A 52,413-nucleotide genomic window follows, 5' to 3' on the forward strand; every position below is an offset into this window, starting at 1 on the left:
GTTGGATTATAAAGTAAGAAATGTAAGTTTCTAAAACAAAAAAGACCTACTATTTCTAGTAAGTCTTAAAGTGAGCGCGAAAGGATTCAAACCTTTGCCGTCCCGATTGAAATCGGGATGCTGTATCCTGTTTGATTCATTAACATTGTTGGATTATAAAGTAAGAAATGTAAGTTTCTAAAACAAAAAAGACCTACTATTTCTAGTAAGTCTTAAAGTGAGCGCGAAAGGATTCGAACCTTTGACCGTCTGCTTAGAAGGCAGATGCTCTATCCAGCTGAGCTACGCACCCATTAAGTAATTTTGAGAAAACTACTAAAACAGTCGGGGCGGCAGGATTCGAACCTGCGACCTCCTGGTCCCAAACCAGGCGCGATGACCGGACTACGCTACGCCCCGAGTAGGCCATCAATAACGAATTTTAGTTCGTTTTTGCGGTTGCAAAGGTACAATACTTTTTGGAATAAAAAAATAAATTCAGGAATAATTTTTAATTATTTTTTTATGAACATTTTGTGATTAGTTGTACTTATTTAAAAATCATGTTCTTAGATTATTTTGTCATCATTTATTAAAATGGCTGACTTTTACCTAAACTTAAGCATTCCACTAAGTCTTAAAGTGAGCGCAAAAAGATTCAGGCTTTTTTCGTTCCGATTGTAATCGGGAGGCTCTTTTGCTTCTGCTGTAAAGATTTTAAACACAACAAAAAAGACTCACTGTTTCCAGTAAGTCTTAAAGTGAGCGCGAAAGGATTCGAACCTTTGACCGTCTGCTTAGAAGGCAGATGCTCTATCCAGCTGAGCTACGCACCCATTAAGCAGTTTTGAGAAAACTACTAAATCAGTCGGGGCGGCAGGATTCGAACCTGCGACCTCCTGGTCCCAAACCAGGCGCGATGACCGGACTACGCTACGCCCCGAAGGGGTCATCAATAACGAATTTTACATCGTTTTTAGGGCTGCAAAAATGCAATTATTTTTTTAATAAAAAAATAAAATGAGGGATAATTTTTAATTAATTTTTATGAATCATTTTTTATTACCTTTAGCCTGTTAATAACCATTGATTTAGACCGCTTAAAAATGATGAAAAAATTTTCGTTTTTTTTGTTCACATTAAACATTCTTATCCCAAAATATAAAAAAATAGCATTAAAAACAGGAGCTCATCTTCTTTTGTTCTGTTGTTTTTTAATGATATGGTCTTCTTGCTGTAAAAATCAGGAATTTGTTCGTCACACTATTGTAAATACATCACTGAGTTTACCCAAATCAATGGTCGTTAAAAAAGAACGGGCAGAAGATTCCCAGGTATACAGTATTAATGCTGGAGATAAGCGTATTGGTTATATTTATTATGGTGATTATAAGTCATTTGAGGAAGATTCTTTTTTCATTACTGATGATAAAGAATTATATGAAAAATATAAAAACAGGGAGTTAAAAGCTTATTTCTCAAAAAATACTGAAAGAGATAGTAAAAATGGTATTTATAATGTTAATTATTATTACTATGATACAATTAATAAACACAGAGCTCAGGTTATGATGCCGAAAAAAATGAATAAGGGATTTATCGGAATCCATTTTGACAGTGTAGATATCCACATAAATAAAATGGCAATTATTGTTAATGATTTGAGTGAAGAGAATAAAGAGTTGTTTTTTTAAATCTTTAAAACCATTAAAATCAATTCTGTTCAACATTAATGTTAATGAAAAAATAAAATACGAAGTGGTTATTACTCAATTATATATACTCGACTGGTATGATGATATTATAACATCTGTTACTTTATTTGAAAATGATATGTATATTTTTAATTGTATTCAAAAAGATATTAATAATGGAGAGAAAACATATTACTGTGTAAAAATAGATGAAATATCGTCTCAGAAAATTCGGGATGTAATGGAGAAAAAGAAACTCACTGCAGGTGATTGGAATAGTATCAATCTGATTTTTGAAAAGAATAATATAGACGATCATGTTTTTTTATTGAAAACAGAATCATTATTCATTGGTTTGGATATTATGTTGAGGAAAACAAAAAATTTGGACCTTAGATCTATTAAGTTTCCTTTTGATATTTCAACTTTATACACTGATCAAAATAATAATGAAAGATATATTTGAGTTTACAATTATAATTCATGAAAATTTGTCGGAATACGTTGTAGACAGTTTTATTGCATTTATAGAAAATAATTCTGTGTTTTGGGGAGGTGGTTATTCTGAAAATCAGATAAATGGAGGATTATATATTGATGAGAGTATAGACATTAATATCAATGATTTTATAAAAAAATTCCTTACATTTTTTTTACATCAGGAAATTAAGATTGATAAAATTGAGATCAATATTGAAGATTTTTACTTTCACTCTTTTAAATATGATGATTTTATGAAAATCCATTCATCATTGCCAATACATATTGGTTATTGGGAAGTATAATTATTGCCGCCAAAAAGGCTTGCCGAAAATTCAATTAAAACTTTATGAAGAAGTATATAGATACTAATGCTTATTACCTGTCAAATTTTTTTGAACATAATGAATTGAGGTACGAAAGTTTCTGGTTGTTTTATAATCGCGAAGATAAAATTCAAATGGAGAATTTTTTTCCTGATCAAAAAGTTTATTCGTTTTTATGGGAGTATGCGGATGAAGATATTTTAGTAAAAATTGATGAGTGGAAAAGGGCGTTCAGGAGAAATGATATTGAGATCTTACAGGAAGCTAAGCTGCATACCCGAAATTACCTGTCAGGAGATCGAAAAGTATATCTGGATTGCTTAGAAACCAATCCTATAACTGCGGATAAAAAATTTAAAAACCTGACTGCATACGACACAGGACAACGTTTTGTTCAGATTGTTGCCGATGAGAATATCTCTTTTGCTGATATTGATTTAAGTTTTTTGGAATTAACAGATATAGCGGATAAATTTAGAGCGGTTGTCGGGATTCTAGATACTGAAGGTTTTCGGGCATTGATCTTAAATGGCTATCATCACCGTGGAGAATTGCTTAAAGTCTGTATTATGAAGAGTTACGAAGCCTGCTCAAAAATAACCGAAACTTTGCCCTTGAATATTTTTGAAAATACATATGTAGCAATGCCTTTTAGCGGGTGATGGTATTAAAAACATAGTCTGTTAGAAATTGTTTCTGTAAGGATATAAAAATTGATTTTTTAAATGAATAGAAATAAAAATTTATTAATGATTTTAATCGTTGCTGCATTAGTTTTTTTATATAAATTTATATTTTCGTCAAAAAACGGAGGCAGTTTTTTAGATGAAATTAGAGATAAGGATATAAAATCAATAGTTAGCAAAAAGTATATTAATTATGATAATCACAATATATCATTTTTGGTGTATGGCAATAAAGATAGTATAGTGGTTTATAGAGATTGGTGGGATAAGGTTTTTGTTGGAGATTCTATACTAAAACCAAAAGGCTCTTTAGAGATAGTTATTAAAAATTCTGATAAGATTGAAAAATTTGATTTTGGAGATAAATAAAATGAAAAAGAGACTCTAATTTCTTTGATTTTATTTATATTATTTTTTTCATGTGAATCGATTAAAGGTCCATTGGAAATAAAAAATGAATGTGGATCAAATGAGATAATTTTAAATTAAAAACAGTTTTAAATGCAAAATAAAATAATTGTTAAAATAAGCGAAGATGATGAGTCTGTAGGATATGTATATTTACCGAATGAATTAGATGAGGAGAAGAAAAAAGTAAAGAAAACTATTGATTTATCAGATGTTATTGATTACAAAGGAGTTACTATATATTTAGATTTTAATGAAGATGGTATTTTGCTTGGTATTGAAATTGTAGGATAATGTGTTTGATATACACTCGCTCCGCAAAGTCTCCAGACTTTGAGGTGAAAAGAGTAAATAACTTGATATTATAAAAACCTCGCAAAACTCGAGGTTTTTTCATTAAACAAGACCCACTAATTCCTATATTTGCCACATGAAACGATTAATGCTGCTGTATGTGCTTTTCCCTGTATTTCTATTCTCACAAACAACCGGAAAAGTAATTAAAATTTCAGACGGAGATACCATTACTTTACTGTTAAAAGGCAATCAGCAAAAAAAAATCAGGCTGGCTGAAGTCGATTGTCCGGAAAGTGGACAGGCATTTGGAAAAAATGCAAAACAGTTTACTTCTGCCCAGGTATTTGGAAAAACGGTAAGCTTTGTTGAAACGAACACTGACCGCTATGGGAGATCTATTGCAAAGGTTTATTATGATGATGGAAAATATCTTTCCAAAGAACTTATCAAAGCAGGAATGGGATGGTGGTATTTCTCTTACTCCAAGGATGCTTCTTTAGGTAAAATTCAGGAAAATGCACAATATAGAAAAGTTGGTCTATGGCAGGATGTAAATGCTGTTGCACCCTGGGATTACCGTAAAATGAAGCGTGAGCTTAGAAATAATAAGAAAATCGAGGCTGCCAAAACCGGAACAAAAATAAAAGCAGTAGCGTAAATATTCAGCAAGGAAGCGTGAAGATGGGAGAGAGAAGTTGATTGATATTTATTGGTCTAATAGTAACTTTCATCCTCACGCTTTTATCTTCGATCTTTTTAAATTCCTTTCTTCTTTACAAAAAGATAAAAACTCATAGCCATAAAGATAAAAATGGCAGCGATATTACAGTAATCTATTCTTTCAAAAGAAATGTTTTCGTTCATGAAGTTTTCCATTGATTTATAGCCTCCGGTGTAAATAAGAAAATCTGCAAATGATTTTTGATGGATAATCGTCGCAAAAAGCAGCATGAATACCCCGAAACCAATAGGATAAATGAAATTTTTGAAGAGAAGACTTAAAGTCAACTGTACCATTGCAATGGCAGAAAGTGTGATAAAAAATTTCAAAAAGATGTAAAATATCACTTCCCTGAAATCATAATTCTGGAATCCAAACTGCGGAAAGGCAATTCCGAGAAGATATCCGCTCAGCAAAAATGCCAGATAAGAAAAAAGCACGGAAAAGAAAATAGTGATCTGGATAAACAGAGCTTTTGAAAGGAAAATTTTAGTCTTTGAAACCGGAAGGGTAAAAAGAATTTTATAATTATTATTCCGGTATTCCACATCACAGCAGGCATGTACAAAAAGCGATACCAGAATAGGGTAGAGGAGATAGAAAAACATAAATACAGTTCTTCCCAATGACATTTTCCAGGGATTTACTGTTCCCTCTGCTTCTTCCACTCCAGAACGGAGCACATCATACACCATGTACAGATCAATCGCAAAGATGATCAAAACAGGAAGCAGCAATATCCCGAAAATCTCTTTGTTTTTCGAGAGTTTATACTGTTCGGATGAAAAAGCTTTTAAGAAAGTATTGGTATTAGTCATGTTTTTTGGAGATTAAATTAATGAAGATCTGTTCAAGATTTGTGCTTTGAGACTCTATGTCGTAGATTTCAATTCCGTTTTGGATCAGCGTTGTGAGAATTCCGTTGAATTCTTTGTCATTGTTGATTTTTACTGAAATTTTGTTCGTATTGTTCAGCGCTGCAGAAAAAGTGTCTTGCAGCAGAGCTAATGCTTTTTCAACAGGACTAGCTTTTAAGATGATCTCCTTTTCTACTTTGCTCAAAAGGTCATTCTTTGTCCCCTGAAAAATCATTTGTCCTCCTTCAATAATTCCGATATGGGTCGCCGTTTTTTCAAGCTCGCTCAAAATATGGCTTGAAAGAAATATCGTTTTTCCCAGCTCATTCAAATGCTGGAAAAGCTTTCTCATTTCAAAAATTCCCTGAGGGTCAAGTCCATTCAGAGGTTCATCCAGGATCAGAAGTTTCGGATCATGAAAAATAGCCATGGCAATTCCCAGACGCTGCTTCATTCCCATAGAAAGGGCGCTTGCCTTCTTTTTCTTTTCGTTATGAAGATCTACCAGTTCCAAAACCTCCTCAATTCTTTTTGAGCCTTTGCCATAGATAATATCCAGATATTTTAAATTTTCATAAACCGTGAGCTTGGTATAAAAACAGGGAGATTCAATCAGATTTCCTGTATTTGCCAGAATCTCCGTCCTGTTTTGTTGGATACTTTTATTTTGGATGAAAATATTGTCATCTGATGATTCCAAAAGGCCCAGAAGCAATTTGATCGTGGTCGATTTTCCTGCTCCGTTTCTTCCCAGATAGCCGTAAATACTACCTTCAGGAATATTGAGGTTGATATTGTTCAGAATGGTTTTAGAACCTATGGTATAACTGAGATTTTTAGTAGTAATGCTTTCCATTATTCGTGAGAGGTTAAAAAAGTATTGGTGTCTATATAAAATATTCCGTCAAAAAACCGGCTCCAGACCTTTTTCTGGTCTACTCCCTGGTTAATGGTGGATACAAATTCTTTCTTCAGAACAGAATTTTCCGGGATACTTCTTAGATCGATGAAAAAATAAGGTGTTTTCGTTGCATGAAACGTATTCTCGATGGCAAATTTTCCGGGCTTATCCATTGGAGTTCCTGTTTTATTATATTTGGAATAAGATGAAAAATCAACCCTATAAGAAGCCTTTCCGTATTTACTTTTAATATAAGCACCCAGCGGTAAATAATCTTTGCTGTATCGGCTTGCGAAAGTATGGAGGTTAGCACACCACACAATAATCTTTTGTCCCTGGTACGCAGAATCAATCTGATGAATAAGATTTTCAGCCATCAGAGAGTCTCTGAACTGCATACTCTGCATAGATCCCGCTTCATACTTCCATGCTTTATCGAAATTGTTTCTCATATCATGCAAATACCTGGTATATATTCTATTTTCAGGTGTCTTTTCAAGCTTTGAAACCACTTCTTCAAGTTGGGTGATCTCATTGAGAAAGTCTTTTTTCTGATTTCCCGGTAAAATTTTTCCGGCAAATCCTTTATACATAAAATTAGAGATCTGGTTAAGATTTTTGTTTAAAAGAGGAAATAGCTTAAGGTCAATCGAGTTTTTACTTAAAAAATCCCTCAGAAGCTTACCGCGTCTGTCATACAGCTCTGTTCCGGAAAACTGAATATCAAACCCTCCCAGTTCTATCGGGCTAGATGAAGTTTTCGTTTTCTGATAATAGTTGATGAGAGGCTGGGTTTCCCTGTTGTCCCACCAGAAATCAAAAAGTCCCAATCCTCCTATAGAAGCAGCAGGAACTTTAAGGCGGTGGTTTTTCATTTCCTCATTCATTATCCAGGCATCATATTGTCCGGTTTCATACAATACAACATTATACCCAAGATTCTCATGGAGATATTTGATGAGTCTGCTTTTGGCCTGCATCGTAGCGCCGTCGCTATGAACATTTTCTCCCAGCATAACAATCCTGTTGTCTTTAAGCACAGAGTCCAGAATCTTCAGATCGCTATTGTCCGGATAGGACATGGAAATGCTTTTTATAGGATGTTTGTACTGTTGAACGTTTTTCAGAAGTTCCTGTTTTTCTTTTTCAGGGATATTCTTAAAAATAATTGTATTCAGGAGTAAAACCGCAATTACAGAAATTATAAAAATGTAAAGTATTTTTTTCATCCATTCAAAATTATACAGTGGCCAAATATCTGTTTGTATTCTTATTTGGTTTTAAATTTAATAAAAAATAAGAGCTGTACATGAAAACTATTTATTGTTTAGTTGAAAATAGTACCAGAAGAAAATAATGTCAGCTTATCAGGAATTAAACAGAAGTTTTTCAATGATCCTGTTTTTCTAAGTTTTGGCTAAAAGGCAAGTGGATGCTCTATTTTATTTTTAAAAGGATAAAGCCTATTCCTATTGAATATCATGATGGGCTATGATGTAGATAAACCGTTCTTCAATTAAATTTTTGCTATATTTACCCAGAATACCATAAGTATATCAATTACGTGGAAGACATTAATCTTTGGCTGAACCAACCCAAAAAAGGGTAATATCTGGCTATAGAATCTAATTCTATAAAATTTTCTTTTGAGAGCAGTCCTGATTATATATCAGGACATCATAACTATTGCTCTATTTTCATAATTCAATAACATTCATAAAGAAAAAAAGATGAATACACTTGTATTAATAATTCAAGGGTTGCTTGCCCTATTTTTTATAATGCCAGGTTATGGTAAAATCAGTGGCAGTAAAGTGAGCCATGTAGCAAATGGACATCTGAAGGCGACCAGTTCAATCATACCCATCAGAATACTGGGGATTTTAGAATTACTTGGCTGTATAGGTATTATCCTTCCCTGGATTTTAGGAATAGTTCCTGTTTTAACACCTATAGCTGCTGTCTGTTTTTGTATAATCATGCTTGCGGGTATGATTATTCATACTGTAAAAAAAGAGTATAAAATGCTTCCGATGTTAGTAGTCGTATTTGTGCTGTCTTTTTTGGTAGCATATTATAGATTTATCAACCTGATCTAATGGTAATTCTATTATTGTTATAGCATTTGAATAAATTACATTCTTTGGAGGCTTATGTTGCCAGAAGTGTCACTTAAAATAATGGCATCTTTTATTGAAAAAAGAGACATCTATCAGATAGTTGTCTTTTTAAGTGAGTGCAAAAAGGATTCGGGCATTTGCTGTCTTGATTGAATCGGGATTCTGTATCCTGTTTGATTCATTAATATTGTTGGATTGTAAAATAAGAAATGTAGTATTTAAAAACAAAAAACCTCACAATAAAAATTGTGAGGTTCTTGTGAGCGCGAAAGGATTCGAACCTTTGACCGTCCCGATTAAAAATCGGGATGCTCTATATTATTTGACTCATTAATGAGTTTTTGAATCTTTAGTTTGCTTTTCCATGCCTTTATTTCTGTTTCTCTTTTGTAGGCGAGAGCCTTAGAATCGAAAGTTTCATAATAAACAATAATCCAATCCTTAACTTTTGCAGTAAATCCTTTATGATTTGATAGATGTTTTCTTAATCTTTCCTGTAAGAATTCACATGAGTGTCCGATATAGAATTTATCTAAAGATTTAGAATGAAGTATATAACAATAGCAAATAGAACTAATATACACAAAAAAGTTTATGATTTTAGTGTGAAAAATAAGATGTACGGGTAATTCGTATGAAGTTAATAAAAACAAGAAAGACCTACGATTTCTAGTAAGTCTTTAAGTGAGCGTGAAAGGATTCGAACCTTTGACCGTCCCGATTGAAATCGGGATGCTCTATCCTGTTTGATTCATTAATATTGTTGGATTGTAAAATAAGAAATGTAGTATTTTAAAAACAAAAAACCTCACAATGAAAATTGTGAGGTTTTTGTGAGCGCGAAAGGATTCGAACCTTTGACCGTCCCGATTGAAATCGGGATGCTCTATCCTGTTTGATTCATTAGCGTTGTGGATTGTATAGGGTATGTAGTATTCTAAAAACAAAAAACCTCACAATGAAAATTGTGAGGTTCTTGTGAGCGCGAAAGGATTCGAACCTTTGACCGTCCCGATTGAAATCGGGATGCTATATCCTGTTTGATTCATTAACATTGTTGGATTGTAAATTAAGAAGTGTAAGCTTCTAAAACAAAAAAGACTTACTATTTCTAGTAAGTCTTAAAGTGAGCGCGAAAGGATTCGAACCTTTGACCGTCTGCTTAGAAGGCAGATGCTCTATCCAGCTGAGCTACGCACCCATTAAGCAGTTTTGAGAAAACTACTAAAACAGTCGGGGCGGCAGGATTCGAACCTGCGACCTCCTGGTCCCAAACCAGGCGCGATGACCGGACTACGCTACGCCCCGAATATATAGAAGAGCGGAGGGTAAGGGATTCGAACCCTTGCGACACTTTCGCGTCGACAGTTTAGCAAACTGCTCCGTTAACCACTCCGGCAACCCTCCTTTTTTGTTTATTTTTTAATGATCGTTGTTCCGTTATTGCGAGTGCAAATATAGAACAGATTTCTTTATTTACCAAATAAAATTCAAGAAAATTTTGTGTATTTTTGAACTAATAAATCATTCAAAAACCAAACTGATGCGTAAAACATTATATATCATCGGATTAAGCACTTTTGTTTTTTCATGTACCTCCCAACAAAATGTGAAAAAAAATACTTACCAACCGAAAACCCCAATAACACAGGCGAAACCGACTGTTAAGACAACACCTCCGGTTGCTCCAAAACCAAAAGTTGTATCTGATCATGGCGTAGATTTTTTTACTACCAATATAGCAGATCCAACAAAAAATGATAATACGGCAAGTTATGGTTCTATTGTATCTGCAAAACCAGCCGGATATAAGGTAGTGAAAACCTATTTTCCTGCAGTTGCTCAAAATTTCAGACAACGTTATCTGATATTGCATTATACCGCTCTTGCGGATGATAAGTCCATTACTGTTCTTACCCAGCAGGCTGTAAGCGCCCATTATCTCGTAAATAATACCGGAGATAACGAGATCTATCAATTGGTAGATGAAAACAAGCGGGCATATCATGCAGGCGTAAGTGCGTGGAGAAATGATAAAAATCTTAACGATAATTCTATCGGTATTGAAATTGTTAATACAGGATATACTACAGATAGTACAGGTAAAAGAACTTTTGCTCCTTTTAGTGATGAACAGGTAAGAAAAGTAGCTGCCTTGGTTAAAGACATTGTAACAAGATATCAGATTCAGCCTACGAATGTATTGGCGCATGCGGATATCGCACCTACAAGAAAGCAGGATCCCGGGCCTATGTTCCCATGGAAGAAGCTTTATGATGAATACCAGGTGGGAATGTGGTATGATGAAGCAGCTAAACAGACTTATCTTGAACCGGCACAGGCAGACTTGGCAGCAAGATATAATGATTCCAGCTTTATTTTTCTTATTCAGACTTCATTGCAGAAATTCGGATATGCGCTTGATCTCAGCGGAAAATGGGATGATGCCACCAAAAAAACAATTGAAGCTTTCCAGTATCACTTCCGTCCACAAAATTATGACGGAATTATGGATGCTGAAACATGGGCAATACTCCAGGCTTTAAATCAAAAATATCCAGCAAAATAATTCAAATTAAAACGCATCGGTTAGATGCGTTTTTGCTATCTTTAAACGATCAAAAACAGTAAAATATCTGTAATGGAAAATTTCAGAAAAGAAAGTGATCTATTAGGCGAACTGAATGTGCCTATAGATGCTTATTATGGGGTTCAGACACAAAGAGCTATCGACAATTTTAAAATTTCAGGACAACTTTTGTCTTCATATCCGGATTTCATAAAAGGTTTGGCATTTGTAAAAAAAGCAGCAGCTAAAACCAATTATGAATTAGGACTTTTAGACGAAAATCTGTATTTTAAAATAGCAGAAGCATGTGATGAAATTGTAGAAGGGAAATATCATGAGCAGTTTCCGGTAGATATGATTCAGGGAGGAGCAGGAACTTCCATCAACATGAATGCGAATGAAGTGATCGCCAATATCGTATTGGAAAAAATGGGAAAAAATAAAGGAGAATACGAATTCTGTTCACCTAATGACCATATCAATCTTTCTCAGTCTACTAATGATGCTTATCCTACGGCAATCAAAATGGGATTGCTTCAGATGAATATCGGACTGGTAGAAAAACTGGAAAGAATTATCACGGCTTTCCGTGCAAAAGGACAGGAATTCCAGGATGTTATTAAAATGGGACGTACGCAACTTCAGGATGCTGTTCCAATGACTTTGGGACAAGAGTTTGAAGCCTATGCAGCCACTTTGGAAGAGGATATCTCCAAACTGAATAACAATGCAAGCCTTTTTGTAGAAGTTAATATGGGAGCAACCGCTATCGGAACAGGATTAAACGCTCCGGTAGGATACGCTACTCTTTGCGCTAAAAACTTAGCTCAGATTACAGGATTCCCGATTGTTTCTGCGCCGGATTTAGTAGAAGCTACTCCTGATACAGGATCTTATGTGATCTACTCTTCAGCAACAAAACGTCTTGCAGTAAAGCTGTCTAAAATCTGTAATGATTTAAGATTGCTTTCATCAGGTCCAAGAGCCGGACTTTTTGAAATTAACCTTCCTCCAATGCAGCCGGGATCTTCTATTATGCCGGGGAAAGTAAATCCTGTAATTCCGGAAGTGGTCAACCAGGTTTGTTTCAAAGTATTCGGAAACGATCTTACCGTAACTTTTGCAGCAGAAGCAGGACAATTGCAGCTGAATGTAATGGAACCGGTACTTTCTCATGCCATCATGGAAAATATCAACTTCCTTTGCAATGCTTTGGATACACTTCGTGATAAGTGTGTGGTAGGAATTACTGCCAATAAAGAAATCTGCCTGAATATGGTGAAGCACAGCATCGGGATTGTAACAGCATTGAACCCTTATATCGGGTACAAACAGTCTACTCAGATTGCAAAAGAAGCATTGGAAACCGGGAAAAGTGTTTACAACCTCGTTCTGGAGAAAGGAATTCTTTCTCAGGAAAAACTGGATGAAATCCTTGATCCGAAAAACATGCTGAAGCCGCATAACAAATAATTCTATAAACGATGAATGATCAATGATAATTAATGTTTTAAAAGTTTTTTATCATTGATTACTCATCATTAATCACTTATAATTCGTGAGGTTTTTAATCATAATTCCCGCTCATAACGAAGAAAATAACCTGCCATTGACTCTGGATTCTTTACAGCAGCAAAGCAGCAAAGATTTCAAAGTAGTGGTAGTGAATGACGGCTCTACAGACAGAACTTCTGAGATGATCCGGAAATATACAGAAACTGATTCCCGGTTCGAAACAATCAATCTGCAGAAATCTGAACATCAGCCAGGTTCTAAAGTGGTTCATGCTTTTAAAATGGGACTGCATACTCAAACCATGGATGAATTTGACATCATCTGTAAATTTGATGCTGATATTATTCTTCCGGAAAACTATCTTGCTGCAGTAGAAACAGCTTTTACCGCGCATCCGGAATATGGACTGGTAGGAGGTCTTCTGTACATAGAAAAAGACGGAAGCTGGGTGTATGAGGGAAATTCTAATAAACATCACGTAAGAGGTCCTATGAAGGCTTACCGTAAAGAATGTTTTGTTCAGATCGGTGGTTTAAGGGAAACGTTGGGCTGGGATAATATTGATTCCATATTACTGGATCATCTGGGGTGGAAAGAAATTGTTCTTCCAGAACTCCATGTAAAGCTGATTAAAGTAAAAGGAGCCGATTATACAATACGTCCCGCAGATTACTACGGAAGATATTTTTATTTCCTGGGACTGAACAGGTTTCTGGCTTATATTGCCTCTTCAAAAGAAGCTATGAAAAGTAAATCTGCCTCATTTTTCTTTGATATTATTACATCTTATGAAAACTGCAGATCAAAAAAATTAGAACTGAAAATTACCAAAGAAGAACGAAAAGCCGTTAATGATCAGCGTTGGAAAATGTTGAAAAAGAAATGGCTGAAGATGTAGAAGCTGATTTTTAAGCATTGTAAATGTTCATCAATAGAAACGGGTTTTAACCCGTTCAATAAAAAATAAAAGTCCACTGGCTTTAGCCAAAACCTAAGATATAACTCCAATTAACCCGTGAAAAAAATAGCTTACATAGAAATAGACACTCACGCAGAAATTGCTCAGGCTTTCATGGATATTATGGAGGGTTCTAAGGATTTTGCGGTAGACTATTATTTTTCAAAAAGGATCAAAGATCAGGTAAGTCATCGCAATGAAGCTGTTTTCTTATCGGATAGCTCTATGATTCTGGATCAGTTAAAAGGGAAAGGATATGACCTGGTGATAATAGGAACTGTTCATCGTTATTTTAATACATTTTTGGCAATAACAAAAAAGTACAATACCGCAGTTATTACCCACAATCTTAATTTCATAAAAGCCACAAAACTGGATCTGATGAAAAGCGTTTTCAAAGGGGATATTATTTTCAGATTAAAACTGTGGCTGAAAGAAGGATTATTTTATAAAACCAAAGTTTATAAGAGTTCGAGAACACTTTTCGTACTGGATGAAGCATTGGTTTCTGGGAGATATCAGCATTTGCCACTGTTTTATACAAGAGATTTTGACAAAGTGGAAAATGAAAACCTTGTGGTGGTGATTCCTGGTGGAGTTTCGCAAAAAAGAAGAGATTACGCCTATATTTTTAAAACCATTCAGGAACTCAATACGGACAGGCCCTGCCAATTTATTTTCCTGGGGAAAGCAAGCGGGCATGAGTTTAAACAACTTGAAAATCTGTCTGAAAAATTACCTGAAAACATTGAAATCACTTATTTTTCAGAAAGAGTTTCCTCTGAAGATTTTGAAAAATGGATGCAGAAAGCAGACGTTTTATGGTGTCCGATTCAGCAGGATACAGAGTTTTTCAGTATGAAAGAAACGTATGGACTGACTAAAATGACAGGAAACCTTGGGGATGCCATAGCGTATGGAAAACTGGCTGTTTTTCCAGGAAATTATCCTTCAAAACTAAACTTTATTATTCCTGAAAAAGAAAATATTCTCGAGCAGTTAAAGATCGCTTCTGAAAATCCATTTGATTTTTATACAACGTACAACAGGAAGGGAGTTCAGAAAAAACTGGAGCAATTTCTAACAAGTCTGATCTAAGAAACTTCAGGTTATTCCATTTTTTCTTCTTAAATGTACCTATTTGATCTTAAATACACTCTTAATAAATCTCATATTCAGATAATCTTCAACCGGGAAAATTTTGGTGAAGTAATTTCCGATATAGATCAATATCAAAACAACTGCAGGTTTGTAAACAAGGTTAAGCAGATTGCTGTTGAAATTCGGAAGAACAATTGCTACGGTAATGGCTAAAGTACAGATAATAGAGACGAAAATCATTTCAATACTCAACGGCGAAACCTTAAATACAATATAATTGAAAACAATTTTCACAACATTGTAAATGGTAAGTGAAATAGCCGTAGATAAAGCAATTCCGATCAGCTTCAGATCCGTGTTTTTAATGAAATAATAATTCAGTCCGATAGTCAGTCCGGCCAGCAAAAGCATCACCAGAATATTGAATCTGTAATATTTTGAGAGTGAAATAATATTTCCGTTGAATCCGGTGGCAAGATCGATCAATACCGCAGAACCCCAGATCCAGACTACAGGCTCATATTCTCGGAGCATTGTCCCGTTCTTTGGCATAAATTGCGTCAGATAAGGGAATCCCACCATAATACATGAGAATAAAACAGCTCCGAGGAAGTACAGTGTTAAAGATGTCTTTTTATGGAATCTGTCCAGTTCCACCATATCTCCGTCTGCCAGAGTTTTATTAATGATAGGTGCGGAAATATTGAATAATCCAAGCTGTGGAATAGAAATCAATGAGATCAGAGCATACAGAACAGAGTAAATTCCTACCTCTTCCATTCCCATAAATTCTCCGATCATAAAACTGTTGATCGCAAGGTAATTACCAAAAGTTCCAAGAAAACCGAAGAAACTATAATTGAAAAACTCCTTCCAGAAATCATTCTTTTTAAAATAATCCGTCTTAAAATCCAGGTGAATTTTTTCCAGTTTGTTGGTGTAATAAATATACCCCAAAAGCATTAAAAAGAAGATGCCAAAAAAGAAAGCATATGCAATGGTCTGTGATGTAGCAGCCGTAATATTCTGTGATAAAGCAAAGAAAAACAGACAGAATGCTCCCAGATTCGCTATTTTCGGAAACAGATTGTCGAAGATATTGGAAACTACAATTCTTTTATAATTGGACGTATATTTATTGAAAATAGCACAGAATGAAAGGATTAAAATCAAAGGTAGAATCATCTCTTTGATCTTCCATGCCTCTGAATGTCTGAATTTTGGGTAAAAATAGGGGAGAATAAAAAATACAATCGTAAAAATCAGAAAGTTGATAAAAACGGTCAGTAGCGACAGCGACAGCATATTCTGTTTCTTGCCATCTTTTTCTACTTTGTGGAAAAATTTTACATTCGAATAAGAAATACCTAAAACAACAAAAGGAACCAGCATCTCAGCCGTTGGAAGAATGTAGCGCAGCTTTCCGTAAAATTCAAAATCATTCGGAAATATAAATATCGCGGAAACGGTGCCCAGCAAAAAACCAATATAACCGATAATGGAATATTTGAAGCCTTGTCTCGCTACTACACTCATAAGTCGTTTTAAATGTTTTTAGGTATAAAAATAATATTGTTGATGTACTGAGTCTTATTTTTTTCGTCGTTTGTATTTTGTGTTATGATATCTTCTGTAAGATCTTCCAGCGTAAAGCTGCTTCTGTTCAGATATTTTGCGTTGTATCCCCAGCTTATCACTTCGGATATCTCATTCCATATAGGAGTTTGGTGATGTCTTTGCTCCATTTCGACCATTAAAGTCGGCTTGAATTGTCTGATGGTTTCTCTCGCCCCGGACAATGTTTTTATTTCGTTTCCTTCAACATCTATTTTGATAAAATCCAGTCTGTTGAAATGTTCCAGTGCGGCCCAATCGTCAAGCTTAATAACTTTTACTTGTTCCGTATAGCTTTTCTCTTCTCCTTTTTCTTTGTAAGAAGTGTTTAAAGTGCCTCGGGAAGCAATGGTTTTTCCATTAATAATCGGTACTTTGAACTCTGCAGTTCTGTTTTCATCAGAAAGTGCCAGAGGGAAAATGTGCATGTCCGAAAACAGCCTTTTCAGTCTTCTATAAAGCTTTTTATTAGGTTCAAAACCATAAATATGCTCATGTTTCAATGTGTTTTCCAGCTGATAAAGGAAAGTTCCCACATTGGCACCAATATCCAATATTACAGCATTTTTAGAAAGGTATTCTTTGATCCATACCAATTCCGGTTCTACATTACGTTCCGAAAAGTTATTTTTATTAAGATTATTTAAAGCTTTAAAATATCTTTTTTTGTAGAAATTCGGGCTTATGTATTGTAGTTTCTCTGCAATTTTTTGGTATAAAGACATCTTTGGCTTTTTGGCGAACAGCAAAGATACGTAAAAATGTAAAACTTTTCTTAAAAAATGTTAATTATAATCGCTTGGTTTTCAGTATGGATTTTTAAAAATTGCTTTTATAACCTGTTGAATTTTACTGTATTTTTGATTTGTCACAGAGACACCTGTATCCCTTGGATATCTCTTTTATAAGATTCTAAAGACTATAATTTCAGCAAGAAAGCACCAATATTCTGTAAAATGAGTGTCCTGTGGTTAAAAATAGAGCTGTCTACCGAAAAGGTGTATTCAGAAAATCATTGAAAGGTTTCATCAGTTTGAAAACTTTGGTCATGTTTTTCACTGCATTTTTGTCCAGAACTTCTTCGTCTTTCAGAGAATATACCACAATAAAGTTTTTAAGTTTCAGGTATTCTCCCATTGGATCTTCCTTTTCAAAACCCTGAGGGATTTTTTTCAGTTTATCGTCCTGATCAAGCTCTGGGAAATGCTTTTTGAAATCTTTATGATTGAGAATCTTCAGAAAGTCGTCTCCATATAAAGAAATCTCCTTACGGACTTCTTTCAGTACCGAAGATTCCGGCATGTAGATTCCTCCTGCTAAAAAGGATTTTCCAGGTTCCATGTGAAGATAGTAACCTCCTTTCTGATTTCCTTTTCCCATTCCCAGAGAAGCACCAAAATTGGTTTTGTATGGAGATTTATCCTTCGAAAAGCGCGTGTCTCTGTAAATTCTGAACAAAGCTTTTTTACTGTCTATTTTAGCAAGTTCTTCATCAAAACCGGACATCTCTTTGATGAGTTCGTCTAAGAACGAAACTACATTCTGCTGAGATGCAGTGTACAGGGTTTTATTTTCATTAAACCACTCGCGGTTATTGTTTTTATTTAATTTGTTTAAAAAATCAAATGTTTTGGAAGATATAGTTGCAGACATGTTGTGAAAGGTGTTTTTTTATTGTTGTTAAGTGATATTCAGGACAGTTTCTGAGCTAGAACCTTTATTCCGAACCTTGTAACCCGAATTTCACAACTCAAATGTACAAAAACTATTACTTAACGGACAATATTTCAATGGCGCTTAATAGGAATATCAAATAGAAAAATTTCCTTTTAATGGCATTATTTTTAAAAATTTATAAATAACATGGAAAAAATTAATCCAATTTAATAAAAAAAAATAATGTTTAACAACTTTTTAAACTAAGGCTTCTTTTTTTAGGTTTAATTTTCCAAAATTCAAAGATATATTAAAGGATTGTGAATTTAAGTTTGCATATTTAAAAATTTATTCAAAAACAAATCAAATATTTATTGTATCTTTGCAAAAATTTTAAAATAGTTAATGAATTTATTTACGGAAACCAATTTAAGTCCTGATATCCTTAAGGCAATTGGCGAACTGGGTTACGAAAGCCCAACAGAAATCCAAAAACAGACTATCCCTTTTATTCTTTCAGATATTCGCGACTTGATCGCACTTGCGCAGACAGGGACAGGCAAAACAGCAGCGTTTTCGCTTCCGATTTTGGATATGATTGACGATACGAGTCGCAAAATCCAATTATTGGTGCTTTGTCCGACACGGGAATTATGTCTTCAGATTTCGAAGGACATAAAGAATTACTCTAAGTATATGAAAGACATCAAGACAACTGCGGTTTATGGTGGAAGTAGTATTGTAGAGCAGATGAGATCTTTAAAGGACAAACCACAGATTATTGTGGGAACTCCGGGAAGAGTAATTGATCTTATCAACAGAAAAGCACTGGACTTCTCTGCGATTCATTGGTTAGTATTAGACGAAGCTGATGAAATGCTTTCTATGGGATTCAAGGACGAATTGGAAACCATTCTAAGCGAAACTCCGGAAACAAAACAAACTTTCTTATTCTCTGCAACGATGAATAAAGAAGTGGAAAGAATTTCCAAAAATTATCTTACAAAACCTCATCGTATTTCAGTAGGTTCTATCAACGAAGTGAAAAAGAACATTACTCACGAATACTATGTTGTAGGATACCGTCAGAAAAAAGAAGCATTAAAGAGACTTATCGATGCAAACCCTAACCAGTATTCCATTATCTTCTGCAGAACGAGAATGGAAACTCAGGAGGTAGCCGATTTCTTAATGCAGAACGGATATGCAGCTGATGCTCTTCATGGTGATCTTTCTCAGGCACAGAGAGATACGGTAATGAAGAAATTCAGATTGAAAAACATCGATATTCTTGTGGCAACAGACGTTGCAGCAAGAGGATTGGATGTAAACTCTTTAACTCACGTTATTCACTTCTCTTTACCAGATGATCCTGAAGTATTTGTTCACAGAAGTGGTAGAACAGGTAGAGCTGGAAAAGACGGTATTTCTATGGCTTTAATAAAGCCTGAAGAAAGCAGAAAACTGAAACAGATCAAATCTGCAACGAAAATTGAAATTAACGAGAAATTCATCCCTACAGGTGAAGATATTATCAAAGCTCAGGTAGGTGGTGTATTCGAGAAATTATTAACGGAGCACGAAGATCTTTTTGAATTTGATGATAGCTTAATCCCGGATCTGAGCAACTTTACAAAAGAAGAATTGGTACACCAGCTTCTACAGTTCCAGTTGAAAGATCTTGCTTTATACTACAAAGACAAGCATGACCTTGTTGAGCAGAAATTAAGCAGCAGAGACGATGACTATTCTAGAAGAGATCGTGGGCGTGAAAGAGACAGAGATAGAGGTCGCGACAGAGATCGTGGACGTGAAAGAGACAGAGATCGTGGTGGAAAGCCGAGAAGAAGAGATGAAAACATGGTAAGATTCTTCTTCAACCTTGGTAAAAAAGACCATTTAAAGAAACTTGATGTTTTAGATATTATCAACAAAGCTACTGCTGGCGGAAAAACCAAGAAAAGAGCTGAAATCGGAGATATCGAAATCTTAGAGAAATTCTCTTTCTTCGAAGTTGAAAAATCGTTCAAAGATAATGTGTTGAGCAATATTCAATCGATGAAGTTCAAAGGAAAAGATATGAGAGCTGAAGTAGCAAACTAATCTCTTCTTATACCATACAAAACCGGCAGTAATGCCGGTTTTTTTATTTGATAATCAGCAGTTAAGCGAATGTTAACAAAACTTAATGTTATATAGTTTCACGTGCAATCCTTTTTTAAGAAATTTGCACACGAATTATAAATACTAAAAAATGGGAATTGGTAATATTTTCCACGCTTTTCAACCAAAAGATAAAATCTTCTTTGTACTTTTCGAAAAAGTAACTGAAAATCTAGTTGCAATGTCAGAAGAATTCAACACTGGAATCAAGGATTTCGATCTTAATGACGATTCAATGTTGAAGAAAATGAGCGACTTCGAACACAAGAATGATGAACTTACTCACGAAATTTTCGTAGAATTAGGGAAGAACTTCATTACACCTTTTGACCGTGAAGACATTCACACACTGGCAACAGGGCTTGATGATATCGCTGATTATATCTACGCATCCACAAAATATATTTTCCTTTACAAATCACCTGAGATGAAGGCGTATTCAGACTTCTCTTTACTGATCCACAAAGCATGTCTTGAAATCCAGAACGCCATGAAAAACCTTAAAGGGTTCAAAAATATGGAACAGGTGAAAGAAGCTTGTATTAAGGTGAACTCTATTGAGAATATTGCTGACGATTTGCTTTCCAATTCAATGGTAGAATTATTTGAAACCAATGATGCGATCAACATTATTAAAGTTTCATCTGTATTGAACTACCTTGAAATTGTAACGGACAAAGCAGAAGATGTTGCCAATACGATTGAGAACATCATGATTAAATACGCCTAATACATAGCAAAAAATGGAATTTCCGATTTTACTTGTAGTTATTATTGCGCTGGCCCTAATCTTCGATTATATCAATGGTTTCCATGATGCTGCCAACTCAATTGCAACTATAGTTTCTACAAAAGTTTTAACTCCATTCCAGGCTGTACTTTGGGCGGCACTTTGGAACTTTGCAGCTTTCTTTATTGCTGCTTACATTATTGGAGAATTCAAAATTGGTAATACAATTGCCAAAACAGTTAATGAAAATTTTATCACTCTTGAGGTTATATTTTCCGGCCTTATTGCCGCAATTGCCTGGAACCTTTTGACATGGTGGTTCGGGATCCCTTCATCATCTTCACATACGTTGATCGGAGGTTTCTTAGGAGCAGCTCTTATGCACGCTTTCATGATGGATTATCATGATGTAGCTGCAGCACAGCCCGGGCTTGGGATGTGGGATACTATTAAAGAAGCTTTCAGCCAGGTAACGCAGCAGGGTGTAGTAAAGTTTGATAAAGTAATTCCTATCTTCCTGTTTATTTTCATGGCACCGATCATAGGGATGATTATCTCGATCATTATTACCTTGATTATCGTGCACCTTTACAAAAGATCAAACCCACACAAAGCAGACCAGTCTTTCAAAAGATTACAGCTGGCTTCATCAGCCTTATTCAGCTTGGGACACGGTTTGAATGACGCACAGAAAGTAATGGGGATCATTGGTGCCGCAGTAATCTATTATCACGTTAATATGCTTCAGGATGCGCAGTATCTGAATATTCCTTCTGCAGAACGTTTTGATTATTTTGCGCAGCATTATATCTGGGTTCCTTTGGTTTCTTTCCTTGCCATTGGTTTAGGTACCATGAGTGGTGGTTGGAAGATCATCAAAACAATGGGAACAAAGATTACCAAGGTAACTTCATTAGAAGGAGTAAGTGCAGAAACGGCAGGTGCTATTACCTTATTCATCACAGACCACTTCGGTATTCCTGTATCTACTACACACACGATTACAGGTTCTATCATCGGGGTAGGATTAACGAAAAGAATTTCAGCAGTAAGATGGGGAATCACCGTAAGCTTACTTTGGGCTTGGGTTTTAACCATTCCAATCTCTGCAATAGTAGCGGCAATTACTTATCTTGCAGTAACCTTCCTTTTCTAAAAAACAAATCATATTATTATATAAACTTTGTCCATTTGGGCAAAGTTTTTTGTTTTATAAAGCCTTGAAAAATTGTATTTTTGTTCAAATTATAAGATTTTATGGAATTTTTAGACAGATACCAGCAGATTGTTGCAGATGCCATCACTAAATATACTTTTAAAGATAAACCTTCGGAGCTCTATGACCCGATGAACTATATTATTTCCCATGGTGGAAAACGTCTTCGTCCTATCATGGTACTTATGGCATGTGAGATGTTCGGTGGTGATCTTAAGCAGGCAATCAAGCCAGCCTTGGCTATCGAGTTTTTCCATAACTTCACCCTGATCCATGATGATATTATGGATGAAGCTCCTCTAAGAAGAAACAAGCCTACTATTCATACTTTACACGGTCTTAATGTAGGAATTCTTTCCGGAGACGGACTGATGCTGAAAGCCTATAAGTTCTTTGAGGATCTGGAACCTGAAATCTTCAAGGCATGTATCAGAATATTTACCCACACAGGACTTCTGTTATGCGAAGGACAGCAGTATGATATTAATTTTGAAACTCAGGAAGATGTTACTTTTGATGACTATATCAGAATGATTACTTATAAAACCGGGGTATTGAGTGCTTCTTCATTTGAAATCGGAGCTTTGATTGCAAAAGCAGATTTTAAAGATGCAAAAGCTATTTTCAATTTCGGAAAACATATCGGGATTGCATTCCAGATTATGGATGATTATCTTGATGTATTCGGAGATCAGGCGCAGTTTGGGAAAAAACATGCAGGAGATATTTATGAAAACAAGAAAACTGTTCTGTATCTGTTAGCAAGAGAACATGCTACCGATGAAGAAAGAAAAGAACTGGATTACTGGTATTCTAAGAAGACTGAAAATGTGGACAAGGTTTACGGAGTAGAAAAGATTTTCAGAAGAACGAAAGTAGATGAAAAAGCATTACGCTTGATTGAAAAACATAATGAGATCGGACAAAGTTATCTTCAGAAAATTGATGTGCCGGAAGAAAAGAAAAAACCTTTTATCGAACTGGCAAATTATTTGTTGAGAAGAGAAAGTTAATATAGGTAGCAGATGGTAGGTAGCAGGTAACAGCAATTTACCCGCTGCTTATTTCCTGCCACCTAACCCTTATACAATGAAATTCAGAACAGAAGTTGATATTCCCGCATCAGAAAATAAGATTGAAATTGAAGATAAAATATTTTCAATAGGTTCATGTTTTGCCTCTGAAATGACGGATTTACTGCAAGACGGACAACTTCAGACCCTCAACAACCCTTTTGGGACAATTTTTAATCCTTATTCCATCAATCATGCCATCAACAGATTACATGATTCTGCATTTTACGAAGAAGAGGAACTGATCACTTACAATGAAGAATATATCTCACTGGATCATCATACCAGTTTTGATACCCGCTATATTCATCAGACCTTAGATAAGATTAACGGAGCTATTGAAGCGGGAAATGCCTTTCTTCAGGAAGCTGACTGGATTATTATCACCTACGGATCTTCATTTATCTATGAATTCCTTCCCAAGAAAAAGCTGGTGGCCAACTGTCACAAAATTCCGCAAAAGTTTTTTGAGAAAAGACTGCTATCTCATCAGGAACTTACCAGTTCAATTTACCAAACCATTCTGGATCTTAAAGATATTTGTAAAGAAGGAGTACAAATCCTGTTTACCGTTTCACCTGTAAGGCATACCAGGGATGGAATGGTAGAAAATCAGTTAAGTAAATCCAAATTAATCACTGCTATCCACGAGTCTATTTCCCTCTTTGAAGACTGTCATTATCTGCCTGTCTATGAGATTTTGATGGATGATCTCCGGGATTACCGTTTTTACAAAGAAGATATGATCCATCCCAGCACCCAGGCGGTTAATTATATATTTGAGAAATTCGGAAAATCTTATTTTTCAGAAGAAACTCAGGACTTTATCAAAGAAAATTTTAAGATTATCAAAGCTCTTGAACATAAGACCAGTGATAAGAAAGATCCAAAGTTTATCGAATTCAGAGAAAAACTGGATCAGAGAATTGAAGTGCAGCGCAAAAAGGTAAAACATAAAATATTTTAAATGCCTGATTTTACCAGAATTGATTATCTGAAAGATGGAAATGAAAGACAGAAAAGGGCTTATGAAGTCCTTAAAAAATATCGTGTCTTCGAGAAGCTGGAAGATTATTCCCCGATTTTGGCAGGAACTGTTCCTATAGAAATTGATATCAAAGAAAGCGATTTGGATCTTATTTTTGAAGTGGATTTAAAATTTGAACAAGACTTTCTGGATGATTTACTATTTTGTCAGTTGATTCCTCAAGACGCAGAAGTGGAACACCCCATCGTAAACGGTGAAGAATGCATTACTTTAAATTTTATATTGGAAGGGTTTCCCATTGAAATTTTTGGACAGAATAAGCCTACTACAGAGCAGAATGCCTATCTTCATATGATTGCCGAATACAAAATATTACAGGAAAAAGGAGAGAAATTTAAACAAAAAATAATAGAACTTAAAAAGCAAGGAATAAAGACAGAACCCGCCTTCGGAATATTGCTGGGACTTGAAAATCCTTACGAAGATCTATTGAAATTTTAAATAAAATGATTGATACACATACACATCTATACGCAGAAGAATTTGATGAAGACAGAAAAGAAGCTATTCAGAGAGCTTTAGATAAAGGAATTACAGAATTTTATCTTCCGGCAATCGATTCTGAATCGCACGAAAAAATGCTGCAGCTGGAAACAGAATATCCGGGACATATTTTTTCAATGATGGGATTACATCCTTGCTATGTAAAACCTGAATCATGGGAAAAAGAACTTGAAATCGTAAAAAATTATCTTGATCAGAGACATTTTCCTGCAATAGGAGAGATCGGAATAGATCTGTACTGGGATAAAACAACCCTTGATATCCAGGTGAAAGCTTTCGAACAGCAGATTGACTGGGCGATAGAAAAAGACCTTCCGATTGTGATTCATACAAGAGAAAGTTTTGATGAAACATTTGAGGTACTGGAAAGAAAAAGACATACGAAATTAAGAGGAATCTTTCATTGTTTTTCAGGGAATCTTGAACAGGCACAACATGCCATTGATCTTAATTTTATTTTAGGGATCGGTGGAGTAGTGACTTTTAAAAATGGAAAAATAGACCAGTTTCTGAATGAAGTTCCACTGGATAAAATCGTTCTGGAGACAGATTCTCCTTACCTTGCGCCGGTTCCGCACAGAGGAAAAAGAAATGAAAGCTCTTACCTTGATCTGGTTGCTGGAAAACTGGTGAATATTTATGGGAAAGATTTTTCTGAGATAGACCGCATTACGACAGAAAATGCAAAGAATATTTTTAAGGTATAAAGTTCTGAACTTTAAGATAAATAAAAACCCTTTTCGTTTTGAAAAGGGTTTCGTTTTTTATTTTTTTCTGGTGAAATTCTTATTCTTAGGTTTTTTAAACCCTACTGAAGCTCCCGCTGCAGGTTTTTTACGGTTATTATTTGACCTTGAATTATTACTGTTTCCTGTTTTAGGTTTCTCACCACCAGCATGAACAGGTTTGTTATTCGAATCCCTTTTCTGTGCAACCAGGTCATCAGTATGGAACGGGTGATCCTTGATGACAGGAATTTTCTTTCCAATTAGCTTTTCTGTATTTTTTAAATTCAAAAGGTCAAGTCCATCCACAAAAGATATAGAATTACCTTCGGCTCCGGCTCTTCCTGTTCTTCCGATTCTGTGTACATAGGTTTCAGAAACATCAGAAAGCTCAAAATTGATCACGAACTTCAATTCGTCAATATCAATCCCTCTGGCAGCAATATCCGTCGCTACAAGAACTCTTGTTTTTCCGGATTTGAAATTATTCAGCGCATTTTGTCTCGCATTCTGAGATTTATTACCATGAATTGCTTCTGCGGAGATATTGTCTTTCTGCAGCTTTCTGGAAATCTTATCTGCACCGTGTTTCGTTCTGGCAAAAACCAATACAGAGTCTGAAATATCATTTTGAAGAATATGAGAAAGCAAATTCAGTTTGTTGTCTTTTTCTACAAAATATACAGATTGTTTGATGGTGTCTGCAGTAGAAGAAACCGGAGTTACCTCTACCTTTACCGGATTATTCAGGATAGAATTAGCCAGTTTCTGAATTTCAGTCGGCATTGTTGCTGAAAAGAATAAAGTTTGTCTTCTCTGAGGTAAAAGTTTAATGATTCTTTTTACATCATGTACAAAACCCATATCCAGCATTCTGTCTGCCTCATCAAGAACAAAAATCTCAAGATTTTTCAGGCTGATGATTCCTTGTGCAATAAAGTCCAGAAGTCGTCCTGGTGTTGCCACCAGAATATCAACACCTTTTCTCAAAGCTGCCTCCTGATTTCCTTGTTTTACCCCACCGAAAATAACAAGTTGCTTTAAGGGAAGATATTTACCATAAGCATTAATGTTTTCCTCAATCTGAATCGCCAGTTCTCTGGTTGGAGTAAGGATTAATGCTTTTATATGTTTATTGGGAATTTTATTTTTGGATAAATTCTGTAGAATAGGGATGGAAAAAGCTGCCGTCTTTCCTGTTCCTGTCTGTGCACAACCTAAAAAGTCTCTGCCTTCCAGGATATCAGGAATAGATCTTTCCTGGATAGGAGTAGGAGTCGTGTATCCCTGTTCCTGAATTGCTTTTGCAATAGGTTCTATTAAGTTTAAGTCTGTAAAATTCAAATGAATTATTTTAAAATTTAAATAAAAATTCCTTCAGTCTGAAAGAATTACATTCTGCAAAGGTAGTCTAAATATTTTTAAGTATCTTATTCCACTTTTTTTAGACTTATTGCCCATTGAAAAACAGAAATGGCAACCCGAATGTGAGCCGCCATTTTTTTCTGTTACATATCTGCAGTTTATTTAAATCTATATCCTATACCAGCCTGAAGAAATCCAATTTTTGTAGGAACTGCATTGCTTTTATTCATTTCTATAAAATTTAAATTGTATCTGGCGTCAACAAAAAACTTTTGATTAATCTTATATTCCGCCCCTAGAAAAGGGAATAAATTCAAGGTTTTTAAAGATTCGTAATTGTGTGTTTCAGCCTCATTAAAAACAGTATTCATTTTTACTTTGGATGATATATTAAATCCTAAGTTCATCCCTACAGAAGCAGAAAGCTCTGGAACAATATAATATTTTACTGAGATGGGAACCTGTATCTGATTGAATTTGTAATCAAAGTGCATGTCACCCACGTTTACCACTTCATTGCCTACCAACTCATACCAGGGATAAGCGTCTTTACCACCCAATTGAGTATACAGTAATTCAGCCTGTAAGCCGAACTTAGCAGATAAAGGCTGCTCTGCTACGATACCTGCATAAAAATAGGATTTCGAGTCCAGAGCGGTTCCAAAAAACTTCATGTTGGATAGGGAATATCCTCCTTTTACCCCAAAGCTCATAGATGCCGGATCTTTTGTGGTTTCCTGTGCATTAAATATTGCAGTGAAAGCAAATACTGCAATGAAAAAAATGTTCTTCTTCATATTTATTTTTAAATGATTAAAAGTTTTTACAAAAAAATAATTCCTCCAAAGGAAGGAATTACTGTTACAAAGATAATTTAAATATTTTTAGTGAAGCTATTTCACTTTATCCCATTGTTGATTCTTTCTTAAGTTTTCAAAAAACTGATACACTTCCGAAAGCTTTTCACTTCCACGTTTTCCATAATCTTCTACATTTTTTGAAGTTCCGTCAGTGAATTGCACTCTTAAGTAGGAAGTCGGAAGATCGGTAATATTGTGTTCACCGTATTTGTCATTTAAACCTTTTACATTTAAAGCATCAAGTAAACTGATTAATTTATTATAATCCTCTTCTTTGATGGTTCCTTTAAAAGTTCCTTCACGCGGCTTTGAAAACTCATCTTTTGAAGGCTTATCATTAAAATTAAAATGTTCCGCTTCAAAAACTGCAGTTCTGTCCGGATTGATTGTCATTTTAAAAACAGGGCAGAATCCAAAACATGGAGTAGCCTCATATTCAATTTTAGTATATTTTGAATTTACTTTTTGGGAAGTTGTACAGGATGTCAACAACACAAATGCAAAAATAGCTAGCAAATATTTCATAGTTTTTTCAATTTGAATGAATCTCCCAATAATTGTTCCAAACGATAAAGCCTTTTTTTATTTTTATGTTAAATATAAAAAAGCTTTATGCTTATAACCAATGATTCATCTTAACTATACTTTATTTCTTAAGCGCTACTTAATGGTTTAAAATATTGAGAGAGAGAAAAATAGAGGTAGCTCTATGAAAAAACAGCCTCAGGTTCTCCTAAGGCTGTTTTTATGCTGCAGTTCTATTTAATGAAAAATATAACTGATAAATCAATGTATTTCTATCCGTGCAATTGTTTCCAGATCGCATCTTTCAGCTCCATAAGGCCTTCTCCGGTAACACCTGAGAAGAACAGAGGCTGTTTGTTTTCCGGGAACTCTGCTGCAATTTCTTTTTTCAGCTCATCATCCAGAAGATCAGACTTTGAAACGGAAACAATGAAATCTTTATCCAGAAGTTCAGGATTGTACTCCTTCAGCTCATTTTCAAGAATTTTAAACTCCTGGAAATGATTTTCAGAATCGGCCGGAATTAAGAATAGAAGGATAGAATTTCTTTCAATATGTCTCAGGAATCTGTGTCCTAAGCCTTTCCCTTCTGCTGCTCCTTCAATAATCCCTGGAATATCAGCCATTACAAATGATTTGTAATTTCTGTAATCTACAATCCCAAGGTTAGGAGTTAAGGTAGTAAAAGCATAATTGGCAATTTTTGGTTTTGCCGCAGAAACAGATGCTAAAAGTGTAGATTTTCCAGCGTTTGGAAATCCAACAAGTCCTACATCGGCCAAAATTTTAAGTTCGAAGACCACATAGCCTTCTTCACCATCCATTCCCGGTTGAGCATATCTTGGGGTCTGATTGGTAGAGGATTTGAAATGTTCGTTTCCTTTTCCACCTTTCCCTCCTTGCATCAAAATGATTTCCTGCTTGTCATCAAGAATTTCTCCGATAATTTCACCTTCTTCATTTTTAGCGATAGTCCCAATAGGCACATCGATATAAATATCAGAACCGTCAGCTCCTGTCAGCTGGTTTTTCGCTCCGTTTTCACCTCGTTCTGCTTTTATGTGACGGGTATATCGGAGTGGAAGCAAAGTCCATTCATTAGCATTTCCTCTCATGATGACGTGTCCGCCACGACCTCCGTCGCCACCGTCAGGACCACCTTTAGGAATATACTTTTCACGGCGAAGGTGGGCAGAACCAGCACCTCCGTGTCCGCTTTTACAATGGATCTTTACGTAATCTACAAAGTTAGACATATAGTTTGTGTTGCGGGTTGCAGGGATGAAACTTCTTATCCCTTGCTATATCCCGATTATTTAATTTTCTCTACCTCAGCGAAAAGTTTTTGGGAAATCTCATCAATTTCTCCAACACCGTTTACCTCTACATATTTACCCTGCTGCTTATAAAGCTCGGCAACTTCTGCTGTTTTGGTATAATATTCTTTAATTCTGTTTTCGATGATCTCTACATTGCTGTCGTCTGATCTTCCGCTGGTTTCTCCTCTTTTCAGAAGTCTTTCAACCAAAATTTTGTCCTCTACCACCAATGAAAGACAGATATCTATATCATCATTCAGTACTTCTTTAACGATCGTTTCCAAAGCTTCTGTCTGAGCAGTTGTTCTTGGGTACCCGTCAAAAATAAAACCGTTGGTATCAGTAGGTTTTTTGATCTCGTCGATCAGCATATCTGTTGTTACCTGATCCGGAACCAATTCTCCCTTATCGATGTATGACTTAGCCAGTTTTCCAAGTTCAGTGTCATTTTTCATATTGTATCTGAAAAGATCACCTGTTGAAACCTGTTTTAAATTGAATTTCTCGATTAGATTCTGAGCTTGTGTTCCTTTTCCACTTCCTGGAGGGCCGAACAGAACAATGTTTATCATAATGTTGATACGCTTCCAGCAATGGGCATTTTGCTTCTGGCTCGTGGCTTTTGGCGGTTTGCTTTTTTGCTTTCAGCTTTTTTAAGTTATTATTAAATTTATTTCTTTATATAATTTTAAGCTAAAAGCTATCAGCTAATAGCCAACAGCGTTTAATGGTTGATTTGTCCGTCTTCCAGCTGATATAAATTTGGAAGGTTTCTTCCCAATTCATCATAATCCAGTCCGTATCCAAGTACAAATTTGTTTGGAATTTCCTTTCCGATATAATCCAGTTTGAAATCTTTCTTGTAAATTTCTGGTTTCAATAAGAAACTAGCCAGTTTTACAGATTTAGGACGTTGTGTTTCTTTGAAATATTTGAAAAGACTTTCAACCGTATTTCCTGTATCTACGATATCCTCAACAATAATAATATGACGGTCTCTTACGTCTTTAGTCAACTCCATTTTCTGATAAACAATCCCTGTAGACTCAGTTCCTACATAAGAACTCATTTGAATAAAGGCAATTTCGCATTCCCCCGGGTAATATTTTAAAAGATCTGAGAAGAACATTACCACCCCATTTAAAACCCCAATGAAAACTGGAACCTCATCCTTGTAATCTTCATAAATTCTTAACGCTGTCTCTTTTACAATTTCCTGAATTTCGGCATCCTTTAAATAAGGAACGAAAGTTTTGTCGTGAACTTTAATGCTTTCCATAAAATTTTTAGTAGTTGGCAAAGTTACGGATTTTTGATTAAAATACTTTCCTGTTTTTATCAGTTTGAAAGTTAAAGGATGTTGCAAGAGCAAAACTGAATATTATAACGAAGGGTGTTTAAATAGTAATAATGAAAAGATTTTTAATGAGATAGAATGATATAGCCTTAAATAAAGGATCCAGAAAGTAATTAAAAAAGACAGGTGTTTGAAATCAAGAACAAAAAGATGATGATAAATGTCCTGTTGATTGATGAAGAAATGAATATTCCGGAAAATGACTATCTTTGTTCTTTCAAAACCCAAAAATACAGACATGTAGGATACAATTTCTTTCAGATTCAATAAAAACGGTAACGGAAATGTTACTGGTATTCAACCATTATTTAAGAAAGAAATCATGATTTTACTGCAAAATATATCCTTTGGGTTTCCGGGAGGAAATCTTCTATTCAATCATATCAATTTAACAATACAGTCTTCTGCCAAATCTGCTTTGGTAGGAAGTAATGGTATGGGGAAATCAACCCTGCTGAAAATTATCGCGGGGGAAATACAGCCTCTCAACGGCAATATCAATATCCAGGGTAATATCTTTTATGTACCGCAGATGTTAGGGAATTATAATCATCTTACCATTGCAGAATGTCTGAAAATAGATAAGAAACTGCAGGCTCTCCAAAAAATTACCAACGGAGAGGTAGACGAAATTTATTTTGAAACACTTAATGACGACTGGGACATTGAAGAACGATGCCAACATGCCCTGGAACATTGGGGACTCCATAATTTTGAATTACATCAAAAACTGGAAGGCCTGAGTGGCGGACAGAAGACAAAAGTTTTTCTTGCCGGAATTCAGATCAATCATCCTGATATTATCATTTTGGATGAACCGACCAATCATCTGGATAGTGAAGGAAGAAAGCTTCTGTATGACCTTATTGACAAAACAAATGCAACAGTGGTTATAGTAAGCCACGACCGTACTTTGCTGAATCTTGTGGACACTATATTCGAATTAAGTAATCAGGGAATTGCTGCTTATGGTGGAAATTATGACTTCTATGCAGAGCAAAAAGAAGTGGAGGAAGAAGCGTTACATAATGATATCCATTCCAAAGAACGTGCTTTGAAAAAAGCAAAAGAAAAAGAACGGGAAACATTGGAAAGAAAGCAAAAGCTGGATGCAAGAGGTAAAGGAAAGCAGGAGAAATCCGGAGTCGCCAGAATTATGATGAATACACTTCGGAATAATGCTGAAAAAAACAGTTCAAAACTTAAAGGTGTACATGCTGAGAAAATCAGTGGGATTTCCGGTGATTTGAGAGATCTTCGTTCCTCTTTAAAGAATTCTGATCAGATGAAAGTTAATTTTAATGATTCCAATCTGCATTCGGGAAAGATCCTTGTTGCTGCTGAAGAAGTTAATTTCATTTACGGAAAGGAAAAACTCTGGAAAAAAAATATCAGTCTTGAAGTGCGAAGCGGAGACCGAATATCAGTGAAAGGCTCAAACGGTTCCGGAAAAACTACGCTGATAAAGCTTCTGCTGGGAAATATTAAGCCTTCGGAAGGAAAAATAAACAAGACAGAATTCAACAGTATCTATATTGACCAGGAATATTCCCTGATTGATCATGATTCAACGCTTTATGATTTTGTACAGACTTTCAATGACAGTGCCATGCAGGAATCGGAAGTGAAAACATTATTGTCCAGATTTTTATTTTGGAAAGATACCTGGGACAAAAAATGTGGAATGCTAAGTGGCGGAGAGCGCTTACGGTTGCTTCTTTGCGGTCTTTCCATCAGTAATAAAGCACCCGATATGATCATCCTTGATGAACCTACCAATAACTTAGATCTCCAGAATGTGGAAATTCTCACCAATTCTATAAAAGATTATCAGGGAACATTATTGGTTATCTCCCATGATGAAGTTTTTCTGGAGGAGATTGGTGTGAATAGTGAGGTTTTGTTGGATTAAGAACTATAATGTAGTTGGTATTCAATAGGGGTGGGCTTTAGCCCGCCTTCAACATCAAAACAATTCCATCGGCTTTAGCCAAAACTTATCATAAGAAAACCTGGAAAAATTAATTTCCAGGTTTTTAATTTTTTATAATTTAATCGCATCCAGATAAATCGCACTTCAGTCATTGCGAGCAAAGCGAAGCAATCTCTATTTCACCTGCACATTTCCCTGTTTTATTGTATTCAGAATAGTTTCCATCTTTTGAGGCAGCTCATAATTGCCTGAAATTTCAATCAGAGGAGTGTTCATCTCAGACAGCCATTCAAGATGGGCTTTTAAAGTTCTGTTGGCAATACCGGTATGATGGTCATAATCTTTAGCCCAATCCATAAACTCCATAAACTTTTTGGCTCTTTCAGGATGGGTGATGATTTCTTCGCCATATCTTTCATGCTCTCTTTTTCGAAGCCTTGCCAGCCGTACATCTGGAGGAAGATAGAGGAAAATAATCAGGTCAAATGCAGGAAATATATTTTCACCCCAATGAATGATTGAACCGCCAAAAATCCAGTTTCTGGCAGTATGAAGTTTGTTTGAAATAATTGAATTTCTCGTTTCAGGGTTTTGTCTTTCTGTAAAAGGAATTGGTGTTGGAAGCCAGAAAAAATCATCACTATCGAAGTATTCAATATTGAGTTTTTCAGATAAGGCTTTTCCTAAAGTGGTCACTCCCGAACCGGAAGCTCCCAAAATATGTATTCTCATGATTTTTAAGTGTATTACATCAGCGAACTCTGCGAAATTTGCGGGAGATTCTTTTTATTTTGAAATCCATTCATCAATTTCCTTCAACACTTTTTCCCGTATTTTCTCATTTAAAATCTCATGACGCATTTCCGGATAGATCTTTACATCCACATGCTGGAAACCGTCCGCTTTTAAATGGTCAACAGTATGCATAACCCCTTTTCCAAAATCCCCGATCGGGTCATTCTGCCCGCTTACAAAAAGGAAAGGAAATGATTTAGAAATAGGCGCAGCCCAGTTTCTCGCTGTCGCTTTTTTATAAATGGTAAATAAAGTATAAAAAGCATTATGAGTAAACGGAATTCCACAAAGTTCATCCTGCTCAAAAGCTTTTCGGTTTTTAGAATTTACACTCAACCAGCTGGTATCACTGAAATCTTTATCTTTTTTAAAATGTTTGTTATTGACACTCGTGAAAACAGAATTCAAAAAAGTACGGTGACGAGGAGCAATAGCATTAGCTAATGACAAATACCCTCTCAATATATCGATTCCCGGCAACGGTCCGCCGGTTCCTGTAATGATAGCTCCTGCAAACTTACTGCTTGCCTTTTGAAGAAGACAGCGGGTAATGAAAGATCCCATAGAATGTCCCAGAATAAAATGGGGAGCATCCGGATATTGTTCTGCAAGATAATCAGCCATCATTTCGGCATCGGCAACAAGCCTTTCATCCGGTTTTTCAAGCTGAAAGAAACCAATGTCTTTTTTCTCTTTTACAGATTTTCCATGTCCCAGATGATCATAAGTCAATACAGCAATCCCATGAGCCGCAAAATATTCTGCAATCTCTGCATATCTTCCACTGTGTTCCTGCATACCGTGAACAATGAGAAGCGTGGCTTTTGCTGTCTCCGGGGAAAAGAGAGTATGAAAAAGCTGGGAGTTGCTGTTTATTTTTGATGGTAAATACGCAGATTTTTGTGATAGCTTCATAGTAATGGGAATATTATTTTATTTCAATATCTGGAAGTTTATAATTTCCAACCGTTTCAATTAATTTTGAAGAATTGGTTTTTAAATTATTAAAAAAAGAATCCATATTTTCCGGATACCCTCTTTCACTCAGTGCAAAAAGAAGAACGCCCTTATTCTTTGCATTACTAATGATTTTGTAGCGATAAATATTTCTTTCTGCAATGAGTATTTCCTTGCCGTCCTTTGAATTTTCACTGATAAGAAAATCTAAAATATATTCTTCCTTATTTTCAAAAACCTGATAACTGACAACTGGGTTGGCCTTTTTCATTTCCTGCAATTCAGTTACTTTTTGATCAACAACATCCTTGATATTAAAATCTCCTTTTATAAAGTCGATTAAAATCATACTGTTGTATTTATTGATGTTTTCATGGGAGCTTATATATTCCTGTTTAAAATAGTTTTCATTAGGATGTGAACTCCATACGAGATTATATTCCTTTTGATTCAGCTTAATGGGACCAGGTATATTTAGATAATCATTTACTTTATTTTGAGCGTTCACGTAAAGAAGAGGAATTATTAAAAGTAGAATCAGAATTTTAATTTTCATTTGTATAAATTTATAGTAAATATAATCCATTTTATATAGGTATGAAAGTAAAAAGATAGAAATGAAGTGATATTCAACCTCATGATTTTCACCCCAACCCAAAATAAATATCCTCTAGAATTTGGTCGTCATTTTTTTTAAAAGTAATTTTGCACGAATCTAAAAACAAAAGTAAAATATGTCAACTTATGTAGTTGTAGGTCTTCAGTACGGAGATGAAGGCAAAGGAAAAATCACGGATGTTTTATCAGCAAAATCGGACTATGTAGTACGTTTCCAGGGTGGAGACAACGCTGGTCACACGGTTTATGTGGGTGAAGAAAAATTCGTTTTGCACCTTCTTCCTTCAGGAGTTCTTCAATGCAAAGGGAAATGTATCATTGCGAACGGAGTAGTGGTAAACCCTAAGTCTTTCATTAAAGAAGTTGGTCAGATCGAGAGCAAAGGCTTGAGAACAGATCATATCTTTATCAGCAGAAGAGCGCATGTCATCATGCCTTACCACATCCTTTTGGATACTTACCGTGAAGAGGAACACGGAGGAACTCAGATCGGAACTACCAAAAAAGGAATCGGACCTTGTTATGAAGATAAAATTGCAAGAGTCGGGATCAGAATGGTAGACCTTTTAAATCCAGAAATTTTAAGAGATAAAATTGAGAAAAACTTAAAAGTTAAAAATTCTCTTTTTGAAAAATATTACGGAAAACCAACGTTAGACGTTGAAGAAATCTACAACGAATATTTAGCAATCGGAAAGCAGCTTCAGGACAGAATCGTTGATACTGAATTAGAGCTGAACGAAGCGATCAGAGACGGTAAAAACGTTTTATTCGAAGGAGCACAGGCATTAATGCTTGATATCGACTTCGGTACTTATCCATATGTAACTTCATCTTCTCCATCTACAGGAGGAGTTTGCTCAGGAGCAGGAGTTCCGCCAACATCACTTCAGAACCTTATCGGGGTGGCGAAAGCTTACTGTACAAGAGTTGGAAACGGTCCTTTCCCTTCTGAACTGGATAACGAACTGGGTGAAAAAATCAGACAGATCGGTGGTGAATTCGGAGCGACTACAGGAAGACCAAGAAGAACAGGTTGGTTAGACCTTGTTTCTTTAAAGCACGCTTGTATGATCAACGGTATCAACAACCTTGTGATCACTAAACTTGACGTTCTTACAGGAATTGAGAACCTGAAAGTGGTAACGCATTACAAAACTGAAGACGGAAAAATCATCGATTATTTCACTTCTTCAACAGAAAAACTGTACAACTACGAGCCAATCTATCAGGATTTACCAGGTTGGAGCGAAGACATTACTAAAGCAAGAAGCTATGATGAACTTCCTGACACTGCTCAGAAATACATCGAGTTTATTGAAAAATACTTAGGAATTAATGTTTATTTAGTTTCTGTAGGTCCTGAAAGAAGTCAGAACATCATCAGAAAAGAATTATTCTAATATTCTTAGAACATACAATAAAAAGAGATCATCATTGATGGTCTCTTTTTGTTTTTATGACCCTTGTCAAGGTTTTAAACCTTGACAAGGGTAAGATCTCGTTAAGTTTATTCCTCATTTACTTGAAAAGAAAGAACTCCTCTTTCTTCTTTAAACTTTCTATCTGTAAATGTTAAAATTTAAACATTGTCATAAAATTTTCTAATATTATGTTGTTTTGCTAAAATTTTGGCAGATGTTTTGATATTACAATATTGCTTATCGATAAGAGCTAACAAAACTAATAATCACAATTTTTAACAGTTTAAATAGTAGTAGTGATGAAACAACATAACCAAAACCAGGAATTTCGTTTTAACGAAGTTCTGTTTGAGCACCGCAATAAAGAATATGGTGCCTATGTATTAAGAAACGAATCAGATAGAATATTAACCAAAGCGCTTTTTATCGGAGCAAGTTTAATGGCAGCAGTATCCATTACACCATTTGTGATTTCAGCATTTAAGACAGCAGAAACAACAGATAAAATATGGGAACTCCCACCACCTGTAATCATTCCCGATGATCCTGTTGCACCTCCGGTTAAAATTACTCCGGTAAAGCCTGAAGCAGCACCCAATACAAAGACATTTAACAGTATAGTGCCTACGCCATCAAGTACAGCTCAGGATAATGTGAAAAAAGATCCCATTCCTGACGATGCTGTAGCCGGTTTTAAAGACAATTTTAAAGGAGAGCCGGTAACACCTAATACACCCAATGTTCCAACAGTATCGGTAGGAACAGGGCCTGTAATCAATACACAGCCACCAGTGATTTCTGATCCGGTGGATAAAAATAAAATTGCCGAGTCCGGAGAACTTGGGGTAGAAGCCAGTTTTGCGGGAGGAATAGACTCCTTCAGAAATAAAGTAATGAACAGCTTCGACGGTTCAGGATTTGAATCAGAAGATGTTGTAAAAACGACAGTTACCTTTATTGTAGAAATGGACGGAACCATCTCAGGGGTAAAAGCTAATGGAACCAACGCCGATTTTAATAATGAGGCAATGAGAACAATTAAAATGATTTCCAATAAAGGAAAATGGATTCCCGCCAAAAACAAAAAAGGAGAATTCGTTAGAAGTTATTTCAAATTTCCAATCTCCATGAGATTTGAGAATTAATATGAAAAAGTAAATTTCAAATAGTTATCCACAAAGAATTTTTTTTGTGGATAATTTTTTTTATCCTTAAATTGCTTATTAACAATATTTTAACTCAATTTTGATTTTCCCCACTCACCGAGAGCAAAGAAAAAAGTGTATTTTTGAAACTTAAAGTTCTAATAATGGCAAAAATCATAGGTATTGCTAATCAAAAAGGAGGTGTTGGTAAAACTACCACCGCTGTAAATTTGGCAGCAGCATTAGGAGTATTGGAAAAAAGAATATTAATCATTGATGCTGACCCTCAGGCGAATGCAACATCTGGCCTGGGTGTTGAAGATGTTCAGTATTCTACATATAATCTACTGGAGCACAGTGCGGATACAAGAGTTTGTATCAAAAGGACTGCGACTCCGAACCTGGATATTATTCCGTCACATATCGATCTGGTAGCAGCGGAAATTGAATTGGTAGACAAGGAAGACCGTGAATATATGCTGAAAAAAGCATTGGCAAGTGTAAGAGATGATTATGATTATATTATCATCGACTGTGCACCGAGTTTAGGTCTTATTACTGTAAATGCTCTTACTGCAGCAGATTCTGTAATCATTCCGATCCAGTGTGAGTATTTTGCATTAGAAGGACTTGGGAAATTGTTGAATACCGTTAAAAATGTTCAGAAGATCCACAATAAAGATCTTGGAATAGAAGGTCTTCTTTTAACCATGTATGACAGCCGATTGAGATTATCCAATCAGGTTGTTGAAGAAGTAAATCTGCACTTCCCTGAAATGGTATTTGAAACCATTATCAGCAGAAATGTAAGATTGAGTGAAGCGCCAAGTTTTGGAGAAAGTATTCTGAACTATGATGCAGAAAGTAAAGGAGCAGTTCAGTATATTCAGTTAGCTGAAGAAGTTCTTTTGAAGAATGAAAACTTAATAAAGAATTAAATTAATAATAAATGGCCAACAAGTGAATGCCAGGCATCACTTCTCAAACATCATTTATCAATTATATCTATGAAGGACAAAAAAAGAGCTATGGGACGCGGCTTGGGCGCCATTTTAAGTGCAGAATCCAAAGCAACTATCAATTCCGCTACTGATGAAGGAGCAGATAAGTTCGTGGGAAATATTGTAGAAGTTGCGCTTGAAGATATCTATCCGAACCCAACGCAGCCGAGAACTTATTTTGATGAAAAAGCATTAAACGAACTCGCACAGTCAATCAAAAACTTAGGGGTTATCCAGCCGATTACCCTGAGAAAAGACGGTGAAAAGTTTGAGATCATTTCCGGGGAAAGACGTTACAGGGCAACTAAAATTGCGGGTTTAACCACTATTCCTGCCTATATCCGTTTAGTCAATGACCAGGAGCTTCTTGAGATGGCTCTTGTTGAAAATATCCAGAGAGAAGATCTTGATGCTATCGAAATAGCATTAACTTATCACAGGCTTTTGGAGGAAATCGGTCTTACTCAGGAAAACCTGAGCCAGAGAATAGGGAAAGACAGAAGTACCATTACCAATTCTATCAGACTTTTAAGATTAAATCCGGATATTCAGAATGCCATCAGAAGCGGGGAAATTTCCGCAGGGCACGGAAGAGCTATTATCAGTCTTGAAAGCGAAGAAGATCAACAGGTTTTGTTTGATCTTATTATCAAAGAAAAATTAAACGTTCGCCAGGCTGAGCAGGCTGCTGCTGCACTGAAGAACCCAAAGTCTCCTGCTGCTAAAAAAGCAAAAGTGGAGCTTTCCAATAACTATAAAAAAGTCCAGAAGACCATTGCTGATATCTTAGACGTAAAAGTAGAGATCAAAGCTTCTGGAAATGGTAAAAAAGGTAAGATTGTTCTGGACTTCAAAAACGAAGAAGAGCTGGAATATATTTTATCCCATATTAAATAAATGAAGAAAATATTTTTCACATTTTTCTTGTGTATCGCTGTACTGGCTTACTCACAAGTAAATCCTATCGATACCGTTCGGATGCAGACTCTTCCGAAAGAAGAACCTCGTGTGGTAAAACCAAGCAAAACAGAAGCAAAGATTATTGAAGATCTTGAAAAAGCTAATGGTCCCACAGTAAAAACCATAAAGCTGAATCCTACCAGAGCGGGATTATATTCTGCAGTTTTACCTGGATTAGGACAGTTTTATAACAAAAAATACTGGAAAATTCCTATCGTTTGGGGAGCGGTAGGTGCAGGAGTTGGTATTGCCGTATGGAATGATAACCAATACAAAAAATACCGCGAGTATTACGTAGCGAAACTGAATGGTACTCCTAATGAATTTGTAGATAGCCACCCCTGGCTGGACAAAAGAGCATTGGGTAATGCACAGGACAGAGCCAAAAGGCAAAGGGATTATGCTATTGCTATTACAGGTCTGATCTATATTTTGAATATTGTAGACGCTGTAGTAGATGCCCACCTTTACGAAAGCCGCCATGATCCGGATTTGGTTTTTAAACCATCGGTTATTCAGGATCAGTATGGGTACAGTGCACCGAAAACAGGATTCAGTTTAAGTTACAGATTTTAAAAGACAATAGACCTGCAGAAATTCTGAGGATTGAATGCAGAATAAAAAATAAAAAGATTATATGAAAATAGCATTAGTTGGTTACGGTAAAATGGGTAAGATCATTGATGAGATCGCACAGAAGAGAGGTCATGAAGTAGTTGCCCGTCTGAAGGAAACCCCAACTGCTGAGAATCTTAATAATCCGGATGTTGTGATTGAATTTTCACTGCCGGAAGTGGCTTTTGAAAATATCAAAGCTTGTCTTGAAAATAAAATTCCGGTGATCTGCGGAACAACAGGATGGCTTGATCAAAAAGCTGAAATTGAAAAACTGGCTGTAGATAACGAAACAGCTTTCCTATATGGTTCCAACTTTAGTTTAGGCGTGAATTTATTCTTTGCTTTAAATGAAAAATTGGCAGCTCTGATGAAAAATGTAGATGAATACTCTTGTCAGCTTGAAGAGATTCACCATATTCATAAGAAAGATGCTCCAAGTGGAACCGCTATTTCCATCGCAGAAGGAATCATTCAAAACAATCCAAAGTTTGATGCCTGGAAACTGGAAGAAACAGAAGGTAAACAGCTTGGAATTTTCGCAATACGTGAAGATGAAGTTCCCGGAACACACAGCGTGTATTACAGAAGTGAGGTAGACGAAATCGAGATCAAGCATACCGCTTTCAACAGAAATGGTTTTGCACTGGGAGCTGTAGTAGCTGCTGAGTGGATTAAAGATAAAAAAGGAAACTTCGCAATGAAAGACGTTTTGGGGCTTTAATTTGTAACAAATTCTGTAAATTGCAGACCAATAAGCAGAAAATGATGACTAGTGAATTGTAAACAGCGGACTGCTTTTATCATTTATTACTCATCATTTTTATTATTTATATTATAAGAATAGGCACAAAAATTTATGAATTATTTTTTAACTTATACAGTATATGTCCTCATACTATCCATATTAATGGGGATTTCATCTTGGAAACTGTTCAAAAAAATGGGCTATAGCCCTTTATTTGCTTTTATCCCTTTCTACAACTATTTTATTATCCTGAAAGAAACAAAACATCCGAAATGGTGGGCAATCCTTTCTTATCTTCCGATAGTAGGGCCAATCATGATGTCTGTTTTCCACCTTTACTTAGTGAAGAAGTTTGGGAAAACACTTTTTAAAGATCAGATTCTTACCGTAATTCTGCCATTTATTTATATGGCGGTAATCAACTATTCTAAAGATGTAGAGTTAGAAGATGAAAATGCAAACGATCTGTTCCTTACAGATGAAGAAAAAAATGATAAGAAGAAAGATACATTCATTGGTTCCATTACCTTTGCCGTAGTTTTCGCTACCATTATCCACGTTTTTGTAACACAGCCTTTCGGGATTCCTACAGGATCTATGGAAAGAACATTATTGGTAGGTGATTTCCTTTTTGTAAACAAATGGAGCTACGGATACAGACTTCCCATGCGTCCGGTAGCAATACCTTTCCTTCAGGGAACGATTATGGATACAGGGCAGAAAGGGAATCCTAAAGATGATCCGAAATCTTATGTAGATGGAATAAAACTTCCTTATACAAGAATCTTACAATTCAACAAACCGCAGAAAAATGATGTAGTTGTTTTCAACTATCCTCAGGATTCCGTACACACGGCTATCGACAGAAAAGATCCTTACGTAAAGAGATGCGTGGCAACAGCTGGAGATACTTTTGAAATGAGAGCCGGAAGACTTTTCGTTAACGGAAAGCCGGAGACTGTTTTAGGAGATCAGGAAGTACAGCACAGATATATTGTAACAACGGATGCTCAATTGGATATCCCAACTTTATATAAAGCATATGGATTTTTACCCGTTCAGGAAGTACAGCAGAATAATGGAGGTTTCCTTTATGGATTCCAGGGCTTAACGGATAAAACGGCTAAAGAAATTAAAGAACTTCCTCACGTTATTGATATGAAGGAAGAGGTTTCACCAAAAGGAGAAGCCGCAGTATATTACAGAGACGAGGCTAAAACGAAGATAGATACTACACAATCTATTTTCCCAATCAACAAACCTTGGAACCAGGATTGGTACGGACCTGTCAGAATTCCCAAAAAAGGTGATGTGGTGGCAATCAATCAGGAAACACTTCCAATGTTCCAGTGGATTATTTCCGAATATGAGCACAACAGCCTGGAAAAGAAAGATGGGAAGATCTTTATTAATGGTAAAGAAGCGAACCAGTATACCATTCAGCAGGATTATTATATGATGATAGGGGACAACAGAGATGCATCATTGGATGCAAGATTCTTTGGTTTCGTTCCGGAAGAAAATATTGTTGGAAAACCGATGTTTACATGGATGAGTGTGCAGGGAGTATTCTCAGATGCAAGCTCAACGTATCAGGCCCCTAAAAAAATCCGTTGGGAAAGAATGTTCAAAGCCACCAATACAGGAGAATCCAATAAAACTTCTTACTGGTGGATTGCAGCGATGATCCTGATTTTATTCTTCGGATGGGATTATTTCATGAAATTATTCGGAAAGAAAAAAACTGAAGACGACTAATAGAAAAATTAAACTTAAAATAGAATGAAGTATTTGAAAAAATACTTCATTTTTGCATTATGAATATGACGAATGTATTATTGCCGGCATTTTATATGCCCCCAATCTCATGGTTCTCAGTGTTTTTGAACCCTGAGAATGAAATTGTATTTGAACAGTTTGAAAACTTCCCGAAGCAGACCTATAGAAACAGAGCCAATATTTATGGAGCCAACGGAAAATTATCATTAATAATTCCTATCAACCATAACGGAAAAAGAGAATTTAAAGATGTTGAAATCTCTTACCGTGAAGACTGGAGAACACTTCATTGGAAATCCATTAAGACCGCATACCAGAGCTCTCCTTATTTCGAGTATTATGAAGATAAGTTCAGAAAAATATTTGACCTTAAAGAAAAGTTTCTTCTTGATTTTAACCTTAAAGGGATAGAAGTGATCCAACAGATACTGAAAACAGAAAAGGCACACTCTTTGAATGAAGAATATATCAAAAATCCAGAGAGTATTAATTTCAGAGAAAAGTTTTCAGCAAAACATCCTTCGGAATTTCAGATGGAAGAATATTATCAGACATTTTCTGATAAATTAGGATTTTTGGAAGACCTTTCGGTTCTTGACCTTATTTGTAATAAAGGCCCGGAATCATTGGTATATATAAAAAATATAAAACAATCATATTAGCATACAATCGCTGCTAATGAAACTTTCAGTTTAAAACATGCGGCGATTGACATATGTCTTTAAAATTAAATATCAACATATGAAAAAGGTATTATTAGCTGCAGTTTTTTTTGCAGGTTTTAGCTTCTCCTATGCACAGGAATCTAAAGCTAAAAGTATTGATCCCAACGAAGATAAAGATCTGATGACATGGTATCATAAAGATTTTACAACTTCAAAAGTATATGGAGTAAATACGGCAAATGCTTATAAATATTTAGAATCTAAAGGACTGAAGCCTAAAACCGTAGTGGTGGGAGTATTAGACAGTGGAGTACAGGTAGATCACCCCGGATTGGTAAAGAACCTATGGTCAAACCCTAATGAAGTTCCCGGAAATGGTAAAGATGATGATGGAAACGGATATATTGATGATGTACACGGATGGAACTTTATAGGAGGTAAAAACGGTGATATTGATATCGATAACATGGAAGTAACAAGAGTAGTTGCCAAATATAAGCCTGTTTTCGAAGGAGATGATTCCGCAAAAAATAAAGCCAACCAGGCTAAGATGAAGGAGGAGTTTGAGATGTATATGAAAGCCAAAGATATGTTCAATAAAAAAAGTATCGAGGCAAAACAAAACTTTCAGACCTATTCTATGCTAAACGAGCTGATCCCCAATATGGTAAAGCTCCTGGGAGGGAAACCTGTCACTGCTGAAACTATTGCTGCGATCAAAGCTCCAACAGATCAGAAAGATGCCATTGCCCTGGATTTCCTAGGTCAGATTTCACAAAGTCCTGAATTTAAAGGAAAATCAGCAGAGGAATTCGAAAAAAAGATGAAGGAAGAAATGAAAGATGCCATCGATCATTTTGCTCCTGCAGCAAAACAATATGACCTTTCATATGATCCAAGAAAAGAAATTGTAGGGGATAACTACGATGATTATTCTGAAAGAATTTATGGAAATAATCACTATGAAGGACCGGATGCAGAACACGGAACCCACGTGGCTGGTATTATTGCCGGACTTCCGCAAGGAAAAGAAGTTCAGTACGGAGTAGCTTCCAAAGTAGCTAAAATCATGTCTGTAAGAACAGTTCCGAATGGTGATGAAAGAGATAAAGACGTTGCCAATGCCATCAGATATGCCGTAGATAACGGTGCAAAAGTATTAAATATGAGCTTTGGAAAACCTGTTTCTCCAGGTAAAAATGTTGTCTGGGATGCTTTCAAATATGCCGAAGATAAAGGAGTTCTTTTAGTAAAGGCTGCAGGTAATGAAAATGAAGATGTAGCAGAACATCTGGCATATCCTACCAACTTTAAAAACGTTACGGACGAAAAACCGTTTGTAAGCAATGTTCTTGTAGTAGGGGCAAGTACCAATAAAAACAATGCCCTGAGAGCAGATTTTTCTAATTACAATAAGAAAATGGTCAATGTTTTCGCTCCGGGAGAAGAAATCTATTCTACCGTACCTAAAAATGAATATAAATATCTTCAGGGTACTTCTATGGCTTCCCCTGTGGTAGCCGGAGGAGCAGCTGTTTTACTGGCTTACATGCCGGATCTTAAACCTTATCAGATCATTGAAGCTCTTGTGAAAAGCAGTAATCCGAGTACAGCAGATGGATTCGGAGACCAATCTCAGGCTGGTGGAGTGATTGACCTGAAAAAAGCTGCAGAATACGCTTATACCAATTTCTATAAAGGTAAACCTTCAGGCACAGCCAAGCCTTCGAAATCCGTAAAAAAGGCTGTTAAAAAATAATTTATCTCCCTGTATTTAAGGAGAAACCATAAAGAGTCCGAATTTTTTCGGACTTTTTGTTTTTTATTTTAAATTTTGGCACGGTTTTTTGTAACTTTATAGTAACAAAATAATAAACAACAAAATGAAAAAGTTACTACTTGCAGGGATGTTGGGAACATCACTTTTTGCAGTTTCGTGTTCCTCTGTTAACAAAGCAGCTACATCTCAAAATCAAAGAGCCGACTTCCTGAAAATGAAAGGAGATTGGCAGATTGTAAGCATAGATTATGATAAAGGTTATAAAATTAAACCTTTTGACGAAGGTGCAGACGCACAGTGCTTCGTAGGAAGCCACTGGAGATTGATTCCTAATAACTGGACTGGAGCGTATACTTTAAACGGTGGTGGAGATTGCCCGGCAATTACACAGCCTATTAAATTTGAAGTGAAAGGAGGTAATACTTTTATGTTTAAAAAAATTGCTTCAGGTACTAAAGCAAAACAGAATACAGCAGGTTACAGTCTTACAATGATCAATCAGTCTACAGATCAGTTTTCACTTGAGCAAGATGTTCCGTTTGAAGGGGGTAATGTAAAAGTAGTTTACAACTTCCAGAGAACAGGAATGAAATAATTTATCAACATAAAAGATCAAAAAAAATGAAATTTACAAAAACATACGTAGGAGCCCTTTTCTTGTCATCAGCATTATTATTGACAAGCTGTGAAGCGGTTCAAAATTCAAATCACCAACAAAGAGGTACAGCAGTAGGTGCTGCTTCAGGAGCAGTACTTGGAGGTATTCTTGGAAATAATGTAGGTAGAGGAGGAAACGGTGCTATCGGAGCTGTATTAGGAGGTATTATCGGAGGTGTTGCTGGTAACGTTATCGGTAATAAAATGGATAAGCAGGCGAAAGATATTAAAGAAACTTTACCAGGAGCTCAGGTAGAAAGAGTAGGAGATGGTATTAAAGTAACGATGAATGAAAGTATCGTTAACTTCGCTTTCGACTCTTCAAACCTTACTTCTGTTGCACAAACAAACCTAGATAAATTAGCTGAAGTACTGGCTAATAACCCGGATACAAACATCAATATCTATGGTCACACAGACAGCAAAGGTGCAGATGCTTACAACCTTAAACTTTCTCAGAGAAGAGCTGATGCTGTGAAAGCCTATTTATCAGGAAAAGGAATTGCATCAAACAGAATGTTTACAAAAGGTGAAGGAGAAGCAATGCCTGTAGCTAGCAATGATACTGAAGAAGGAAGAGCTAAAAACAGAAGAGTAGAGTTTGCAATTACTGCCAATGAAAAAATGATTAACGACGCCAAACAAGGCCAATAGTTAATTTAATATATAAATATTTTCGTAAAAGACCGCCCCGGCGGTTTTTTTTGTATTTTTATGCTAGAAATTTTGAATTTATTATTTTTGTATTTGAAATAACATAAATGAAGAAATATTTAAAACTGCTCCGTGTGGAGCAATGGGTGAAAAACCTTTTTGTATTTGTCCCTCTATTCTTTTCAGGTAATATTACTAATATAGATCTGCTTCTCAAAAGCATTTTTGCATTTGTTATATTTTCACTTGCAGCAAGTGTGGTCTATATCCTGAATGATTATAATGATATTGAAGCAGACAGAAAACACCCTGAAAAGAGAAGAAGACCTCTGGCGAGTGGAGCTATTTCAAAATCAAAAGCGATAGGAATTCTTATAGGTCTTATCATTGCAGATATTGGTCTTGTATTTTTTACTCAACTTTATTTCCATGAATTTCTTTGGAAATTTGCAATTATCATAGGATTTTATGTGGTTATGAATCTTGCCTATACTTTCAGGCTGAAGCATGTTCCTATCATTGATATCTTTATTATTGCCATAGGATTTGTATTACGTGTACTGGCTGGAGGATATATTACCGGAATCAGTATCTCACAATGGGCAATTCTGCTGACATTTGTATTGGCTTTGGTACTGGCAATAGGAAAAAGAAGAGGCGAGCTTATCAATGCTCAGGTTTCTGGAAAAACCAGAAAAGCATTGGATGGATATAACGTTCAGTTTGCAGATATTGCTTTATCCATTTCTATTACGCTGGCTATTGTCTGCTACCTGATGTTTACCTTATCCCCTGAAGTTCAGGAAAGATTTCACGAAAGAGTTTTTTATACTGTGATTTTCGTGGTATTCGCGTTGTTAAGGTATCTGCAGCAGACCCTTGTTTATAACAGAACGGAATCTCCTACAAAAATTGTTTACAGAGACCGTTATATACAGGTTACTTTATTGCTTTGGGTAGTTACATTTTTAATCCAAATTTATTTTAAGAAATGAAACCGAATTTCATACAGAAAGTTACAAACTGGGGAAATTTCCCAATAGTAGAGAAGGAAATGAGATCTGAGGACAGTTTCAGAAAAATAAAGGAATTTGTACTCAATCACAACGAAGTTATTGCAAGAGGAAACGGAAGATGCTATGGAGATGCTTCGTTAGGAGAATCTATATTTTCAACAAAAAAATTAAATAAATTCATCAATTTTGACCGTTTAAATGGGATAATAGAATGTGAATCCGGAGTATTGCTTTCAGATGTACTGGAAATTGCAGTTCCGCAGGGATATTTTCTATACGTTACGCCCGGGACAAAATTTGTATCAGTAGGAGGTGCTATCGCTTCTGATGTTCATGGAAAAAACCATCATGCAGAAGGATGTTTTTCAGAATATGTGATCGAGTTTAAGCTAATGACTGAGAAAGGGGAAATTATTACCTGTTCCAGAGAGGAAAATGCAGAAAAGTTCTGGGCTACTATTGGTGGAATGGGACTTACAGGCATTATCCTTACAGCGAAATTTAAACTTAAAAATATAGAATCCGCATACATCCGTCAGGAGAGTATAAAAGCTGAAAATCTGGATGAGATATTCAAATTGTTCGATGAAAGTGAAAACTGGACCTACACCGTTGCCTGGATTGATTGTCTTCAGAAAGGAAAAAATATCGGGAGAAGTATTCTTATGAGAGGAGAACACGCTTTCCAGCATGAACTTCCCCAGAGTTTTTCAAAAACACCTTTAAGATTAAAGAAGAAATTTTCTCCTGCCGTTCCGTTTTATTTTCCAGGATTTGTACTGAATGCTCTTACTGTAAAAATATTCAATTGGTTATATTATAAAAAGCAAACTAAAAAGGAAGTGAAAAACTTTATCAATTATGAGACGTTTTTCTATCCTCTGGATGCTATCACAGATTGGAATAAAATTTATGGAAAGTCAGGTTTTATACAGTATCAGATGGTAATTCCTAAAGAAACCGGAAAGGAAGGGATGAAAAGAATCCTTGAAACAATTGCCAAAAGTGGTAACGGATCATTCTTAGCGGTTTTAAAACTTTTTGGAAAAAACAATCCTCAGGCTTACAATTCATTCCCTGTGGAAGGGTATACACTGGCTTTGGATTTTAAAGTTAATTCAAAACTGAAAAAACTGGTAGATCAGCTGGATGCTATTGTTCAGGAGTTCGGAGGAAGAATTTATCTTACCAAAGACAGCATGAGCAGGTCGTCACTTACCAGTTACCTGAAAAATATTCAAAATCCTAAATTTGTGTCTTTACAGCACAAAAGAATCATAAATAATAATTCATAATGATAGTTCTGGGAAGTACATCTGAAGTGGCACAGGCTTTTGTGGAAAAAGCACTTCAGGAAGGAGAAAAGTTTGAAAAAATTTATCTTTTTACCTCAAATAAAGAAACTACAGAGCGTTTTGCAAGACATATTGATGTTAAGTTTCTGCAGCAGGCGGAAGTCGTGGAGCTTGATCTGACGAAAGAAATTGATTACAACAGATTTGATAATATCAATTCAAATGTATTATTTTGTGCCGTAGGATATTTGGGAGAAGGAACTGAAGAAGGATTGTATGATAACAGAAATACCGAGCGTATTATTGATATCAATTATTCAAAGCTGGTTCCTGTGATGAATTATTTTGCTCAAAAATTTGAAAGCAGAAGATCAGGAACAATAATCGGGCTTTCATCAGTGGCTGGAGATCGGGGAAGGCAGAGTAATTTTATCTATGGAAGTGCAAAAGCAGCTTTTACGGCTTATCTGAGTGGTTTGAGAAACTATCTTTTTGATAAAAAAGTACATGTTCTTACCATAAAACCCGGATTTATGGAAACCAAGATGACGGAAGGTCTGCCTTTAAATCCAAAACTGACAGCCACTCCGAAACAGGCCGCTTCCTGTATTTACAAAGCCTTCAAAAAGCAAAGGAATGTGGCATATGTTTTGCCTGTTTGGAGTATTATTATGATGATTATCAGGAATATCCCTGAATTTATATTCAAAAAATTAAAGCTTTAAAAAATGAAAAAATTGTATTGTTTTGATTTTGACGGAACCCTCACGTATAAAGATACCATGTTTATGTATCTTAAATTCTATGATTCTACAAAATATCATATACAATTTTTAAGACATGTACCTCTTTTTATTCTGCTGAAGCTGAAACTGGCTGAGACAGAAAAAGTGAAAAAAAGCTTTATAGGTTCTATTTTAAGAGGCCAGACCCAGGAAAAAATTGAACAGAAGTCTAAACAGTTTTTTGAACAGCATTATCCTAAAATAGTGAGGGAAAATGCATTAGACTTTATAAAAAATATCGATAGGAATAATACACAGAGTTTATTGGTAACCGCATCATTAGATATCTGGGTGAAGCCTTTTGCTGAAGAACTGAAAATGGAGCTTGTTTCTACGCGGGCAGAGTTTAAAAACGGGGTTTTCACAGGAAATTTTGTAGGGAAAAACTGCAATGGAAAAGAAAAACTGGTGCGAATTAAAGAAGAAATCAACGATTCTAAGTACGATAAAATTATTGCATTTGGTGACACTTCAGGAGATCGGCCAATGTTGAAATGGGCAAATGAGGGACATTACCAATTTTTTCACTAATTTTGGGAGATAAAATTGTAAAAAATGAAAAGCCTGTTAATTGCATGTGCAGCAATCTTTATGAGCTGTGCAGGCACTTCATCTCAGAAGTCTTCTGCTGTGCAGGGAAATACGGAACTCCTGGTTTCTGAAAATCAGGGCGGAACCGATAGTCCCGGCTTTAAGATTATTAAAGACGAAAAGGATTTTCGCAACATTATCAGAGGAAGTTTTGGTATCGCAGAAGTGGGGAAGGAATCTTACATCAGCTACCCGAAATTTCCGAAAAATAAAAAAGTTGTTTTATACAATTTGGGAAGCTTCAGATCAGGGAGTCATAAAATTGAAGAGATCAAAAGTATATCTGTGAAAAATCAGATTTTATATGTAGAAGTTCCGGCCGGAGAACCTTCCGGTGGTATGGAAATTCAGGTGATCTCTAGTCCTTGGTTTATATTTACTGTTCCCACAGATTACAAATTTACCTCTGTAGAATTAAAATATTCAAAATAATAATGGATAAAGTATATTTAGATAATGCCGCAACCACTCCGCTTGCAGAAGAAGTTATAGATGCTATGGTTGGCACTATGAAAATGAATTTCGGAAACCCGTCTTCAACACACAGTTTTGGTCAGGAAGCAAAGATCCTTATTGAAAATGTAAGAAGACAGGTTGCAGACTATCTTCATGTAACTCCTGCTGAAATCATTTTCACTTCCTGTGGTACCGAATCAAACAACATGATCATCAAATCCTCGGTAGAACACCTGGGAGTAGAAAGAATCATAAGCTCTCCCCTGGAACATAAATGCGTTTCTGAAAGTATTCTGGATATGAAAAGCAGAAAAGGAGTGGAAGTAAACTATATCCGCCCCAATGAAAAAGGAGATATTGATCTTGCTAAATTAGAAGAACTTTTAAAAGCTTCAGATAAAAAAACATTGGTAAGCTTAATGCACGCCAATAATGAAATAGGAAATATCATTAACCTTAAACAGGTTGCCCAACTGTGCAAAGAGCATCATGCGCTGTTCCACTCAGATACCGTACAGACAATGGCTCATATGAACCTTGATTTCTCCGATATCCCTGTGGATTTTGCATCGTGCAGTGCCCATAAATTTCATGGACCAAAAGGAGCTGGATTTGCATTTATCAGAAAAGCAACAGGCTTAAAAGGAATTATTACCGGAGGACCTCAGGAAAGAAGCCTTAGAGCGGGAACAGAAAATGTTTGCGGTATCGTAGGATTAGGTAAAGCATTAGAACTTTCTCTGAATCATATGGAGGAATATACCAACCATATGCAGGACATTAAAAATTACGCAATTGAAAGACTTTCTGCCGAAATTGAAGGAATTAAATTCAACGGAAGAAGTGCTGAAAAGGAAAACAGCCTTTATACAGTTTTAAGTGCATTATTACCTTACAAGAACCCATTGATAGGACTTCAACTGGATATGAAAGGTATTGCAATTTCTCAGGGAAGTGCATGCTCATCCGGAGCATCAAAACCTTCGATGGTTATGATGATGGTGCTTTCTGAGGACGAAATGGATCATTGTACTCCATTACGTATCTCGTTCAGCCATATGACAACAAAGGCAGAGATCGATACACTGGTCAATGCACTAAAGGAAATTTCAAGCGACTACACTATAGAAAAAACTAATGTTGAGCATAGATAGTCTTATGCTTTAAAAAGCGTAATTTTGAATATCCAAATAAAGGATTAAAAGAAAAATAATATTAATTAAAATAAAAGAAACAAAAATGGCTTTAGAAATTACAGACAGCTCATTTCAGGATACGGTTTTAAAATCAGACAAACCGGTATTAGTAGACTTCTGGGCAGTATGGTGTGGACCTTGCAGAACTTTAGGACCAATCATCGAGGAAGTAGCATCAGATTTTGAAGGTAAAGCAGTAGTTGGAAAAGTAGATGTAGACAACAACCAGGAGATTTCTATGCAGTATGGTATCAGAAATATCCCTACCGTTCTTATTTTTAAGAATGGAGAAGTAGTAGATAAATTAGTAGGTGTAGCTCCAAAAGAGGTAATCGCTGAAAAATTAAGCGCTCACTTATAAAAAAAAATAAGTTTGATAATGAACGCCTTCCAGTATTGGAAGGCATTTTTTTTAAAATAATTTGCAGATAACAAAAAAAGTTGTAATTTTGCAACCACGAAAAAGAAACGACGTTCTTTAAAATAATGATCCGGTAGTTCAGCTGGTTAGAATGCCGCCCTGTCACGGCGGAGGTCGCGGGTTCGAGTCCCGTCCGGATCGCAGAAGTTTTTCTC

54 protein-coding genes and 8 tRNA genes are annotated in these 52,413 nt (G+C 35.8%); 39 read left to right on the top strand and 23 right to left on the bottom strand.

Annotated features, from left to right (window positions below; all coding sequences use genetic code 11):
* Positions 1 to 218 precede the first annotated feature (218 nt).
* The 4 genes from FB551_RS00125 to FB551_RS00140 all read right to left on the bottom strand — a co-directional run bounded on the left by FB551_RS00125 (position 219) and on the right by FB551_RS00140 (position 922).
* A tRNA-Arg gene (locus FB551_RS00125) sits at positions 219 to 292 on the bottom strand.
* A gap of 32 nt (positions 293 to 324) precedes the next feature.
* A tRNA-Pro gene (locus tag FB551_RS00130) sits at positions 325 to 399 on the bottom strand.
* A gap of 342 nt (positions 400 to 741) precedes the next feature.
* Positions 742 to 815 (bottom strand) — tRNA-Arg (locus tag FB551_RS00135).
* A gap of 32 nt (positions 816 to 847) precedes the next feature.
* Positions 848 to 922, bottom strand: a tRNA-Pro gene (locus FB551_RS00140).
* A 163-nt stretch (positions 923 to 1,085) separates the two neighbouring features.
* On the opposite strand from FB551_RS00140, the gene FB551_RS00145 reads away from it, so the two are divergent.
* The 7 genes from FB551_RS00145 to FB551_RS00175 all read left to right on the top strand — a co-directional run bounded on the left by FB551_RS00145 (position 1,086) and on the right by FB551_RS00175 (position 4,528).
* Entirely contained in the window at positions 1,086 to 1,673 is a 588-nt protein-coding gene (locus FB551_RS00145; RefSeq protein WP_142013872.1) for a hypothetical protein, read from the top strand.
* Entirely contained in the window at positions 1,645 to 2,139 is a 495-nt protein-coding gene (locus FB551_RS00150) for a hypothetical protein (RefSeq protein ID WP_142013875.1), read from the top strand. Before FB551_RS00145 ends, FB551_RS00150 begins: the two co-directional genes overlap by 29 nt.
* The gene (locus FB551_RS00155) at positions 2,123 to 2,458 is read left to right on the top strand and encodes a hypothetical protein (RefSeq protein ID WP_142013877.1); all 336 of its coding nucleotides are present in this window, start codon (positions 2,123 to 2,125) and stop codon (positions 2,456 to 2,458) included. The genes FB551_RS00150 and FB551_RS00155 overlap by 17 nt, the downstream gene beginning before the upstream one ends.
* A gap of 44 nt (positions 2,459 to 2,502) precedes the next feature.
* Positions 2,503 to 3,141, top strand: a complete 639-nt coding sequence (locus tag FB551_RS00160) for a hypothetical protein (protein ID WP_142013880.1) — start codon at positions 2,503 to 2,505, stop codon at positions 3,139 to 3,141.
* 63 nt (positions 3,142 to 3,204) lie between these two features.
* Positions 3,205 to 3,534, top strand: coding sequence for a hypothetical protein (locus FB551_RS00165; protein WP_142013882.1), 330 nt, complete (start codon positions 3,205 to 3,207; stop codon positions 3,532 to 3,534).
* A gap of 132 nt (positions 3,535 to 3,666) precedes the next feature.
* Positions 3,667 to 3,867 (top strand): hypothetical protein, encoded by a 201-nt coding sequence (locus FB551_RS00170; protein ID WP_142013884.1) that lies wholly within the window; start codon positions 3,667 to 3,669, stop codon positions 3,865 to 3,867.
* A gap of 136 nt (positions 3,868 to 4,003) precedes the next feature.
* Entirely contained in the window at positions 4,004 to 4,528 is a 525-nt protein-coding gene (locus FB551_RS00175) for a thermonuclease family protein (RefSeq protein ID WP_047433153.1), read from the top strand.
* Between the two features lie 98 nt (positions 4,529 to 4,626).
* Here the strand turns inward: FB551_RS00175 and FB551_RS00180 are convergent, their stop codons facing one another.
* The 3 genes from FB551_RS00180 to FB551_RS00190 are packed head-to-tail and all read right to left on the bottom strand — an operon-like array spanning position 4,627 to position 7,578.
* Positions 4,627 to 5,409, bottom strand: coding sequence for an ABC transporter permease (locus tag FB551_RS00180; RefSeq protein ID WP_142013886.1), 783 nt, complete (start codon positions 5,407 to 5,409; stop codon positions 4,627 to 4,629).
* Positions 5,402 to 6,304, bottom strand: coding sequence for an ABC transporter ATP-binding protein (locus FB551_RS00185; protein WP_142013890.1), 903 nt, complete (start codon positions 6,302 to 6,304; stop codon positions 5,402 to 5,404). The genes FB551_RS00180 and FB551_RS00185 overlap by 8 nt, the downstream gene beginning before the upstream one ends.
* Entirely contained in the window at positions 6,304 to 7,578 is a 1,275-nt protein-coding gene (locus FB551_RS00190) for an erythromycin esterase family protein (RefSeq protein WP_142013893.1), read from the bottom strand. Before FB551_RS00190 ends, FB551_RS00185 begins: the two co-directional genes overlap by 1 nt.
* Positions 7,579 to 8,079: 501 nt before the next feature.
* On the opposite strand from FB551_RS00190, the gene FB551_RS00195 reads away from it, so the two are divergent.
* The gene (locus tag FB551_RS00195) at positions 8,080 to 8,448 is read left to right on the top strand and encodes a DoxX family protein (RefSeq protein WP_047433141.1); all 369 of its coding nucleotides are present in this window, start codon (positions 8,080 to 8,082) and stop codon (positions 8,446 to 8,448) included.
* A gap of 317 nt (positions 8,449 to 8,765) precedes the next feature.
* On the opposite strand, the gene FB551_RS00200 is transcribed toward FB551_RS00195, so the two are convergent.
* The 4 genes from FB551_RS00200 to FB551_RS00215 form a co-directional block, all read right to left on the bottom strand.
* Positions 8,766 to 9,053, bottom strand: a complete 288-nt coding sequence (locus tag FB551_RS00200) for a GIY-YIG nuclease family protein (RefSeq protein ID WP_226798585.1) — start codon at positions 9,051 to 9,053, stop codon at positions 8,766 to 8,768.
* Positions 9,054 to 9,596: 543 nt separating this feature from the next.
* Positions 9,597 to 9,670, bottom strand: a tRNA-Arg gene (locus FB551_RS00205).
* A gap of 32 nt (positions 9,671 to 9,702) precedes the next feature.
* Positions 9,703 to 9,777 (bottom strand) — tRNA-Pro (locus FB551_RS00210).
* 14 nt (positions 9,778 to 9,791) lie between these two features.
* Positions 9,792 to 9,876, bottom strand: a tRNA-Ser gene (locus tag FB551_RS00215).
* A gap of 136 nt (positions 9,877 to 10,012) precedes the next feature.
* Between FB551_RS00215 and FB551_RS00220 the strand changes: the two genes are divergently transcribed.
* The 4 genes from FB551_RS00220 (at position 10,013) to FB551_RS00235 (ending at position 14,609) form a co-directional block, all read left to right on the top strand.
* Positions 10,013 to 11,038 carry an N-acetylmuramoyl-L-alanine amidase gene (locus FB551_RS00220; RefSeq protein ID WP_047433138.1) on the top strand — a complete coding sequence of 342 codons (1,026 nt, stop codon included), beginning with the start codon at positions 10,013 to 10,015 and terminating at the stop codon, positions 11,036 to 11,038.
* A gap of 72 nt (positions 11,039 to 11,110) precedes the next feature.
* Complete coding sequence (gene aspA / locus FB551_RS00225) at positions 11,111 to 12,511, top strand: aspartate ammonia-lyase (protein ID WP_047433136.1); 1,401 nt, start codon at positions 11,111 to 11,113, stop codon at positions 12,509 to 12,511.
* A gap of 85 nt (positions 12,512 to 12,596) precedes the next feature.
* Positions 12,597 to 13,451, top strand: a complete 855-nt coding sequence (locus FB551_RS00230) for a glycosyltransferase family 2 protein (RefSeq protein ID WP_142013896.1) — start codon at positions 12,597 to 12,599, stop codon at positions 13,449 to 13,451.
* Positions 13,452 to 13,568: 117 nt separating this feature from the next.
* A complete protein-coding gene (locus FB551_RS00235; RefSeq protein ID WP_142013898.1) occupies positions 13,569 to 14,609 on the top strand; it encodes a hypothetical protein in 1,041 nt (346 codons plus the stop codon).
* Positions 14,610 to 14,648: 39 nt separating this feature from the next.
* Here FB551_RS00235 and FB551_RS00240 read toward each other — a convergent pair whose 3' ends face one another.
* The 3 genes from FB551_RS00240 to FB551_RS00250 all read right to left on the bottom strand — a co-directional run bounded on the left by FB551_RS00240 (position 14,649) and on the right by FB551_RS00250 (position 17,879).
* Positions 14,649 to 16,148 (bottom strand): lipopolysaccharide biosynthesis protein, encoded by a 1,500-nt coding sequence (locus FB551_RS00240; protein WP_047433130.1) that lies wholly within the window; start codon positions 16,146 to 16,148, stop codon positions 14,649 to 14,651.
* An 8-nt stretch (positions 16,149 to 16,156) separates the two neighbouring features.
* Positions 16,157 to 16,951 carry an FkbM family methyltransferase gene (locus FB551_RS00245; protein ID WP_142013900.1) on the bottom strand — a complete coding sequence of 265 codons (795 nt, stop codon included), beginning with the start codon at positions 16,949 to 16,951 and terminating at the stop codon, positions 16,157 to 16,159.
* Positions 16,952 to 17,213: 262 nt separating this feature from the next.
* On the bottom strand, positions 17,214 to 17,879 hold the full coding sequence (locus tag FB551_RS00250) for a DUF2461 domain-containing protein (protein ID WP_047433124.1): 666 nt from the start codon (positions 17,877 to 17,879) through the stop codon (positions 17,214 to 17,216).
* A 408-nt stretch (positions 17,880 to 18,287) separates the two neighbouring features.
* Between FB551_RS00250 and FB551_RS00255 the strand changes: the two genes are divergently transcribed.
* The 7 genes from FB551_RS00255 to FB551_RS00285 all read left to right on the top strand — a co-directional run bounded on the left by FB551_RS00255 (position 18,288) and on the right by FB551_RS00285 (position 25,323).
* The gene (locus tag FB551_RS00255) at positions 18,288 to 19,985 is read left to right on the top strand and encodes a DEAD/DEAH box helicase (RefSeq protein ID WP_047433121.1); all 1,698 of its coding nucleotides are present in this window, start codon (positions 18,288 to 18,290) and stop codon (positions 19,983 to 19,985) included.
* Positions 19,986 to 20,136: 151 nt separating this feature from the next.
* Positions 20,137 to 20,775, top strand: coding sequence for a DUF47 domain-containing protein (locus FB551_RS00260; protein ID WP_027374906.1), 639 nt, complete (start codon positions 20,137 to 20,139; stop codon positions 20,773 to 20,775).
* A gap of 13 nt (positions 20,776 to 20,788) precedes the next feature.
* Positions 20,789 to 21,931, top strand: coding sequence for an inorganic phosphate transporter (locus FB551_RS00265; protein WP_034700227.1), 1,143 nt, complete (start codon positions 20,789 to 20,791; stop codon positions 21,929 to 21,931).
* A 101-nt stretch (positions 21,932 to 22,032) separates the two neighbouring features.
* Positions 22,033 to 23,004, top strand: a complete 972-nt coding sequence (locus FB551_RS00270) for a polyprenyl synthetase family protein (RefSeq protein WP_047433116.1) — start codon at positions 22,033 to 22,035, stop codon at positions 23,002 to 23,004.
* 76 nt (positions 23,005 to 23,080) lie between these two features.
* Positions 23,081 to 24,031 (top strand): GSCFA domain-containing protein, encoded by a 951-nt coding sequence (locus tag FB551_RS00275; protein ID WP_142013903.1) that lies wholly within the window; start codon positions 23,081 to 23,083, stop codon positions 24,029 to 24,031.
* Positions 24,032 to 24,553 carry a DUF4269 domain-containing protein gene (locus FB551_RS00280; protein WP_142013906.1) on the top strand — a complete coding sequence of 174 codons (522 nt, stop codon included), beginning with the start codon at positions 24,032 to 24,034 and terminating at the stop codon, positions 24,551 to 24,553.
* Between the two features lie 5 nt (positions 24,554 to 24,558).
* Positions 24,559 to 25,323: a TatD family hydrolase gene (locus tag FB551_RS00285; RefSeq protein ID WP_142013909.1), complete on the top strand. Its 765-nt coding sequence runs from the start codon at positions 24,559 to 24,561 to the stop codon at positions 25,321 to 25,323.
* 57 nt (positions 25,324 to 25,380) lie between these two features.
* On the opposite strand, the gene FB551_RS00290 is transcribed toward FB551_RS00285, so the two are convergent.
* The 6 genes from FB551_RS00290 to FB551_RS00315 form a co-directional block, all read right to left on the bottom strand.
* Entirely contained in the window at positions 25,381 to 26,685 is a 1,305-nt protein-coding gene (locus tag FB551_RS00290; protein ID WP_142013913.1) for a DEAD/DEAH box helicase, read from the bottom strand.
* Positions 26,686 to 26,864: 179 nt separating this feature from the next.
* Positions 26,865 to 27,503, bottom strand: coding sequence for a porin family protein (locus tag FB551_RS00295; RefSeq protein WP_142013915.1), 639 nt, complete (start codon positions 27,501 to 27,503; stop codon positions 26,865 to 26,867).
* A gap of 96 nt (positions 27,504 to 27,599) precedes the next feature.
* A complete protein-coding gene (locus FB551_RS00300) occupies positions 27,600 to 28,091 on the bottom strand; it encodes a DUF6438 domain-containing protein (RefSeq protein WP_142013919.1) in 492 nt (163 codons plus the stop codon).
* Positions 28,092 to 28,363: 272 nt separating this feature from the next.
* A complete protein-coding gene (obgE, locus tag FB551_RS00305; protein WP_047433097.1) occupies positions 28,364 to 29,347 on the bottom strand; it encodes a GTPase ObgE in 984 nt (327 codons plus the stop codon).
* Positions 29,348 to 29,403: 56 nt separating this feature from the next.
* The gene (locus tag FB551_RS00310) at positions 29,404 to 29,982 is read right to left on the bottom strand and encodes an adenylate kinase (protein WP_047374143.1); all 579 of its coding nucleotides are present in this window, start codon (positions 29,980 to 29,982) and stop codon (positions 29,404 to 29,406) included.
* A 152-nt stretch (positions 29,983 to 30,134) separates the two neighbouring features.
* On the bottom strand, positions 30,135 to 30,689 hold the full coding sequence (locus tag FB551_RS00315) for a phosphoribosyltransferase (protein WP_047433094.1): 555 nt from the start codon (positions 30,687 to 30,689) through the stop codon (positions 30,135 to 30,137).
* A 400-nt stretch (positions 30,690 to 31,089) separates the two neighbouring features.
* On the opposite strand from FB551_RS00315, the gene FB551_RS00320 reads away from it, so the two are divergent.
* Complete coding sequence (locus FB551_RS00320; RefSeq protein ID WP_142013923.1) at positions 31,090 to 32,679, top strand: ABC-F family ATP-binding cassette domain-containing protein; 1,590 nt, start codon at positions 31,090 to 31,092, stop codon at positions 32,677 to 32,679.
* 195 nt (positions 32,680 to 32,874) lie between these two features.
* Here the strand turns inward: FB551_RS00320 and FB551_RS00325 are convergent, their stop codons facing one another.
* The 3 genes from FB551_RS00325 to FB551_RS00335 are packed head-to-tail and all read right to left on the bottom strand — an operon-like array spanning position 32,875 to position 35,008.
* Positions 32,875 to 33,432: an AAA family ATPase gene (locus FB551_RS00325; protein ID WP_047433089.1), complete on the bottom strand. Its 558-nt coding sequence runs from the start codon at positions 33,430 to 33,432 to the stop codon at positions 32,875 to 32,877.
* Positions 33,433 to 33,486: 54 nt separating this feature from the next.
* Positions 33,487 to 34,410 (bottom strand): alpha/beta fold hydrolase, encoded by a 924-nt coding sequence (locus tag FB551_RS00330; protein ID WP_142013926.1) that lies wholly within the window; start codon positions 34,408 to 34,410, stop codon positions 33,487 to 33,489.
* Between the two features lie 13 nt (positions 34,411 to 34,423).
* A complete protein-coding gene (locus FB551_RS00335) occupies positions 34,424 to 35,008 on the bottom strand; it encodes a hypothetical protein (protein ID WP_142013929.1) in 585 nt (194 codons plus the stop codon).
* Between the two features lie 178 nt (positions 35,009 to 35,186).
* Here FB551_RS00335 and FB551_RS00340 point away from each other — a divergent pair, with 178 nt between their 5' ends.
* The 19 genes from FB551_RS00340 (at position 35,187) to FB551_RS00430 (ending at position 52,399) form a co-directional block, all read left to right on the top strand.
* Positions 35,187 to 36,473, top strand: coding sequence for an adenylosuccinate synthase (locus FB551_RS00340; RefSeq protein ID WP_047433086.1), 1,287 nt, complete (start codon positions 35,187 to 35,189; stop codon positions 36,471 to 36,473).
* Positions 36,474 to 36,793: 320 nt separating this feature from the next.
* A complete protein-coding gene (locus FB551_RS00345) occupies positions 36,794 to 37,639 on the top strand; it encodes an energy transducer TonB (RefSeq protein ID WP_142013932.1) in 846 nt (281 codons plus the stop codon).
* 164 nt (positions 37,640 to 37,803) lie between these two features.
* Positions 37,804 to 38,577, top strand: a complete 774-nt coding sequence (locus FB551_RS00350) for a ParA family protein (protein ID WP_002981269.1) — start codon at positions 37,804 to 37,806, stop codon at positions 38,575 to 38,577.
* A 69-nt stretch (positions 38,578 to 38,646) separates the two neighbouring features.
* Positions 38,647 to 39,537, top strand: a complete 891-nt coding sequence (locus FB551_RS00355; protein WP_047433079.1) for a ParB/RepB/Spo0J family partition protein — start codon at positions 38,647 to 38,649, stop codon at positions 39,535 to 39,537.
* The gene (locus tag FB551_RS00360) at positions 39,538 to 40,176 is read left to right on the top strand and encodes a DUF5683 domain-containing protein (protein ID WP_142013934.1); all 639 of its coding nucleotides are present in this window, start codon (positions 39,538 to 39,540) and stop codon (positions 40,174 to 40,176) included. It begins immediately after the preceding gene.
* A 61-nt stretch (positions 40,177 to 40,237) separates the two neighbouring features.
* Positions 40,238 to 40,939, top strand: coding sequence for a 4-hydroxy-tetrahydrodipicolinate reductase (gene dapB / locus FB551_RS00365; protein ID WP_142013937.1), 702 nt, complete (start codon positions 40,238 to 40,240; stop codon positions 40,937 to 40,939).
* A gap of 135 nt (positions 40,940 to 41,074) precedes the next feature.
* Positions 41,075 to 42,721: a signal peptidase I gene (gene lepB / locus FB551_RS00370; RefSeq protein WP_047433069.1), complete on the top strand. Its 1,647-nt coding sequence runs from the start codon at positions 41,075 to 41,077 to the stop codon at positions 42,719 to 42,721.
* A 59-nt stretch (positions 42,722 to 42,780) separates the two neighbouring features.
* A complete protein-coding gene (locus FB551_RS00375; RefSeq protein WP_185097546.1) occupies positions 42,781 to 43,404 on the top strand; it encodes a WbqC family protein in 624 nt (207 codons plus the stop codon).
* A 79-nt stretch (positions 43,405 to 43,483) separates the two neighbouring features.
* On the top strand, positions 43,484 to 45,166 hold the full coding sequence (locus FB551_RS00380) for a S8 family serine peptidase (protein ID WP_142013939.1): 1,683 nt from the start codon (positions 43,484 to 43,486) through the stop codon (positions 45,164 to 45,166).
* Positions 45,167 to 45,290: 124 nt separating this feature from the next.
* Positions 45,291 to 45,782, top strand: a complete 492-nt coding sequence (locus FB551_RS00385) for a lipocalin family protein (protein WP_047433063.1) — start codon at positions 45,291 to 45,293, stop codon at positions 45,780 to 45,782.
* Between the two features lie 26 nt (positions 45,783 to 45,808).
* On the top strand, positions 45,809 to 46,498 hold the full coding sequence (locus FB551_RS00390; RefSeq protein WP_047433060.1) for an OmpA family protein: 690 nt from the start codon (positions 45,809 to 45,811) through the stop codon (positions 46,496 to 46,498).
* A gap of 107 nt (positions 46,499 to 46,605) precedes the next feature.
* Positions 46,606 to 47,493: a decaprenyl-phosphate phosphoribosyltransferase gene (locus tag FB551_RS00395; protein WP_047433059.1), complete on the top strand. Its 888-nt coding sequence runs from the start codon at positions 46,606 to 46,608 to the stop codon at positions 47,491 to 47,493.
* On the top strand, positions 47,490 to 48,809 hold the full coding sequence (locus tag FB551_RS00400) for an FAD-binding oxidoreductase (RefSeq protein ID WP_142013943.1): 1,320 nt from the start codon (positions 47,490 to 47,492) through the stop codon (positions 48,807 to 48,809). Before FB551_RS00395 ends, FB551_RS00400 begins: the two co-directional genes overlap by 4 nt.
* Positions 48,809 to 49,534, top strand: a complete 726-nt coding sequence (locus FB551_RS00405) for an SDR family NAD(P)-dependent oxidoreductase (RefSeq protein ID WP_047433053.1) — start codon at positions 48,809 to 48,811, stop codon at positions 49,532 to 49,534. The genes FB551_RS00400 and FB551_RS00405 overlap by 1 nt, the downstream gene beginning before the upstream one ends.
* A gap of 3 nt (positions 49,535 to 49,537) precedes the next feature.
* A complete protein-coding gene (locus FB551_RS00410) occupies positions 49,538 to 50,125 on the top strand; it encodes an HAD-IB family hydrolase (RefSeq protein ID WP_047433050.1) in 588 nt (195 codons plus the stop codon).
* A gap of 24 nt (positions 50,126 to 50,149) precedes the next feature.
* Positions 50,150 to 50,617: a hypothetical protein gene (locus tag FB551_RS00415; protein ID WP_047433047.1), complete on the top strand. Its 468-nt coding sequence runs from the start codon at positions 50,150 to 50,152 to the stop codon at positions 50,615 to 50,617.
* A 2-nt stretch (positions 50,618 to 50,619) separates the two neighbouring features.
* A complete protein-coding gene (locus tag FB551_RS00420) occupies positions 50,620 to 51,795 on the top strand; it encodes a cysteine desulfurase family protein (RefSeq protein ID WP_047433043.1) in 1,176 nt (391 codons plus the stop codon).
* A gap of 85 nt (positions 51,796 to 51,880) precedes the next feature.
* Complete coding sequence (trxA, locus tag FB551_RS00425; protein WP_027374941.1) at positions 51,881 to 52,198, top strand: thioredoxin; 318 nt, start codon at positions 51,881 to 51,883, stop codon at positions 52,196 to 52,198.
* Positions 52,199 to 52,325: 127 nt separating this feature from the next.
* Positions 52,326 to 52,399: transfer RNA gene (locus FB551_RS00430), tRNA-Asp, on the top strand.
* Positions 52,400 to 52,413 lie beyond the last annotated feature (14 nt).

The organism is Chryseobacterium aquifrigidense, assembly GCF_006716485.1.
GTDB classification, from domain to species: Bacteria; Bacteroidota; Bacteroidia; order Flavobacteriales; family Weeksellaceae; genus Chryseobacterium; species Chryseobacterium vietnamense.

What these genes read in the sequence shown, in the direction of transcription:
- FB551_RS00145 (WP_142013872.1), top strand. Translation starts at nt 1,086, where the DNA reads ATGATGAAAAAATTTTCGTTTTTTTTGTTCACATTAAACATTCTTATC.
- FB551_RS00155 (WP_142013877.1), top strand. Translation starts at nt 2,123, where the DNA reads ATGAAAGATATATTTGAGTTTACAATTATAATTCATGAAAATTTGTCG.
- FB551_RS00160 (WP_142013880.1), top strand. Translation starts at nt 2,503, where the DNA reads ATGAAGAAGTATATAGATACTAATGCTTATTACCTGTCAAATTTTTTT.
- FB551_RS00165 (WP_142013882.1), top strand. Translation starts at nt 3,205, where the DNA reads ATGAATAGAAATAAAAATTTATTAATGATTTTAATCGTTGCTGCATTA.
- FB551_RS00170 (WP_142013884.1), top strand. Translation starts at nt 3,667, where the DNA reads ATGCAAAATAAAATAATTGTTAAAATAAGCGAAGATGATGAGTCTGTA.
- FB551_RS00175 (WP_047433153.1), top strand. Translation starts at nt 4,004, where the DNA reads ATGAAACGATTAATGCTGCTGTATGTGCTTTTCCCTGTATTTCTATTC.
- FB551_RS00180 (WP_142013886.1), bottom strand. Translation starts at nt 5,409, where the DNA reads ATGACTAATACCAATACTTTCTTAAAAGCTTTTTCATCCGAACAGTAT.
- FB551_RS00185 (WP_142013890.1), bottom strand. Translation starts at nt 6,304, where the DNA reads ATGGAAAGCATTACTACTAAAAATCTCAGTTATACCATAGGTTCTAAA.
- FB551_RS00190 (WP_142013893.1), bottom strand. Translation starts at nt 7,578, where the DNA reads ATGAAAAAAATACTTTACATTTTTATAATTTCTGTAATTGCGGTTTTA.
- FB551_RS00195 (WP_047433141.1), top strand. Translation starts at nt 8,080, where the DNA reads ATGAATACACTTGTATTAATAATTCAAGGGTTGCTTGCCCTATTTTTT.
- FB551_RS00220 (WP_047433138.1), top strand. Translation starts at nt 10,013, where the DNA reads ATGCGTAAAACATTATATATCATCGGATTAAGCACTTTTGTTTTTTCA.
- aspA (WP_047433136.1), top strand. Translation starts at nt 11,111, where the DNA reads ATGGAAAATTTCAGAAAAGAAAGTGATCTATTAGGCGAACTGAATGTG.
- FB551_RS00240 (WP_047433130.1), bottom strand. Translation starts at nt 16,148, where the DNA reads ATGAGTGTAGTAGCGAGACAAGGCTTCAAATATTCCATTATCGGTTAT.
- FB551_RS00245 (WP_142013900.1), bottom strand. Translation starts at nt 16,951, where the DNA reads ATGTCTTTATACCAAAAAATTGCAGAGAAACTACAATACATAAGCCCG.
- FB551_RS00250 (WP_047433124.1), bottom strand. Translation starts at nt 17,879, where the DNA reads ATGTCTGCAACTATATCTTCCAAAACATTTGATTTTTTAAACAAATTA.
- FB551_RS00255 (WP_047433121.1), top strand. Translation starts at nt 18,288, where the DNA reads ATGAATTTATTTACGGAAACCAATTTAAGTCCTGATATCCTTAAGGCA.
- FB551_RS00260 (WP_027374906.1), top strand. Translation starts at nt 20,137, where the DNA reads ATGGGAATTGGTAATATTTTCCACGCTTTTCAACCAAAAGATAAAATC.
- FB551_RS00265 (WP_034700227.1), top strand. Translation starts at nt 20,789, where the DNA reads ATGGAATTTCCGATTTTACTTGTAGTTATTATTGCGCTGGCCCTAATC.
- FB551_RS00270 (WP_047433116.1), top strand. Translation starts at nt 22,033, where the DNA reads ATGGAATTTTTAGACAGATACCAGCAGATTGTTGCAGATGCCATCACT.
- FB551_RS00275 (WP_142013903.1), top strand. Translation starts at nt 23,081, where the DNA reads ATGAAATTCAGAACAGAAGTTGATATTCCCGCATCAGAAAATAAGATT.
- FB551_RS00280 (WP_142013906.1), top strand. Translation starts at nt 24,032, where the DNA reads ATGCCTGATTTTACCAGAATTGATTATCTGAAAGATGGAAATGAAAGA.
- FB551_RS00285 (WP_142013909.1), top strand. Translation starts at nt 24,559, where the DNA reads ATGATTGATACACATACACATCTATACGCAGAAGAATTTGATGAAGAC.
- FB551_RS00295 (WP_142013915.1), bottom strand. Translation starts at nt 27,503, where the DNA reads ATGAAGAAGAACATTTTTTTCATTGCAGTATTTGCTTTCACTGCAATA.
- FB551_RS00300 (WP_142013919.1), bottom strand. Translation starts at nt 28,091, where the DNA reads ATGAAATATTTGCTAGCTATTTTTGCATTTGTGTTGTTGACATCCTGT.
- obgE (WP_047433097.1), bottom strand. Translation starts at nt 29,347, where the DNA reads ATGTCTAACTTTGTAGATTACGTAAAGATCCATTGTAAAAGCGGACAC.
- FB551_RS00310 (WP_047374143.1), bottom strand. Translation starts at nt 29,982, where the DNA reads ATGATAAACATTGTTCTGTTCGGCCCTCCAGGAAGTGGAAAAGGAACA.
- FB551_RS00315 (WP_047433094.1), bottom strand. Translation starts at nt 30,689, where the DNA reads ATGGAAAGCATTAAAGTTCACGACAAAACTTTCGTTCCTTATTTAAAG.
- FB551_RS00320 (WP_142013923.1), top strand. Translation starts at nt 31,090, where the DNA reads ATGATTTTACTGCAAAATATATCCTTTGGGTTTCCGGGAGGAAATCTT.
- FB551_RS00325 (WP_047433089.1), bottom strand. Translation starts at nt 33,432, where the DNA reads ATGAGAATACATATTTTGGGAGCTTCCGGTTCGGGAGTGACCACTTTA.
- FB551_RS00330 (WP_142013926.1), bottom strand. Translation starts at nt 34,410, where the DNA reads ATGAAGCTATCACAAAAATCTGCGTATTTACCATCAAAAATAAACAGC.
- FB551_RS00335 (WP_142013929.1), bottom strand. Translation starts at nt 35,008, where the DNA reads ATGAAAATTAAAATTCTGATTCTACTTTTAATAATTCCTCTTCTTTAC.
- FB551_RS00340 (WP_047433086.1), top strand. Translation starts at nt 35,187, where the DNA reads ATGTCAACTTATGTAGTTGTAGGTCTTCAGTACGGAGATGAAGGCAAA.
- FB551_RS00345 (WP_142013932.1), top strand. Translation starts at nt 36,794, where the DNA reads ATGAAACAACATAACCAAAACCAGGAATTTCGTTTTAACGAAGTTCTG.
- FB551_RS00350 (WP_002981269.1), top strand. Translation starts at nt 37,804, where the DNA reads ATGGCAAAAATCATAGGTATTGCTAATCAAAAAGGAGGTGTTGGTAAA.
- FB551_RS00355 (WP_047433079.1), top strand. Translation starts at nt 38,647, where the DNA reads ATGAAGGACAAAAAAAGAGCTATGGGACGCGGCTTGGGCGCCATTTTA.
- FB551_RS00360 (WP_142013934.1), top strand. Translation starts at nt 39,538, where the DNA reads ATGAAGAAAATATTTTTCACATTTTTCTTGTGTATCGCTGTACTGGCT.
- dapB (WP_142013937.1), top strand. Translation starts at nt 40,238, where the DNA reads ATGAAAATAGCATTAGTTGGTTACGGTAAAATGGGTAAGATCATTGAT.
- lepB (WP_047433069.1), top strand. Translation starts at nt 41,075, where the DNA reads ATGAATTATTTTTTAACTTATACAGTATATGTCCTCATACTATCCATA.
- FB551_RS00375 (WP_185097546.1), top strand. Translation starts at nt 42,781, where the DNA reads ATGAATATGACGAATGTATTATTGCCGGCATTTTATATGCCCCCAATC.
- FB551_RS00380 (WP_142013939.1), top strand. Translation starts at nt 43,484, where the DNA reads ATGAAAAAGGTATTATTAGCTGCAGTTTTTTTTGCAGGTTTTAGCTTC.
- FB551_RS00385 (WP_047433063.1), top strand. Translation starts at nt 45,291, where the DNA reads ATGAAAAAGTTACTACTTGCAGGGATGTTGGGAACATCACTTTTTGCA.
- FB551_RS00390 (WP_047433060.1), top strand. Translation starts at nt 45,809, where the DNA reads ATGAAATTTACAAAAACATACGTAGGAGCCCTTTTCTTGTCATCAGCA.
- FB551_RS00395 (WP_047433059.1), top strand. Translation starts at nt 46,606, where the DNA reads ATGAAGAAATATTTAAAACTGCTCCGTGTGGAGCAATGGGTGAAAAAC.
- FB551_RS00400 (WP_142013943.1), top strand. Translation starts at nt 47,490, where the DNA reads ATGAAACCGAATTTCATACAGAAAGTTACAAACTGGGGAAATTTCCCA.
- FB551_RS00405 (WP_047433053.1), top strand. Translation starts at nt 48,809, where the DNA reads ATGATAGTTCTGGGAAGTACATCTGAAGTGGCACAGGCTTTTGTGGAA.
- FB551_RS00410 (WP_047433050.1), top strand. Translation starts at nt 49,538, where the DNA reads ATGAAAAAATTGTATTGTTTTGATTTTGACGGAACCCTCACGTATAAA.
- FB551_RS00415 (WP_047433047.1), top strand. Translation starts at nt 50,150, where the DNA reads ATGAAAAGCCTGTTAATTGCATGTGCAGCAATCTTTATGAGCTGTGCA.
- FB551_RS00420 (WP_047433043.1), top strand. Translation starts at nt 50,620, where the DNA reads ATGGATAAAGTATATTTAGATAATGCCGCAACCACTCCGCTTGCAGAA.
- trxA (WP_027374941.1), top strand. Translation starts at nt 51,881, where the DNA reads ATGGCTTTAGAAATTACAGACAGCTCATTTCAGGATACGGTTTTAAAA.